This is a genomic window from Arthrobacter pullicola (assembly GCF_014836875.1).
GTDB classification, from domain to species: domain Bacteria; phylum Actinomycetota; class Actinomycetes; order Actinomycetales; family Micrococcaceae; genus Arthrobacter_B; species Arthrobacter_B pullicola.
Genome location: NZ_JACSQC010000004.1, coordinates 1 through 55,832 on the forward strand (window position 1 = coordinate 1; position 55,832 = coordinate 55,832).

General features: G+C 66.4%; 56 protein-coding genes and 3 tRNA genes (1 of these 59 running past the window's edge). 37 read left to right on the plus strand and 22 right to left on the minus strand.

Translation table 11 applies throughout. From position 1 onward, the window contains the following. Positions 1-218 precede the first annotated feature (218 nt). From uraH to H9638_RS08845, 3 genes are all read right to left on the minus strand, one after another. Positions 219-560, minus strand: a complete 342-nt coding sequence (gene uraH / locus H9638_RS08835; protein ID WP_191746857.1) for a hydroxyisourate hydrolase — start codon at positions 558-560, stop codon at positions 219-221. Further along, the gene (gene uraD / locus H9638_RS08840; protein WP_191746858.1) at positions 557-1,054 is read right to left on the minus strand and encodes a 2-oxo-4-hydroxy-4-carboxy-5-ureidoimidazoline decarboxylase; all 498 of its coding nucleotides are present in this window, start codon (positions 1,052-1,054) and stop codon (positions 557-559) included. The genes uraH and uraD overlap by 4 nt, the downstream gene beginning before the upstream one ends. 277 nt (positions 1,055-1,331) lie before the next feature. Further along, complete coding sequence (locus H9638_RS08845; protein ID WP_191746859.1) at positions 1,332-2,360, minus strand: DNA-3-methyladenine glycosylase family protein; 1,029 nt, start codon at positions 2,358-2,360, stop codon at positions 1,332-1,334. Between the two features lie 145 nt (positions 2,361-2,505). On the opposite strand from H9638_RS08845, the gene H9638_RS08850 reads away from it, so the two are divergent. Both H9638_RS08850 and H9638_RS08855 read left to right on the plus strand, forming a co-directional pair. Further along, positions 2,506-3,885: a cystathionine beta-synthase gene (locus tag H9638_RS08850; protein WP_191746860.1), complete on the plus strand. Its 1,380-nt coding sequence runs from the start codon at positions 2,506-2,508 to the stop codon at positions 3,883-3,885. Positions 3,886-3,936: 51 nt separating this feature from the next. Next, positions 3,937-5,085, plus strand: coding sequence for a cystathionine gamma-synthase (locus H9638_RS08855; protein WP_191746861.1), 1,149 nt, complete (start codon positions 3,937-3,939; stop codon positions 5,083-5,085). A 131-nt stretch (positions 5,086-5,216) separates the two neighbouring features. On the opposite strand, the gene H9638_RS08860 is transcribed toward H9638_RS08855, so the two are convergent. Further along, positions 5,217-5,627, minus strand: a complete 411-nt coding sequence (locus tag H9638_RS08860; protein ID WP_191746862.1) for a hypothetical protein — start codon at positions 5,625-5,627, stop codon at positions 5,217-5,219. Between the two features lie 243 nt (positions 5,628-5,870). On the opposite strand from H9638_RS08860, the gene H9638_RS08865 reads away from it, so the two are divergent. The 3 genes from H9638_RS08865 (at position 5,871) to H9638_RS08875 (ending at position 10,121) form a co-directional block, all read left to right on the plus strand. Further along, complete coding sequence (locus H9638_RS08865) at positions 5,871-7,157, plus strand: glycosyltransferase 87 family protein (RefSeq protein ID WP_191746863.1); 1,287 nt, start codon at positions 5,871-5,873, stop codon at positions 7,155-7,157. Between the two features lie 10 nt (positions 7,158-7,167). After that, positions 7,168-7,821, plus strand: a complete 654-nt coding sequence (locus H9638_RS08870) for an MOSC domain-containing protein (protein WP_191746864.1) — start codon at positions 7,168-7,170, stop codon at positions 7,819-7,821. Between the two features lie 392 nt (positions 7,822-8,213). After that, positions 8,214-10,121 (plus strand): DEAD/DEAH box helicase, encoded by a 1,908-nt coding sequence (locus H9638_RS08875; RefSeq protein ID WP_318241829.1) that lies wholly within the window; start codon positions 8,214-8,216, stop codon positions 10,119-10,121. A 60-nt stretch (positions 10,122-10,181) separates the two neighbouring features. Here the strand turns inward: H9638_RS08875 and H9638_RS08880 are convergent, their stop codons facing one another. After that, a complete protein-coding gene (locus H9638_RS08880) occupies positions 10,182-10,460 on the minus strand; it encodes a PLDc N-terminal domain-containing protein (RefSeq protein WP_191746865.1) in 279 nt (92 codons plus the stop codon). Positions 10,461-10,799: 339 nt separating this feature from the next. Between H9638_RS08880 and H9638_RS08885 the strand changes: the two genes are divergently transcribed. The 5 genes from H9638_RS08885 (at position 10,800) to H9638_RS08905 (ending at position 15,157) form a co-directional block, all read left to right on the plus strand. Then, positions 10,800-10,871, plus strand: a tRNA-Thr gene (locus H9638_RS08885). A gap of 71 nt (positions 10,872-10,942) precedes the next feature. Further along, positions 10,943-11,016, plus strand: a tRNA-Met gene (locus H9638_RS08890). Between the two features lie 256 nt (positions 11,017-11,272). After that, a complete protein-coding gene (locus tag H9638_RS08895; protein WP_191746866.1) occupies positions 11,273-13,012 on the plus strand; it encodes a MinD/ParA family ATP-binding protein in 1,740 nt (579 codons plus the stop codon). Positions 13,013-13,115: 103 nt separating this feature from the next. Further along, complete coding sequence (locus tag H9638_RS08900; protein ID WP_191746867.1) at positions 13,116-13,682, plus strand: type 1 glutamine amidotransferase domain-containing protein; 567 nt, start codon at positions 13,116-13,118, stop codon at positions 13,680-13,682. Positions 13,683-13,909: 227 nt separating this feature from the next. Continuing rightward, positions 13,910-15,157, plus strand: coding sequence for a CaiB/BaiF CoA transferase family protein (locus tag H9638_RS08905; protein WP_225217270.1), 1,248 nt, complete (start codon positions 13,910-13,912; stop codon positions 15,155-15,157). Here H9638_RS08905 and H9638_RS08910 read toward each other — a convergent pair. Beyond that, positions 15,142-16,662, minus strand: a complete 1,521-nt coding sequence (locus tag H9638_RS08910) for a PucR family transcriptional regulator (RefSeq protein ID WP_191746868.1) — start codon at positions 16,660-16,662, stop codon at positions 15,142-15,144. The two genes, H9638_RS08905 and H9638_RS08910, sit on opposite strands and share 16 nt — an antisense overlap. Positions 16,663-16,743: 81 nt before the next feature. On the opposite strand from H9638_RS08910, the gene H9638_RS08915 reads away from it, so the two are divergent. The 8 genes from H9638_RS08915 to H9638_RS08950 all read left to right on the plus strand — a co-directional run bounded on the left by H9638_RS08915 (position 16,744) and on the right by H9638_RS08950 (position 23,101). After that, entirely contained in the window at positions 16,744-17,937 is a 1,194-nt protein-coding gene (locus H9638_RS08915) for an acyl-CoA dehydrogenase family protein (protein ID WP_191746869.1), read from the plus strand. 96 nt (positions 17,938-18,033) lie between these two features. Then, positions 18,034-18,945 (plus strand): DUF2797 domain-containing protein, encoded by a 912-nt coding sequence (locus H9638_RS08920; protein WP_191746870.1) that lies wholly within the window; start codon positions 18,034-18,036, stop codon positions 18,943-18,945. An 81-nt stretch (positions 18,946-19,026) separates the two neighbouring features. Further along, positions 19,027-19,257, plus strand: coding sequence for a hypothetical protein (locus H9638_RS08925; protein WP_066296098.1), 231 nt, complete (start codon positions 19,027-19,029; stop codon positions 19,255-19,257). Continuing rightward, on the plus strand, positions 19,254-19,703 hold the full coding sequence (locus H9638_RS08930) for an FAS1-like dehydratase domain-containing protein (protein ID WP_191746871.1): 450 nt from the start codon (positions 19,254-19,256) through the stop codon (positions 19,701-19,703). The genes H9638_RS08925 and H9638_RS08930 overlap by 4 nt, the downstream gene beginning before the upstream one ends. Before the next feature lie 2 nt (positions 19,704-19,705). Continuing rightward, complete coding sequence (locus H9638_RS08935; RefSeq protein WP_191746872.1) at positions 19,706-20,137, plus strand: MaoC family dehydratase; 432 nt, start codon at positions 19,706-19,708, stop codon at positions 20,135-20,137. A 5-nt stretch (positions 20,138-20,142) separates the two neighbouring features. Beyond that, complete coding sequence (locus tag H9638_RS08940) at positions 20,143-21,216, plus strand: UDP-N-acetylmuramate dehydrogenase (protein WP_191747243.1); 1,074 nt, start codon at positions 20,143-20,145, stop codon at positions 21,214-21,216. Between the two features lie 116 nt (positions 21,217-21,332). After that, positions 21,333-21,833: a MarR family winged helix-turn-helix transcriptional regulator gene (locus tag H9638_RS08945; protein ID WP_191746873.1), complete on the plus strand. Its 501-nt coding sequence runs from the start codon at positions 21,333-21,335 to the stop codon at positions 21,831-21,833. Between the two features lie 26 nt (positions 21,834-21,859). Then, positions 21,860-23,101 carry an MFS transporter gene (locus H9638_RS08950; protein ID WP_191746874.1) on the plus strand — a complete coding sequence of 414 codons (1,242 nt, stop codon included), beginning with the start codon at positions 21,860-21,862 and terminating at the stop codon, positions 23,099-23,101. A gap of 81 nt (positions 23,102-23,182) precedes the next feature. On the opposite strand, the gene asd is transcribed toward H9638_RS08950, so the two are convergent. The 10 genes from asd to H9638_RS09000 form a co-directional block, all read right to left on the minus strand. Next, the gene (gene asd / locus H9638_RS08955; RefSeq protein WP_191746875.1) at positions 23,183-24,328 is read right to left on the minus strand and encodes an aspartate-semialdehyde dehydrogenase; all 1,146 of its coding nucleotides are present in this window, start codon (positions 24,326-24,328) and stop codon (positions 23,183-23,185) included. 10 nt (positions 24,329-24,338) lie between these two features. After that, positions 24,339-25,016, minus strand: coding sequence for a dihydrofolate reductase (locus H9638_RS08960; RefSeq protein WP_225217242.1), 678 nt, complete (start codon positions 25,014-25,016; stop codon positions 24,339-24,341). Between the two features lie 13 nt (positions 25,017-25,029). Further along, positions 25,030-25,836: a thymidylate synthase gene (locus H9638_RS08965; protein WP_191746876.1), complete on the minus strand. Its 807-nt coding sequence runs from the start codon at positions 25,834-25,836 to the stop codon at positions 25,030-25,032. Continuing rightward, the gene (locus tag H9638_RS08970; protein ID WP_191746877.1) at positions 25,833-26,255 is read right to left on the minus strand and encodes a GntR family transcriptional regulator; all 423 of its coding nucleotides are present in this window, start codon (positions 26,253-26,255) and stop codon (positions 25,833-25,835) included. The genes H9638_RS08965 and H9638_RS08970 overlap by 4 nt, the downstream gene beginning before the upstream one ends. After that, positions 26,252-28,021, minus strand: a complete 1,770-nt coding sequence (locus H9638_RS08975) for a hypothetical protein (protein ID WP_191746878.1) — start codon at positions 28,019-28,021, stop codon at positions 26,252-26,254. Before H9638_RS08975 ends, H9638_RS08970 begins: the two co-directional genes overlap by 4 nt. An 81-nt stretch (positions 28,022-28,102) precedes the next feature. Then, positions 28,103-28,627: a ferritin gene (locus tag H9638_RS08980; protein WP_191746879.1), complete on the minus strand. Its 525-nt coding sequence runs from the start codon at positions 28,625-28,627 to the stop codon at positions 28,103-28,105. Between the two features lie 103 nt (positions 28,628-28,730). Next, positions 28,731-29,801 (minus strand): NUDIX hydrolase, encoded by a 1,071-nt coding sequence (locus tag H9638_RS08985; RefSeq protein ID WP_191746880.1) that lies wholly within the window; start codon positions 29,799-29,801, stop codon positions 28,731-28,733. Continuing rightward, positions 29,801-32,026, minus strand: a complete 2,226-nt coding sequence (locus H9638_RS08990; protein ID WP_191746881.1) for an RNA degradosome polyphosphate kinase — start codon at positions 32,024-32,026, stop codon at positions 29,801-29,803. Before H9638_RS08990 ends, H9638_RS08985 begins: the two co-directional genes overlap by 1 nt. A gap of 96 nt (positions 32,027-32,122) precedes the next feature. Then, on the minus strand, positions 32,123-33,097 hold the full coding sequence (gene mshD / locus H9638_RS08995; RefSeq protein ID WP_191746882.1) for a mycothiol synthase: 975 nt from the start codon (positions 33,095-33,097) through the stop codon (positions 32,123-32,125). Between the two features lie 42 nt (positions 33,098-33,139). Continuing rightward, entirely contained in the window at positions 33,140-33,850 is a 711-nt protein-coding gene (locus H9638_RS09000) for a winged helix-turn-helix transcriptional regulator (RefSeq protein WP_191746883.1), read from the minus strand. A 135-nt stretch (positions 33,851-33,985) separates the two neighbouring features. On the opposite strand from H9638_RS09000, the gene H9638_RS09005 reads away from it, so the two are divergent. The 4 genes from H9638_RS09005 to H9638_RS09020 all read left to right on the plus strand — a co-directional run bounded on the left by H9638_RS09005 (position 33,986) and on the right by H9638_RS09020 (position 37,171). Then, positions 33,986-34,738, plus strand: a complete 753-nt coding sequence (locus tag H9638_RS09005; protein WP_191746884.1) for a hypothetical protein — start codon at positions 33,986-33,988, stop codon at positions 34,736-34,738. A gap of 233 nt (positions 34,739-34,971) precedes the next feature. Further along, on the plus strand, positions 34,972-35,571 hold the full coding sequence (locus H9638_RS09010) for a nitrobindin family protein (RefSeq protein ID WP_191746885.1): 600 nt from the start codon (positions 34,972-34,974) through the stop codon (positions 35,569-35,571). Between the two features lie 80 nt (positions 35,572-35,651). After that, positions 35,652-36,755 (plus strand): CAF17-like 4Fe-4S cluster assembly/insertion protein YgfZ, encoded by a 1,104-nt coding sequence (gene ygfZ / locus H9638_RS09015; RefSeq protein WP_191746886.1) that lies wholly within the window; start codon positions 35,652-35,654, stop codon positions 36,753-36,755. After that, the gene (locus H9638_RS09020) at positions 36,755-37,171 is read left to right on the plus strand and encodes an ankyrin repeat domain-containing protein (protein WP_191746887.1); all 417 of its coding nucleotides are present in this window, start codon (positions 36,755-36,757) and stop codon (positions 37,169-37,171) included. The genes ygfZ and H9638_RS09020 overlap by 1 nt, the downstream gene beginning before the upstream one ends. Positions 37,172-37,219: 48 nt before the next feature. Here H9638_RS09020 and H9638_RS09025 read toward each other — a convergent pair whose 3' ends face one another. The 5 genes from H9638_RS09025 to H9638_RS09045 all read right to left on the minus strand — a co-directional run bounded on the left by H9638_RS09025 (position 37,220) and on the right by H9638_RS09045 (position 41,275). Further along, positions 37,220-37,936: a GNAT family N-acetyltransferase gene (locus H9638_RS09025; RefSeq protein ID WP_191746888.1), complete on the minus strand. Its 717-nt coding sequence runs from the start codon at positions 37,934-37,936 to the stop codon at positions 37,220-37,222. A gap of 64 nt (positions 37,937-38,000) precedes the next feature. After that, a complete protein-coding gene (locus tag H9638_RS09030) occupies positions 38,001-39,029 on the minus strand; it encodes a 6-phosphofructokinase (protein ID WP_066296049.1) in 1,029 nt (342 codons plus the stop codon). Positions 39,030-39,158: 129 nt separating this feature from the next. Further along, positions 39,159-39,398, minus strand: coding sequence for a PspC domain-containing protein (locus H9638_RS09035; RefSeq protein ID WP_191746889.1), 240 nt, complete (start codon positions 39,396-39,398; stop codon positions 39,159-39,161). Between the two features lie 57 nt (positions 39,399-39,455). Continuing rightward, positions 39,456-39,770: a YrzE family protein gene (locus tag H9638_RS16840; protein ID WP_225217243.1), complete on the minus strand. Its 315-nt coding sequence runs from the start codon at positions 39,768-39,770 to the stop codon at positions 39,456-39,458. Then, positions 39,770-41,275 carry a PspC domain-containing protein gene (locus tag H9638_RS09045; protein WP_191746890.1) on the minus strand — a complete coding sequence of 502 codons (1,506 nt, stop codon included), beginning with the start codon at positions 41,273-41,275 and terminating at the stop codon, positions 39,770-39,772. Before H9638_RS09045 ends, H9638_RS16840 begins: the two co-directional genes overlap by 1 nt. A 135-nt stretch (positions 41,276-41,410) precedes the next feature. On the opposite strand from H9638_RS09045, the gene H9638_RS09050 reads away from it, so the two are divergent. Next, entirely contained in the window at positions 41,411-42,688 is a 1,278-nt protein-coding gene (locus tag H9638_RS09050; protein ID WP_191746891.1) for an ATP-binding protein, read from the plus strand. Next, positions 42,685-43,362: a LuxR C-terminal-related transcriptional regulator gene (locus tag H9638_RS09055; protein WP_191746892.1), complete on the plus strand. Its 678-nt coding sequence runs from the start codon at positions 42,685-42,687 to the stop codon at positions 43,360-43,362. The genes H9638_RS09050 and H9638_RS09055 overlap by 4 nt, the downstream gene beginning before the upstream one ends. A gap of 10 nt (positions 43,363-43,372) precedes the next feature. Here the strand turns inward: H9638_RS09055 and H9638_RS09060 are convergent, their stop codons facing one another. Next, complete coding sequence (locus H9638_RS09060; RefSeq protein WP_191746893.1) at positions 43,373-44,596, minus strand: pyridoxal phosphate-dependent aminotransferase; 1,224 nt, start codon at positions 44,594-44,596, stop codon at positions 43,373-43,375. 332 nt (positions 44,597-44,928) lie between these two features. Here H9638_RS09060 and H9638_RS09065 point away from each other — a divergent pair. The 13 genes from H9638_RS09065 to rplL all read left to right on the plus strand — a co-directional run. Beyond that, a tRNA-Trp gene (locus H9638_RS09065) sits at positions 44,929-45,001 on the plus strand. A 102-nt stretch (positions 45,002-45,103) separates the two neighbouring features. Beyond that, positions 45,104-45,373 carry a preprotein translocase subunit SecE gene (gene secE / locus H9638_RS09070; RefSeq protein WP_083521368.1) on the plus strand — a complete coding sequence of 90 codons (270 nt, stop codon included), beginning with the start codon at positions 45,104-45,106 and terminating at the stop codon, positions 45,371-45,373. Between the two features lie 98 nt (positions 45,374-45,471). Further along, positions 45,472-46,263 carry a transcription termination/antitermination protein NusG gene (gene nusG, locus H9638_RS09075; protein WP_191746894.1) on the plus strand — a complete coding sequence of 264 codons (792 nt, stop codon included), beginning with the start codon at positions 45,472-45,474 and terminating at the stop codon, positions 46,261-46,263. 130 nt (positions 46,264-46,393) lie between these two features. Continuing rightward, positions 46,394-46,825, plus strand: a complete 432-nt coding sequence (gene rplK / locus H9638_RS09080; protein ID WP_066296034.1) for a 50S ribosomal protein L11 — start codon at positions 46,394-46,396, stop codon at positions 46,823-46,825. 132 nt (positions 46,826-46,957) lie between these two features. Beyond that, positions 46,958-47,665 carry a 50S ribosomal protein L1 gene (rplA, locus tag H9638_RS09085; RefSeq protein ID WP_066296030.1) on the plus strand — a complete coding sequence of 236 codons (708 nt, stop codon included), beginning with the start codon at positions 46,958-46,960 and terminating at the stop codon, positions 47,663-47,665. A 179-nt stretch (positions 47,666-47,844) separates the two neighbouring features. Then, a complete protein-coding gene (locus tag H9638_RS09090; protein ID WP_191746895.1) occupies positions 47,845-48,945 on the plus strand; it encodes a GNAT family N-acetyltransferase in 1,101 nt (366 codons plus the stop codon). Positions 48,946-49,013: 68 nt separating this feature from the next. After that, complete coding sequence (locus tag H9638_RS09095; protein WP_191746896.1) at positions 49,014-49,718, plus strand: FadR/GntR family transcriptional regulator; 705 nt, start codon at positions 49,014-49,016, stop codon at positions 49,716-49,718. 153 nt (positions 49,719-49,871) lie between these two features. After that, complete coding sequence (locus H9638_RS09100; protein WP_225217244.1) at positions 49,872-51,293, plus strand: four-carbon acid sugar kinase family protein; 1,422 nt, start codon at positions 49,872-49,874, stop codon at positions 51,291-51,293. A 10-nt stretch (positions 51,294-51,303) separates the two neighbouring features. Next, on the plus strand, positions 51,304-52,227 hold the full coding sequence (locus H9638_RS09105; protein WP_191746898.1) for an NAD(P)-dependent oxidoreductase: 924 nt from the start codon (positions 51,304-51,306) through the stop codon (positions 52,225-52,227). A gap of 57 nt (positions 52,228-52,284) precedes the next feature. Further along, positions 52,285-53,703 (plus strand): GntP family transporter, encoded by a 1,419-nt coding sequence (locus H9638_RS09110; RefSeq protein WP_191746899.1) that lies wholly within the window; start codon positions 52,285-52,287, stop codon positions 53,701-53,703. Position 53,704: 1 nt separating this feature from the next. Further along, positions 53,705-54,574, plus strand: coding sequence for a class II fructose-bisphosphate aldolase (locus tag H9638_RS09115; RefSeq protein ID WP_191746900.1), 870 nt, complete (start codon positions 53,705-53,707; stop codon positions 54,572-54,574). A 311-nt stretch (positions 54,575-54,885) separates the two neighbouring features. Then, a complete protein-coding gene (gene rplJ / locus H9638_RS09120; RefSeq protein ID WP_191746901.1) occupies positions 54,886-55,455 on the plus strand; it encodes a 50S ribosomal protein L10 in 570 nt (189 codons plus the stop codon). A gap of 61 nt (positions 55,456-55,516) precedes the next feature. Further along, a protein-coding gene (gene rplL / locus H9638_RS09125) for a 50S ribosomal protein L7/L12 (protein ID WP_066296012.1) crosses the window boundary here: on the plus strand, positions 55,517-55,832 show its 5' portion. The gene runs 62 nt beyond the window's last position; the window shows 316 of its 378 coding nt (coding positions 1-316); it begins with the start codon at positions 55,517-55,519; its stop codon lies off the right edge, out of view.

Below are 55,832 nucleotides of genomic sequence, written 5' to 3' on the forward strand. Positions count from 1 at the left end.
CGTCCAGGGATTCAATCCATTCCGCGGTTTCTTCCGGGTCACGATCCGGCAGCTGGCTGGTCAGCCCGCTGAGGATGGGGGACGTGTCTTCGCCTGCAGCCATTGCAGCCTCGTTTCATCGTTAAAAAGAGCAGAAGGAATTGAAGAATGTGGCAGGGAAGCCACGGTGGGAGTGGGCCTGCAGTGCAAGGGTGTGTCTGCAGTGCGGGGACCGGTGGTCAGCTGCCGCGGTAGCTGGAGAAGGAATACGGACTCAGCAGCAGCGGGACATGATAGTGGGCCTGGCCGCCGTCAACGTCGAAGGTGAGCAGGACTTCGGGGAAGAACTCCGGGGTATCCAGCCGGGCAAAGTACCCTGCGGTGGTGAATTCCAAGCGGTAGGTGCCGGAGGGCAGCGCCTCGGGGCCAAGATTCTTGACGCGTCCGTCGGCATCCGTCTCGGAGGTGGCCAGCTGGGACCAGGTGCCGTCTTTGAGTGAGCTCAGGCGGACGGGTATCCCGGCGGCGGGTTTTCCTGCCGCGGTGTCCAGGACGTGCGTGGTGATGTGCGAGGTTGTCACGGGGTGATCATTCCTTCCAGCCGGTGGACTGCGATTTGGCGCAGCTGCTGCTGCACAATGTTCTCTTCTTCGGCAGCGGGCAGGGTGATCCGCTCCTGGAGCGCCTCGAGGACCTCTTCTTTGGTGCGCCCGGCGGCACGGATCAGGAAGACCCGTCCAAATTTCTCCTCATAGCGGCGGTTTCCCTCGGCCAGGGCGGCAGTCACCGTCTCCGGTGCAGTACCCAGCCCGGCTTGTTCCTGCCTGGACCATTGGGCTTCGGCATTCTCACCTGCGGCACGCTCACCTATCCGGGGGTGATGGGCCAGGGCTGCCTCGACCTCGCCGGAGGTCAGGGGGGCAGCGGCGTTCCCGGCGAAACGCAGCAGGTCGCTGGTGGAGGCAAAAGGCCGCCCGTCAGCGATCTGCCCGGCCCAGCGCGGAACGTCAAGGCAGGGGAGGAGTGCGGCAGTAGCCTCCGCGCGGCTGGCCTCATTGAAGTCGTGGAGCTGCATTGACGTCCTTTGGGGTTGTTCGGAGGGCTGCGGGGAAGCCTGTTCTCAGCCGGTCCCGCTAAATTTCATAAGGCGGAATAAATATTCCATTGTGTGTAATAGTGAAACCCATGCCCTTGGACGTGTCAATTCTTTGGATCCGCATTGCGCGCAATCCTGCGAAGCGGCGCACAACCGCGTACAACCCTGCCCAGGCCGGTCCTGTGCAGGTCAATCCTGCGCCGGAACGGTCCTTCCGGCCAGTCTGGTGTACCGGGCCATAATGCAGTTCAGCTGATCAGTGCCGCCGGTGGTCCTGAGGGGACAGCCGCGGGCCATAGGCCTGTTTGCGGAAACCGGTGAATCCGATCAGCCGGACTACGCGCTGCCGGTGCCCGCGCCACGGTTCGAGCAGCTCCAGCATCCCGGCGTCGTCGGTCCGCTGGCCGGTCAAAGCAGCACCAACATACGCGGCGAGGTGAAAGTCCCCGACAGATACGTCGTCGGGGGAGCCGTGCGTGCGCTGCAGGATTTCGGCAGCACTCCACGGGCCTATGCCGGGAACGGACTGCAGTTTCGCGGACACCTCCGGCCCCAGCGGCTGCGCGGCCAGGCGTTCCAGCCCCGACGCCGCGGAGCAGGCACGCAGAACGGTCCGGGAACGGGAGGAGTCGACGCCGGCACGGTGCCAGTCCCAGCTTGGAACTTTCCGCCAGCCCGCGGCATCCGGCGCGACCATTAATCCGGCAGGCGCAGGTCCCGGAGCGCGGTCGCCAAAGCGCTGAACCAGATAGCGCCAGGCATGAGTGGCCTCCATGACGGTTACCTTCTGTTCCAGCACCACGGGGACCAGCGACTCAATGACCCGCCCGGTACTGGGCAGCCGGATACCGGGGTGCCGCCGTCGTGCGTCCTGCAGGCCGGGCGGCAGGGTAGCCAGGAAACCGGGATCGTCGAACGCGCTCCAGTCATCGAATTCGCCCAGCAGGGCAGGAACTGTTTCCAGCGCCTCTGCAGCGCCGGGCCCCCAGGCGTGCGCCGCAACACGGACCCGGGCCAGGAGGGGCCCCGCCTGCTGCACCAGCCGCAGCGTCACCGGACCCGACGGCATACGGAACGCCAGCCAGGCCTCGCCCGCCGAGATGCGGACGGTCGGGTCACCGCGCCCGTGGGCCACCACACGCAGGGTGCCGGCAAGGTCCAGTGGGCGGGAAAACTCATACTCTGCGCTGAGGGCTTTGGCCGTACCGGGGACAGGGGCCGCTGCGGACCGGAAAGGAACGGGGCCCCTTCGGCCTGCTGAGGCAGCTGCGGTACCGGAGGACATGCAACCATGCTCGCACGGTCTGGAACTGCTTTTCTGTTCCCCGGCAACCGGCGGCGGGATGGCCGCACGCCAGAGAGCAGTTCGTTTACTACGCCGTGTTCAGCGCCACCTGATCCGGACAGGCTTAGCCAGTAACGTGGTGCCCATGAAGTATGCCAACACTGTCCTGGACCTGATCGGCAACACCCCGCTGGTGAAACTCCACCACGTCACCGAAGGCATCGAAGCCACGGTGCTGGTAAAGCTGGAGTACCTCAATCCCGGCGGATCCATCAAGGACCGCATCGCTGTCCGGATGATCGAAACCGCGGAAGCAGAGGGCAAACTCAAGCCCGGCGGAACCGTGATCGAACCGACCAGCGGCAACACCGGCGTCGGCCTGGCCCTGGTGGCCCAGCAAAAGGGCTACAAATGCATCTTCGTGACCCCGGACAAGGTTGGGGTGGAGAAGCGCGACGTGCTCCGGGCCTACGGTGCCGAAGTGGTGGTCACCCCCACCTCCGTTGCACCGGACAGCCCTGATTCCTACTACGGTGTCTCCGACCGGCTGGTCCGGGAGATCGAGGGGGCCTACAAACCGGACCAGTTCTCCAACCCGGCAGCTCCGGCCAGCCACTACGAATCCACCGGCCCGGAGATCTGGAAGGACACCGACGGGCAGGTCACGCACTTCGTGGCAGGTGCGGGCACCGGCGGCACCATCACCGGCACCGGCCGCTACCTGAAGGAAGTCTCCGCTGACCGTCCCTCCGGCCCGGTGCGGATCATCGCGGCCGACCCCGAAGGCTCGGTGTACTCCGGCGGCACCGGCCGCCCGTACTTCGTGGAGGGCGTCGGAGAGGACATGTGGCCGGGCAACTACGATCCGTCCGTTCCGGACGAGGTCATTGCGGTCAACGACGCCGAGTCCTTTGCCATGACCCGCCGGCTTGCCCGCGAGGAAGGCCTGCTGGTGGGCGGCTCCTCCGGCATGGCGGTGGTGGCCGCGCTGCAGGCCGCGAAGGACCTGGGGCCGGAAGACGTCGTCGTCATCCTGCTGCCGGACAGCGGCCGCGGCTACATGGGCAAGATCTTCAACGACGGCTGGATGAAGTCCTACGGCTTCCTCTCCGGGAACGAGGAGGAAGCCTCGGTCCGCGATGTGCTGGCCACCAAGTCCGGGGCACTGCCGGACCTGGTCCACACGCACCCGGGCGAGACTGTGCTGGACGCCATCGGCATCCTCAACGAGTACGGAGTCTCCTACCTGCCGGTGCTGTCCCAGGAACCGCCGGTGGTCCTGGGCGAAGTTGCCGGTTCCGTGGATGAGCGTACCCTGACCGAGAAACTGTTCCGCGGGGAGGCCAAACCCACCGATCCGGTCAGCGCGCATCTGGGGGAGAAGCTGCCCCTCATCGGTGCAGGTGAATCCGTTGCCGCCGCCAGGGAACGGCTGCAGGAAAACGACGCCCTGATGGTGACCCAGGACGGGGCGCCCGTCGGAATCCTTACCCGCCACGATCTGCTGTCCTATCTCAGCGCCTAGCCGCACCGGCTGCCGACCCACACCGCCGCTACCGGCACCAGGAGGAAAACCATGAGCACAGGCTTTAACACGCGAGCAATCCATGCCGGGCAGTCCCCGGACCCCACCACCGGAGCCGTGATCCCGGCGCTCTACCAGAGCACCACCTACGCCCAGGACGGGATCGGCGGGCTGCGCAACGGCTATGAGTACGGCCGCGGCACCAACCCCACCCGGGATGCGCTGCAGGAACAGCTGGCGGCGCTGGAAGGCGGACGCCACGCGTTTTCCTTCAGTTCCGGCCTCGCCGCCGAGGACTCCCTGATCCGCGCACTGCTGGTTCCCGGCGACCACGTTGTCCTCGGCAACGATGCCTACGGCGGCACCTACCGGCTGATCAACCGGGTCCTTTCGCCCTGGGGCATCACCAACGCGGCAGTTGATATGTCCGACGCCGCCGCGCTTCAGTCAGCGATCGCCGGCGGAAACACCAAAATGGTCTGGCTCGAAACACCGTCCAACCCGATGATGAAGATCTCCGATATTTCCGCCATCGCGCAGGCCGCACACGACGCCGGGGCCCTGCTGGTGGTCGACAACACCTTCGCCTCGCCCTATCTGCAGCAGCCGCTGGCCCTCGGCGCCGACATCGTGGTGCACTCCACCACCAAGTACATCGGCGGACACTCCGACGCCGTGGGCGGCGCGGTGATCCTGAACGACGACGCCGCCGCGGAGAAGATCGGCTTCATCCAGTTCGCTGTCGGTGCAGTTTCGGCACCGATGGAAGCCTGGCTGACCACGCGCGGACTCAAGACCCTCGGTGTTCGCATGGACCGCCATTCCGCCAACGCCATGGCCGTGGCCACCTGGCTGCTGGACCAGCCCGCCGTGGAATCGGTGCTGTACCCGGGTCTGGCAGACCATCCCGGACACGAACTGGCCAAGGCCCAGATGAAGGACTTCGGCGGTATGGTCTCCGTGTCCTTCAAGGGCGGGGAAGCAGCCGCCCGCAAGGTCGCCGAATCCACCAAGGTCTTCACCCTGGCCGAATCCCTGGGCGGAGTGGAATCGCTGATGAACTATCCGGCGGAAATGACCCATGCCTCTGTCAAGGGCACCGAACTGGCCGTGCCGGAGAACCTGCTGCGGCTTTCGGTGGGGATCGAGGACCTTGAGGACCTCATTGCAGACCTGGACCAGGCTCTGGGCCAGCTCTAGGACTCAGCTCCCGGAGCTATGCAAAGGGCCCGCCGGTCCGGACACGGACCGGCGGGCCCTTTGCGCTTACCAGGGGGCGGTCTGGCTCCGGCAGTAAACGCGGCCGTGGACTCCCGGTGCCGGGCGGCGCCTCAGCGCCGGCCGGTAAGCCGGCGCTTGCGGACCTTTGGATCTTTGCTGGCAAAGTAGCGGCTGCTGGGCGGCAGCCACAGCAGCGCGGCACAGGCCAGCAGCAGCACACCCAGGGCCATCAGTGACGGGCCGCGGAACAGCAGCGGAACTCCGGCGATCACGCCCAGCGTGGTCAGGGTTTCCCGGCTGCTGCGCTTGCCATGGCGGAGCCGGAGGGCATAGAACGCGGTCAGTAATCCCAGGGCGACGCCGAGGACGCCGAGGGTCAGCAGCCCCTGGCTGTCCTGCCGCTGGGTCTGGGCCGTGAACAGAAACGAGCCGCCGGCCAGGATCAGGACTGCGGCGGATACCAGCCACGCCAGGAACGCGAGCCGCATGCTCCCGGGCATCGGCATTTTGGAACTGCTCAAGTAGGTCTCCTTATATAGCGTCGGCTCCGCTTCGCGGCACGGGTTCCGCCCGCTGAGTCCCGCGCAGTTCTAACGGTATCCCTACGCTGCCGCGGGTATGGACAACGGAGCCTGGCCGGCAGTGAAGTGAATCCCGGGAACTACCCGGTTAATTTAGGCCGGTTCAGCGTCGCTGGGGTGTCCGCGCCGGTAGAGTGACCCTCGCTCGCACGCCCCACGGCGGCGGTGCAGGAGGGACTGCTGATGGCTTGGGTTCTGCGTTCGCGGGTGGCTGCCGCTGCTCTTGTGCTTGGTGCGGGCGCAGCTGCCGCAGGCCTGTTCTTCCTGGCGATGGACCTGGCCCCGCGGGACGGACTGGACTTCGCGGTCTACGTGGCCGGGGGACAGAGCGTCATTGATGCCAGCGGGGAGCTGTATTCGGTGAGCGTCCCGAACGGTGCCAACCCGGGCCTGATGTTCACCTATCCGCCCGCCGCGGCCCTGCTGTTCGTGCTCTTTGCGCCGTTCGGCCCGAAGACCGGTGCTGACATCTTCTTCGGAATCTCCCTGGTCCTCACCGCGCTGACAGCCTTGTGGCTGGTGGGCCGCTTCAGCGGGAAACACAGTGCCAAGGCTGTCCTGCGGGATTTCTGGCTGCGCCCGGCAGCGGTGCTGGGCTTTGGGCTCGTGGCAGCGCTGGGCCCGTGGCGGGAAACCCTGGCCTTCGGTCAAATCAACATTCTCCTGTTTGCCATGGTGATGCTGGATTTCCTGGAGCGCCGCCCCGGCTGGCCGCGCGGCCTGCTCACCGGAGTGGCCGCTGGTATCAAGCTGACGCCGCTGGCGTTCGCCTTCTACTTCCTGGTCCGCGGGGACTGGCGCGGACTGCGGAACATGGCTTTTGGTTTTCTCGCCGCGTTCGGCCTCGGTTTCCTCATCCTGCCGCGGGAGTCCAAAATCTACTGGGGCGAACTGCTCCCGGACACCTCGCGGGTCGGTGGAGGAGCGTACGTGGACAACCTCTCCCTCCGCGGAGCACTGCTGCACTTCCTGGGTCCGCAGGCCGAGGTGACGCCGTACTGGCTGCTGCTGAGCCTGGCAGCGGCTGCGGCTGCCGCCGTCGTCATCCGGTTGGCTGCCCTCGCCGGATCGGACCTGCTGGCACTTGCCGCGGCGGCGCTGCTGATGCTGCTGATATCGCCGGTCTCCTGGTCCCACCACTGGGTCTGGGTGGCATTGTTCCTCCCGCTCATTGGTGCAGGGCTGTTCGGCCTGCCGCCTGCCCGGCACGGTCTGCGGATCACCGGCTGGGTGCTGCTCTGTATCTCCACGGCCGTGTTTTACTTTTCGCCCAAGACCCTGGCCCTGACCTTTGGTGCGCAGGACCTGAATGCCCAGGAACCCGTGCTGTGGCTGATGATTTCCAGCGCCGGCGTCTTCTGCGGGGCCGGGATGCTCGCCTGGTGGTTTGCCCTGCTCTGGCCGGGCCGGCCCAAGGGATGGTGGCGCACCACGCATGTTCCGGACCGCGTCCTGCTGCAACCGTCCTAGACTGATGCCCATGAGCCCCGGAACCCTGCTGGCCGCCTGCCGGCTCCACGCACTGCTGCCCACCACTGACGCCACGGGCGTGACTGCCATTGACAAGCGTGCCGCCGAGGGGCCGGTTCAGGTCCACGCCCTGGGCCTGACCGCGGATCTGCAGGCGGACCGCAAGCATCACGGCGGAGAATCCAAGGCCGTGTACGCCTATTCGCAGGAAGACGCCGCGTACTGGGAAGCGGAACTCGGGGAAGCGGTTCCGCCGGGGCGCTTCGGTGAAAATCTGCGGGTCACAGGGGTGGACGCTTCCGGGGCCGTCGTGGGAGAGCGCTGGCAGATCGGGGACACCGTCGTCCTGGAGGTCACCTGCCCGCGGACACCGTGCCGGAATTTCGCGCAGTACATGAACCAGCCCCGCTGGGTGGCCCGGTTCGCCGCCGCTGGAAGGCTGGGAACCTACCTGCGGGTGATCAAGCGCGGCACCATTGAGGCAGGGGACACGATCAACGTCATCCACCGGCCCGAACACGGGGTGACCGTCGCCGACATTTTCACCGGCCCCACACCCCGGCAGCGGGAACTGCTGCAGGAAGCCGGTGCCGCGGGGGCCTATCTCTCACCGGAGATCCGGAAGGTGCTGGCGCGCAAGCCGGCGGTCCCGGCCGCCGGGTAAAAGGCCAGCGGGGGAGCCGTGCCTGGAGGGGCAACCCCCGTCAATCCGGGGATTCCGCGCCCTGTGCCGGACCTCACGGTACTTCCGGCTGGTCCTGGGGCCGGGATGCCGTACACTTGAAGAGTCCCCCACTCCGGTATTCCCTGTTTTTCCTGCGGGCAAAGTTCCTGCAGGTATACGTTGTGTTGGGGCCCGCATTTCAAATGCGGGCAGATTCATCTCCTGGGAGCGCCGGCAAAGAAATCGTCATACCGAGCTGAAGTCGCAATCCAGTGACACCGGCCCACAGCTGTGACGGAGAGTCCTGCCTGGGATTGCAACAGTGCCCGGACTTATGTACCCGCAGCCGCAAAGACCGGCTGCCCGGCCCCACTGATGAGGATATATTTCCCGTGCCTGAGAATGCCCAAGACACTGTAGAAGCACCCGTTGAAGCTGAAGAAGCCAACGAGGTTTTGTTCACCGATTTCAACCTTGATGCCCGGGTCCTTGCTGCCCTGACCGACGTCGGCTACAAGACGCCGTCGCCGATCCAGGCAGCCACCATTCCGGTCCTGCTCGAAGGCCGCGACGTCGTCGGCCTGGCCCAGACCGGTACGGGCAAGACCGCAGCGTTCGCTGTTCCTGCCCTCTCCCGCATGGCTGAGCTGGCCGAGGTCAACGGACCCACCAAGGACACCCAGATCCTGGTCCTGGCTCCGACCCGCGAGCTGGCCCTGCAGGTAGCCGAGGCCTTCACCTCCTACGCCGCGCACATGGACGACTTCACCGTCCTTCCCGTCTACGGCGGTTCCCCGTACGGTCCCCAGCTGGCTGGCCTGCGCCGCGGCGCCCAGGTTGTTGTTGGTACCCCGGGCCGCGTCATTGACCACATCTCCAAGGGCTCGCTGGACCTCTCCAACCTGCAGTACCTGGTCCTGGACGAAGCCGACGAGATGCTGCGCATGGGCTTCGCCGAAGACGTGGAGCAGATCCTCTCCAGCACCCCGGATGAGAAGCAGGTTGCCCTCTTCTCCGCCACCATGCCGGGAGCGATCCGCAAGATCGCCAAGAAGTACCTGAATAACCCCGCCGAAATCACGGTCAAGTCCAAGACCACCACCGGCGTCAACACCCGTCAGCGCTATGTGCAGGTCATGGGCCCGCACAAGCTCGATGCCATGTCCCGCATCCTCGAGACCGAGGACTTTGACGGCGTCATCGCCTTCGTCCGCACCAAGATGGCCACCGAGGACCTCGCCGACAAGCTGAAGTCCCGCGGCTACAAGGCTGCCGCCATCAACGGCGACATCCCGCAGCAGCAGCGTGAGCGCACCGTCGAGGCACTGCGCGACGGCAAGATCGACATCCTGGTCGCCACTGACGTCGCCGCCCGCGGCCTGGACGTCGAGCGCATCAGCCACGTCTTCAACTACGACATCCCGCACGACACCGAGTCCTACGTGCACCGCATCGGCCGCACCGGCCGTGCAGGCCGCAGCGGTGACGCGATCCTGTTCATGACCCCGCGCGAGAAGTACCTGCTGCGCGCCATCGAGAAGGCCACCCGCCAGCCCGTTGAGCACATGCAGCTGCCCGGCATTGACGTTGTCAACGCCAAACGCCTGGCCAAGTTCTCCGACCGCATCACGGAGACCATGAAGTCTGAGGACCTCTCGGTCTTCCGCGAACTGGTCACCAAGTACATCGCAGAGCACGACGTTCCCGCCGAGGAAGTCGCCGCAGCCCTGGTTGTAATGGCCCAGGCCGGCCGCCCGCTGCTGATGGAAGAAATTCCGCAGGCTCCGGCCCGCCAGCGCGAGCGTTCCGAAGGCCGGGGCGACGGCTTCGGCTCCCGCGGCCCGACGCGCCCGCTGACCGAAGGCAACGCAACGTACCGCATCGCCGTCGGCCGCCGCCAGCGCGTGATGCCCGGTTCGATTGTCGGCGCCATCGCCAACGAAGGCGGCCTGTCCTCCGCCCAGATCGGCGGCATCGACATCCGCGCCGACCACACCCTGGTGGAACTGCCTGCAGATCTGTCCAAGGACCAGCTGCGCGCACTGTCCCGCACCCGGATCGGCGGCGAGCTGATCCACCTGGAACTGGACAACGGACGCCGTCCGGCCCGTGAAGGCGGCTCCAGTGACCGCCCTGAGCGTGGCGGTTTCAAGAAGGACTTCAAGAAGCGCGACGGCGAGCGGTCCTTCGGTGACCGCGGCTCCGACCGCCCGTACAAGAAGAAGTTCGACGGCGACCGCAGCTTCTCCAAGCCGGCCGGCGCCGGTGCAGGTGCCCGCAAGCCGCGTTTCCGCGACTAAGCAGTACCGGCGCACATAGTGCCCAGCGAAAGGGCGTCCCGCAGGGGGCGCCCTTTGGCGTTAACGGGATATCTTTTCAGCCCGGTCTGTTCCAGCCGGCGACTCCGTGGCCTTGCGGCCGGACCGGGAGCGGTAGAGGTGCAGGAACCAGGCTGCCGGTCCCAGGAACGGGAACGCAAGGATGCCCAGGAGGCAGAGGAACTTCACCGCCGGCGTCAGGGTCTGGTTCCGTGCGAGGGAAAAGACGGCAACTATGACAAAGCCCACATAGAGCACTCCAATGGACTGGATGGCCAGTTCCCATCCTGCGGGGACTACGGGGTTGGCACCTTCGGCCATGCGGGCGGTTCCTTCCAGTCATTTCTGCAGTTCACAGCGGAGCTGTGCGGCACCGTTTGGGCAGATGCAGGACAGTCTGCCATATGCCCGCTCCGCGACCGTGGCGAGGTCCTGCCGGGCCTGGCGGTGCCCCGCGTGAATCCGGGGTCACGGGGTCGTTGAAAATGCCCCTGTGGGGCGTTTTCAACCGGGACCTTCGCGGCAGGAATCCTGTTCAGCAGACGGGCTGCCGGGGTGTTGTTCGGTGCTGGTTTTGCGCACGGGAACGCGGGTTGCGCCGATTTCACGTTGGGGAAAAGTGCTGGTAGAGTTTTATGTCGTTGCCCCGGTTGGGGCGATGCCCCGATAGCTCAGTGGTAGAGCGCCATCTTGGTAAGATGGAGGTCCCGGGATCGATTCCCGGTCGGGGCTCTCAATGGGAGAGTCCGCGTTTCTAAGCCTGTTGTTCGCAAGGGCCAGGCATGCGGACTTCACTCATTTATGGCGGTGTAGCTCAGTTGGTTAGAGCGCACGACTCATAATCGTGAGGTCGGGAGATCGAGCCTCCCCACCGCTACAGATTGACCCTCGGAGGTTTCTCCGGGGGTCTTTTTGTTTGTCGGGACCATCCGTCCGCAAATCAGGAGAGCCATTGCATTCCTGCAGCCGCCCGGTTGGCCAGATGGCGGGCACAGGCCCGGCTGCCGGCAACACGGGTCCCGGCGGAGGCCCGGGGGACGTCAGTGAGTGGCCTTGGCTTGTAGGATCGCTTGGGAGAAGAGCACAACGTCCCGATCAATCGCACCGAGCACGGAACGAAAGATGCAGACCCGATGACTGAAAACCTGCCCGATCCGGAGCGTCCGGAGACTTTGTCCACCCGGCGCGGACGCCGGGCCGCCGAAGCCCGGTTAGCAGCACAGGCCGAAGACCAGGCTCCGGGCGGAGATGAGGCTGGTACTGCACCGGCATCCGCTCAAGTTGCGGGTGCGTCTGAAACCGTGCGGGAGCACAGCGTCCAGGACAGCAAGATCCGGGACGACAACGACGGCGACGACGACGGCAGCGAAACTGCGGTGCTGCCGGCAGCAACCGGACGCCGCAGCCGCGTGGCTCTGGAGCCGGACAACCAGGCAGTATTGGTCGGTGCCGGCGCGGGGGCGGCCGGTGCAGGCGCATCAAGGACAACTGAAAGCGATACGAACATCTCTACCAAGCACCACGTCCCTGCGGAAGAAGCCGGCTCGGCACAGCCCTCCGGCGAGGAACCGAACGAATCGGAATCCGGAACGCAGCCCGGGGAGCCCGGGTGGCCACCGGCGCCCGAAGCACGCACCTACGCCTGGGATGGTCCGGAACCGGCAACAGCGGGGATGTCCAGGATCCCGCTGCTCAGCGATCTTCCGGCCTCAGTGTTCCCCGCGGTGCTTCCTCAGCCCCCGGCTGAACCGCCGGCGAACTCCGACGAACTTCCTCTGGTTGATGGCCCAGTGCCCGCCGATGACGCAGCACCAGCCGGCGGCGCCGAAGCTCCGGTCGAAGGCGGACACGGGAACCCCGGAGCTGAGGTTGCCGTCCTGCCTCCGGTCCCCGCGGAGATGCCGGCGGACCTGCGCGAACGCACCCGCCTTGCCGTCCGCGGGGAGCCGAACGACGTCCGCCGGGCGACCTTCCTCGATACGGGCACGGCGAAGATTCCTGCGGCCCGCGGTTTCCGCGGTTTCCTGGCTTCCATGGGCCTGCGCATTGCCCCCTCCGCCAAGGAACTCGCCGAACGGCGGGACACCCGGACGGTCAGCCAGCACTGGCCCGGCCCGCGGACCATCTCCGTGGTGAACGGCAAGGGCGGAGCCAACAAAACGCCCACTACTGTGATGCTGGCCGCCCTGTTCGCACGCAATGGCGGCGGACCGGTGTTGGCGTGGGATAACAACGAGACCCGTGGAACCCTGGGGTGGCGCACGGAGCAGGCGCAGCACGATTCCACGGTTATGGACCTGCTCCCGGAGACCGGGCTGCTGCTCTCTCCTGTGGCGCAGTCGGCGATGCTCGCCCGGTTTGTGCACCACCAGACTGACGACAAATATGACGTCCTCCGGTCGAATCCGAACGTCCTGGCCTCCGAGCAGAAGGTGACTCAGGCCGACTTTGATGCCCTTCATGAAGTGGCCTCGAAGTACTTCCGGCTGAACATCGTGGACTCCGGCAATGACGAAAGTGCCGAGCGCTGGCTCCGGATGATCGACCACACCGACCAGCTGGTCATCGCGACGACCACCGTCGAAGAGCACGCCGAGGCAGGTGCCCTCCTGCTCGAAGCCCTTCAGGAACGCGGTGGGCGCTCCGCCGAGCTGGCGCGCGGCGCCGTCGTGATTGTGTCCCAGGCGGACCGCAACGGTACCGAAGCCCAGGCCCGCAAGGTGGCCGAAGCATTCAAGGTGCTGGCCCGGGCCGCTGTGACCATTCCGTATGATCCTGCGCTCGTGAAGGGGCAGATCCGGTACGCGTCCCTGCGTCCCGCAACCCAGCGTGCCTGGCTGAAGGCAGCCGCCGCCGTCGCCGAAGGGCTGTAACAGAAAGTTAGTTCGTCAGCTTGCTTAGTATTGCCTCTTTTTCCTAGGGTGGAAGACAGCGGCGGTCCAGGCCGGACCGCCTGACCCACGAAACGGAGGCAAAATGTCAGCACATGATATTTCCGGCAAGAAGGTCGCTTTCCTGCTCACGGACGGCGTGGAGCAGATTGAACTCACCAGCCCCTGGGACGCAGTGAAGAAGGCCGGCGGCCAGCCGGTGCTCGTCTCGCCGGCCAGCGGCACCCTCCAGGGGTTCAACGGGGTGGACAAGGCAGACACGTTCACCGTTGACCTGGATGTTGCCAAGGCCAACGCGGCGGACTTTGACGCACTGGTACTCCCCGGCGGCGTGATCAACGCTGACTATCTGCGCGTGAATGAAGACGCGCGCCGGTTCACCCGGGACTTCTTCGAAGCGGGCAAGCCCGTGGCAGCGATCTGCCACGGCCCCTGGCTGCTGATCGACGCCGGTGTGGTGAAGGGGCGGGACCTGACATCCTTCCACACCCTCGCCACTGACCTGCGCAACGCGGGTGCCAACTGGAGCGACGAAGAAGTAGTGGTGGACCAGGGCCTGGTCACCAGCCGCACACCGGATGACCTCCCCGCCTTCAACGACAAGGTCGTGGAGGAAATCTCCGAAGGCCAGCACGCAGGCCAGCACGCCTAAATCCTGCCCGGCGTTCCGCCCCGGCTGCCACGGCAGCCGGGGCGGACTGCTGTCTCCGGACCTGCTCCGGGCACTGTGCAGGTTGTCCAGCACCGTTGGATGAGAAGTCCCTACCCAATCCCGGTCCACTGCCTAGGGTGGAAAGCATCCGGGGGATCAGCCTCCCTGGCCTAGCGAAGGGGAGCGTCTCCGTGCCCAGCCAAGACCCAGTACCGGAGGAACCCAGCCTGAAGGAGCCCGCGCTGGAGAACGGGCAGCGTCCGCTCGAGGGAATCCTGGTGGCCGACTTCTCCCGGATCCTGGCCGGGCCGCTGTGCACCATGACCCTCGCTGACCTGGGCGCACGGGTGATCAAGGTGGAACGTCCCGGCGCCGGTGATGACACGCGCGGCTGGGGTCCGCCCTGGTCAGAAACCGGTGCCACCTATTTCGAGTCCGTGAACCGGAACAAGGAATCCGTGTGCCTGGATCTGGGGGACGACGGCGACAGGCGGCTGGCGCGGGAACTGGCCCTCCGTGCGGATGTGCTGGTGGAGAACTTCAAACCCGGGGGCCTTGCCCGGCTGGGTCTGGCGTACCCGGAACTCAGTGCAGAAAACCCCGGCCTCATCTGCGTCTCCATATCGGGTTTTGGCGCCGAAGGCGGGCGGGACCTGCCCGGCTACGACTTTGTGGTCCAGGCCCTGGGCGGGCTGATGAGCATCACCGGCGAAGCAGGCGGATCCCCAATGAAGGCCGGGGTGGCGCTGGTGGACGTGCTGACCGGCAAGGACGCGGCGATTGCCGTCCTGGCAGCGCTGCAGGCCCGCCGCCGTACCGGCAGGGGCAGCCACATCCAACTGAACCTGCTCTCCAGCCTGCAGGGCGCCCTGGTGAATCAGGCCCAGGCGTATCTCGGTGCCGGGGCAGTGCCGGCCAGGATGGGCAACGCGCACCCCTCGATCGTGCCGTACCAGCTGCTTGGCTGTGCGGACGGGCCGCTGGCCGTCGCCTGCGGAAATGACCCCCAGTTCGCCCGGCTGGCGGAGCAGCTGGGCACCCCGGAACTGGCAGCCGATCCCCGCTTCGCGACGAACAGTGCGCGGGTGGAGCACCGGGACGTTTTGATCCCCCTGCTTGAGGAGCTGCTGGGAACGGCGCCGGCCGCTGTTTGGCAGCAGCGCCTGGCCGGCGCCGGCGTTCCCGCCGGCCGGGTCTCCGGAATCGATGAGGGCATTGGCTATGCCGAGTCGCTGGGTCTGCAGCCCACCATTGAAGTGCGGAATTCCTCCGGGCAGGCTGCCGGACGGCAGATCCGGCATCCTGCGCTCTGGGATCCGCCCCTGGCACCCCGCAGCGAGGCTCCGCCGCAGCTCGGCGAGCACACCGGCGGCGTGGTTGCTTGGCTGCGGAACCGAACGGAAGGGGCTGGGGAAGCCAAGGCGGCAGCGGGGGAGGCAGCCTCGGGGCAGCCCGCGGGCTACCGCCCGTACTGACGCAGTTCCAGCCACAGCGGTGCGGAGACATCCGGATCGTCCAGGTCCACACCCAGCAGCGACACCGCGAGGCTGATGCGGTGCCGCAGGGAGTTGCGGTGCACGCCCAGGGCCCGGGAGGTGTTTTCCCAGTGTCCCCGGTGCCGGAGGTACTCGGTGACGGTGCCCACCAGGTCCGCCCGGGGATACCCGGCCAGCTGCTGCACCCATGCCTGCGCGGCGGCGTGGTGCGGATTGCCGGTGCCGGCCAATGATCCGGGCGCGGCCTGGCCCAACGTGCGGCTCAGTCCCGGTACCAGCCCCGGAACCTCACCCAGGGAAACCGGTTCACTCACCGCGCCGGCCAGTCCGGGAACCGCTTCTGCCGGCAAGGTGACAGCCTCTTCTCCCGCGCCGGTTTCCGCTGGTGATGCGTCCTGGGGAAGCAGCACATAGAGGACGCCTTCACGCTCGTGCCGGAGGGAACAGGCCGCCAGGTCCCGGGGGAGCGGCGGCACCCCTGGCTCGGGGACCAGTGCAGACGCACCCGGAAGCAGGTCCGTTGCATCGGCACCGTCAGCCCGAAGGGCCAGAACCCGGACCCGCCGTGGCAGCTCCGGCAGGCCGACGTCCTCGGCCAGGATCCGGGCCGCTTCGGTATGCCCATGAAGCAGCAGCTTGGCCACTGCCGAAGCCAGCGCCGAGGTTGTGCCGGACGCGGCTTCCCGCTGCCTGGCCTTCAACGCCAGGAGAGTGCACACGGTCGTGATGACCTGGCGGTCCGCCGCGGTGAGCTTCCGGCCGGGGCCGACGGCGAGGAAACCATGAATCCGCTCGTTCCGTCCGTTGCGCCCGCTGTGGGGAATCGCGTACTCGACGACGGCCTGTCCATGAATCTCGAACGTGGCGGCCGAATGGGTGCCGGCGCGGTTCAGCCGGATGGTCTCCGTCCGGAGCAGCGGAAGCAGGGCCCCGGTGCTCTCCGGCCAGTACCTGGCCGGGCCCTGGTCTGCCGGAAGGAAGGCAGCCCAGCCGCCCAGGGCCTGGGCCAGTCCGCGGACGACGGCGGAGGTTCCGTCGGGCCGCATCGTTGCCTGTGCCAGGGCGGTTTGGGTACCGAGGCTGCCCAGCAGGTCGGCCTGCCCGCTGCGCGCCGAAAGAGTCCAGAAAGCGCGGGATACCTGCTGGAACGGCACGCCGTCGGGCACTGTCAGCAGATGGATTCCAGCTTCATCGCAGGCCTGGACAAGCTGAGCGGGGACCTGCTCCAGCCACGGACCGAGCCCGATTCCCAGGGCGTGGATGCCCTTTGCCCGGAGCCTGGCCACATAGCCGGCTGCCGCCAAGGGAGAACCGCCAAGGGGCATGCCCGTGGTCAGCAGGAGCTCTCCGCCCTCCAGGTACGGGGTGGGATCCTCCAGCTCGGACACATGGACTCCGGTGAGCTGACGGGATGGAAGGCGCCGCAGGCCCACCGGAACCAGGCTGGGCCCGAGGGTCATGCTGAGCTCAGGGAGGGAAACCATAGGACAAATCATCCGTTATCGGCATCAAATATGGCTGGAATGTTCAATGACGCATGTCGCAGGCGGCCGTAGCGTTGGTTCATGAGCCAAACTGCATCCACTGCCGTGGGGGAAACCCTGGAACCTGCTGACCTGATTGACTTCGACTCGCTGCTCAGCCGCGAGGAGCTGGCACTCCGAACCACGGTGCGGACATTCGTGGATGAAGCAATCCGGCCGAATATTGCCGGCTGGTTCGAGGCAGCGCACTTCCCGCTGGAGATCGTTCCGGAGATGGGCAGGCTTGGCCTGCTGGGCATGCACCTGCACGGCTACGGCTGCGCCGGACGCACAGCGGTGGAATACGGCATCGCCGGTGCCGAACTTGAAGCAGGTGATTCCGGGCTGCGGACGTTTGTTTCTGTGCAGGGGTCCCTGGCGATGAGCGCCATCGCCAAATGGGGGTCCGAGGAGCAGAAGTCCCGGTGGCTGCCCGGTATGGCAAAGGGTGAGCTGATTGGCTGTTTCGGGCTGACCGAGCCCACGGCCGGCTCCGATCCGTCCGCCATGAAGACCTTCGCCCGGCGGGACGGCGAAGACTGGGTGCTCAACGGAACAAAGCGCTGGATCGGCCTGGCCAATGTGGCTGACGTGGCCGTGATCTGGGCACAGACCGACGGCGGCATCCGGGGTTTCGTGGTTCCCACCGGCAGCAGCGGGTTCTCCGCGGTGCCGATTGAACCGAAACTCTCCATGCGGGCCAGCATCCAGTGCGAGATCGAACTAACTGACGTCCGTCTCCCGGCCGGCGCGCTGCTGCCGGACGCGCACGGCCTGCGCGGCCCGTTCTCCTGCCTCAACGAGGCCCGCTACGGCATCATCTGGGGAGCCATGGGAGCCGCGAGGGATTCCTTCGAGGCCGCCCTGGCCTATTCCAAGGACCGGCTGCAGTTCGATAAACCGCTGGCGGGCTACCAGCTGACCCAGCAGAAACTGGTGGACATGGCCCTGGAAATTAACAAGGGGTTCCTGCTGGCCCTGCACCTGGGCCGGCTCAAGGATGCCGGAGCCCTGCAGAACCACCAGATTTCCGTGGGCAAGCTCAACAATGTCCGTGAAGCCATTGCGATCGCACGGGAAGCCCGGACGATCCTCGGCGGCAACGGCATCACCCTGGAATACTCACCGCTGCGCCACGCGAACAATCTCGAGTCGGTCCGCACTTATGAAGGGACCGATGAGGTGCATACCCTGATCCTGGGGCAGCGGCTGACCGGTCTTCCCGCGTTCCGCTGACCCGTTCGGCAACCGGCGGCAACGGGTGGGGTACCGTGAAATGGCCCCACCCCTTTTCACGCCCCGGAGGCCGTGCACGTATGACCGTCCGCTTCGATGAGTGATTTCCCCTACCTCTGCGCCGGCACAGCCTGGGACAACGACGGCGCAGTGCTGCGGCTCTACGCTCCCGACGGCGCACCGTACCCGCTGCGGCTGGGCCCCGGGACCGAACTGCGCTTCCGGACCCAGTCCGGGACGCCGCGGTACTGCCTGGGCTATGACCAGATGCTGGAAGCTGGCCGTACGTCCCATCCATGCCCGGCGCAGGCCCCGGCTGAACGCGGTTACCAGTGCGGGCGCTGCTTTGCCCGGGATGAGAGCCGCCTGGTGCACAACAGCCACCGCGGCGGGCCGCTTCCTGCCGGGCTGCGGGATTATCTTGCCCGGCCGCAGTGGCTGTACATCGCCACCTTTGCCGACGGCACCACCAAGGTGGGGACCGCCGCAGGCCAACGCAGGGTGCTGCGCCTGACGGAACAGGGCGCCGTCGCGGCCCAGTATGTGGCCAGGGCTGCGGATGGGCTGCGGGTGCGGGTCCTGGAGGACGCGGTGTCTTCCGGCCTCGGCCTGACCCAAGCCGTGCGGTCCGGGGCGAAGTGTGCGTCGCTGGCATCTCCGCTTCCCCTGGATTCCCTGGCGGACATCAACGCCGGTCACGCTGATGCCGCCCGCGCATTGCTCTTCACCCTGGACCCCGCGGGCTTCGAGGTGGTCAAGGACACCTGGTCCCGCCCGGCCGCCTTCGACGCCGTGCTGGGCCACCGGGGCGCGGGAATCTACCCGCTGCCGCTGACCACCGGCGAACATGGCCTGCTGATCCGCGGCCTGCTGGGGAGCGCCGCGCTGGTGTCGACAGATGGCGAAGAGCTCCGCTTCCTGGCGGACCTCACCCAGCTCAAGGGACAGCGGCTGGAACTGGGCCGGTTCCGCACCATGCTGCCGGCCCTGCAGGAACCGCTGTTCTAGCCCGGCCGGTCCGGCAGCCCCCGATGCGGCGCCGGCCACACGGTTTCGGTAACCCCGGCGCCCCGACTGTATTCTGAAACCATGCTTAACACCCCCTGGGAAACCGGATCTCCGCTGTACCGCCGCCTGGTAGTCATTGCACTCTCCGTGACAGGCGCCGGAATCCTGATGGTCCTCCTCGGGGCGGTGACCAACCAGCAGATTATTATGTATCTTGCCCTGCCGGTGATCGTGGTGGGCATGAGCGCGCACCTCAGCGGTATGGTGGTGCGAGCCCGCGACGCCAAACGCCGGATGAAGGGAAACAAATGAGCATCAACCCCGACCTGCAGGGCCGCAGCTACCCGGCGGGGGAGCCCTACCAGGTGGGGCGGGAGAAAATCCGTGAGTTCGCCCGCGCTGTGAAAGCGACCCATCCGGCGCACTTCGAGTCCGCTGCTGCGGAGCAGCTCGGCTACCCGGACCTGATCGCTCCGCCCACCTTCGCGATCATTGTGGCCCAGCAGGCGGACGCCCAGCTGATCAATGACCCCGGGGCCGGCATTGACTTCTCCCGTGTGGTCCACGCCGACCAGCGGTTCACCCACCACCGGCCCATTGTGGCCGGGGACGAACTCCTGGCTGAACTTCACGTTGACTCCGTGCGTGCCATGGGCGACGGCGCCCTGATCAGCACGCGAGCCGAAATCTCCACGGTGGAAGGCGAAAAGGTCGCGACCACCGTCTCATCCATCCTTGTCCGGGGAGAGGGCCAGTAACCATGTCCATTGCACTCAGCGAACTGACAGTCGGCCAGGTTATCGGCAGTACCACCCTCGAGATCAGCAGGGCGGACCTGGTCCGCTATGCCGGCGCCTCCGGTGACTTCAATCCGATCCACTGGAACGAGCGGTTCGCCCGTTCCGTGGAGCTTCCCGGTGTAATCGCGCACGGCATGTTCACCATGGGAGCGGCCGTCCAGCTGGTCACCGACTGGATCGGCGATCCAGGCGCCGTGCTGGACTACCAGACCCGCTTCACCCGCCCGGTCACCGTAGAGGACATTGACGGTTCCCCCGGGGCCGTCGTCGACGTGACCGGCACCATCGGTGCCATTGATACGGACAACTCGACCGCGCGCGTGGACCTCACAGTCACCTTCAACGGTCAGAAGGTCCTGGTCAAGGCGCAGGCGGTTGTCCGGATCTGGTGAGCGCACTGACCTCGATGCAGCTGGCATCACTGACTACTTCCCGCGTGGGCGGACCCGCGCGGCGCTACCTGTTGGCTGAAACACCGGATGAACTTATCGGTATGGTCCGGGCGGCGGACGAAGCGTCCGAACCGCTTCTGCTTGTCGGCGGCGGATCCAACCTGCTGATTTCCGACGCCGGCTTTGACGGCGCCGTGGTGCACGTCGGGAACCGCGGAGTAACCATCCGGAACGGCAAGGGAGGCACCGCAGTCGTCGAAGCGCAGGCGGGCCATCCCTGGGATGAGCTCGTCGCCCAAACCGTGGCAGAGGGGTATTCCGGGCTGGAAGCACTCTCCGGCATCCCGGGCCTGGCTGGAGCGACGCCGGTGCAGAACGTGGGTGCCTACGGAGCCGACGTTTCACACAGCATCGTCTCCGTGCAGACCTGGGACCGTGAAACCCGGCAGCAGCGCCGCTTCGGAGCGGCAGAACTGGAATTCGGCTACCGCGATTCGCTCCTGAAGCGCACCACCGTGAACGGCTCGCCCCGCTATGTTGTCCTGAGCGTGGAGTTCTCCCTCACCCAGGGCGCGGAGAGCGCGCCGATCCGCTACGCCGAACTGGCCCGGGCGCTCGGTGTGGAAGTCGGTGACACAGCCGACGCCGCAGATGTTCGCCGCGAGGTGCTTCGGCTGCGTGCAGGCAAGGGCATGGTCCTGAACCCCGCTGACCCAGATACCTTCAGCACCGGGTCCTTCTTCACCAACCCCATCCTCCCGGCCCCCGAGGTGGACAGGCTTCCGGCCGAGGCGCCGCGCTACCCGGTTGCCGAGCCCGGCCTGGTCAAGCTCAGCGCTGCCTGGCTGATCGAGCATGCCGGCTTCGGCAAGGGCTTCGGGCTGACCGGAAATCCTGGCAGCGGGATCGCCGGCGGGCGGGCCTCCCTGTCCGCGAAGCATACCCTCGCCGTGACCAACCGCGGCGACGCGTCGGCACAGGACCTGCTGGCGATCGCGCGCGCGGTGGCCGACGGCGTCGAACAGGCGTTTGGCATCCGGCTCCAGCCGGAGCCGCTGCTCATCAACTGCGCCCTCTAAAGCACCTGCGTCAAGCGGCCGTCCGGATCACCGGGCGGCCGCTTTTTTGCTGTCCGGGACGCTGAGGCATTGGCTCGATTTAAACTTAGTACCCGGAATAGTTAGACTTCCTAAGTATGAGCTTCGATGAGTCCCTCGAACTGTCACAACGGCTGCGGCCGATGCTGCCCCGGCTGTACCACCAGAGCCGGCAGCGGATCCCGGGCTGGGACCTCACGGCGTCGCAGTCCTCCGTGATGACCACCCTGGTGCACCGGGGACCCCTGCGGATGGGGGAACTGGCTGCTTTGGAGGGGGTGCAGCTGCCGTCTGCCACCTCCGTGGTCAACGGACTGGTCAAGCTCGGTCTGGTGGAGCGGCGCGCCGATCCGGCGGACCGCAGGGCCGTGGTGATCGACCTCACCGGCAAAGGCCGGGAGCAGGTGGGCGAACTGACAGCCCGGCGGAACCACTCTTTCGCCCTGCTCCTGGAGCGGCTGTCCAAAGCGGACCGCCGGCTGCTTGAGGCTGCCCTCCCGGCGATTGGACGGCTGCTGGAGCAGGAGCCTGAAGCTTCGGAGCTGCCCGCCGCTCCCAGCCCCGCTGCACCCCTGCCCGGCGGCCCTGAAGCAAACTAACAGCAAGCGGAAAGGCCCACAGACCCATGAATAGAGCCGCAGCCACGGAACCACGCCCGGCCCATCCCCGGCTTACAGACGCGCTGCGCGGACAGCCGAAGACGGTCTGGGTAACTGCCTTTGCCGCCGTGATCGCGTTTATGGGCATCGGCCTGGTTGATCCGATTCTGAACACCATCACCGAAGAGCTTGGCGCATCGCCCACCCAGACCACCCTGCTCTTCGGCTCCTATCTGGGCGTCCAGGTGGTGGCCATGCTGCTGACCGGGGTGATGTCCTACCGGTTCGGCGCCAAACGGACGCTCATTACCGGGCTGGTGCTGATCGTGCTGGCTGCCGGAGCCTGCGCCCTGGTTAACAGCATTGAAGCGCTGGTCTGGCTCCGGGCCCTCTGGGGACTGGGCAACGCCTTCTTCATCGCCACAGCACTCTCGGTCATCGTCGGTGCAGCGGCGGGCGGCCAGGCCGGAGCCATCCTGCTGTATGAGGCCGCGCTCGGCGTCGGGCTGGCCGTCGGACCGCTCCTGGGTGCCGCGCTGGGCACCCTTTCCTGGCGCGGGCCGTTCGCCGGCACCGCCGTGCTGATGGCTGTCGGGGTAATCCTCTGCGCCACCATGCTGGCCGGGGACAAAGGAAAAGCCGAACGCCAGCGGATCCGGCTCATCGATCCGATCCTGGCCCTGCGCAACCGCAACCTGCTGGTGACCTCGCTGGGATCGGCGTTCTACACGGCGGCCTTCTTCGCGATCATCGCCTGGGCGCCCTTCGTCCTGGAGGAAGGCGCCTTCTACGTCGGCTTCGTCTTCTTCGGCTGGGGCCTGTGCGTGGCGGTCTCCGGCGTGGTGCTCGCCCCCAAGATGGCCTGCTGGTTCGGCGAACGCGGCGGAGCCGTCATCGCCGTGCTGTTGTATGCCCTGGTCCTGCTTGCCATGGCCTTCGGGAACAAGACCGTGGTGGTCATCGGAATCATCGTGTCCGGCATCTTCTCCGGCATCCTGAACACCCTGCTCACCGGTACCGCCATGAGTTCGGGCAAGGCTCCGCGTGCCGTGAACAGCGCCGGCTACAACTTCCTGCGCTGGTTCGGCGGTGCCGTGTCCGCGGTCCTGGTCGGCCACGTGGCGGGGTGGCTGGGCCTGCGGGCACCGTTCTGGGTGGGTGCGGTCTGCTGCGCCGCGGCCGCGGCCCTGCTGCTGCTCCGCCAGGAAGCCGGTGACCCGGACCCGCACACCGTGCCGGCGGAAGCCGCCGCCATCGGCGCAGAATGACCGCGGGCTCACCTTAGACCGCCGGGAACAGGAAAAGCGGCCGTTTGGAATTCCAAACGGCCGCTTTTGTGTTCTGTGGAGCTAGAGGTTGCCGGTGGCGATGCGCAGCATCCGGCGCAGCGGTTCGGCCGCGCCCCAGAGGAGCTGGTCGCCGACGGTGAAGGCGCTGATGTACTGCGGACCCATTTCCAGCTTGCGGATCCGGCCCACCGGAATGTCCAGGGTGCCGGTGGCCGCCACGGGGGTCAGCTCGGCCATGGTGGATTCCTTGGTGTTCGGAACCACCTTTGCCCACTCATTATCGGCGTCGATGATCCGTTCAATCTCGCCGATGGACAGGTCCTCGGTGAGCTTCAGGGTCAGGGCCTGGGAGTGGGAGCGCATGGCGCCGATCCGCACGCAGAGACCGTCGAACGGAATCCGGGCGGCGTCAGCCGTGTGGCGGCCGAGGATCTTGTTGGTCTCTGCCCCGCCCTTCCACTCTTCCTTGGACTGCCCGTTGCCCAGGTCCGCGTCGATCCACGGGATGACCGAACCGGCCAGCGGAACGCCGAACTGGGAGGAATCCATGGACGGATCCTTCTGCTGGGCCAGGACCGCGCGGTCGATTTCCAGGATGGCAGACGCCGGATCGGCCAGGTTGGCTGCCACGGCGGAGTTCAGGGTGCCGAACTGGTTCAGCAGTTCCCGCATGTGGCGGGCGCCGCCGCCGGAGGCAGCCTGGTAGGTCATGGAGGTGCCCCACTCGACGAGCCCGTTGCGGAACAGTCCGCCCAGGCCCATGAGCATGCAGGAGACAGTGCAGTTGCCGCCCACGAAGTTCTTCACACCCCGAGCCAGCCCGGCGTCAATGACGTCGCGGTTGACCGGGTCCAGCACGATGATCGCGCTGTCATCCATGCGCAGCGTTGAGGCGGCATCGATCCACAGGCCGTCCCAGCCGGCGTCGCGCAGTTTGGGGTAGACCTCGGCGGTGTAGTCCCCGCCCTGGGTGGTGACGATAATCGGCAGCTTGGCCAGCGTCTCAATGTCGTACGCGTCTTCCAGGGTGCCGGCCCCCTGGGCGAAGGCCGGTGCCTTACCGCCCGCGTTGGAGGTGGAGAAGAAGACGGGGTTGATCAGGTCGAAATCGCCTTCATCCTGCATGCGCTGCATAAGGACGGAACCGACCATGCCCCGCCAGCCGACGAAGCCCGCGGTGGGAACAGAGGTAGCTGCTGATGTCATGGAATTCAGTCTAGGCCAGTGGCTGGCTGCTGTCCTGATCGGTTACGCCGCGGTTCCGGGTCCACAGTGCGATGCGGTACTGCAGGCCGTTGGTGGAGGTGTACCAGTCCTGGGCAGGGCTGACGGCGGTAAAGGTCCAGTCCGGCCCCAGCCGGGGAGCGTAGCTGTCCCCCTCGGTCTCCGTGTTGATGACCGTGACAATTGCAACATCGGCCAGCGGCTCAGCCGCCGCGTACAGCTGTGATCCGCCCACGATCCAGATCCGGCTGCTGCCCTCGCTGCCCTCAGCCGCCTCCAGCGCGGCTTCGAGCGAAGATACGACGGCGGCGCCCTGGGAGCCGAGTTCGGCTGCGAGTCCGGGGCGGGAGGAGATCACGATGTTGGTGCGGTTGGGCAGTGGCCGGAAAGCCTCAGGGAAGGACTCCCAGGTACGCCGGCCCATGATCACCGGATGTCCCTGGGTGGTGGCCTTGAAATGGGCAAGGTCCTCCGGGAGGTGCCAGGGCATCCCGCCGTCCCTGCCGATGACGCCGTCCCCGGTCTGTGCCCAGATCATCCCGACCAGCGGCACGCCGGAGGTGCCGAACCCACGCGCAGCCAGGGCCTCGTCAAGATCCAGCCCGGGCTTACCCGGATCGCCGGCAGGGTAGTAGCGGGTGGAATCGGTGGAGTTATTCTTCTCAGTCAAGGCGAATGCCCTTTCACACGGCGATAGGTGCTTTGATACCGGGGTGGTGCTGGTAGTCCAGGACCTCAAAGTCCTCGAGTTCATAGTCGAAGATGCTGGCCGGCTTCCGCCGCAGCCGCAGTTGCGGATACGGGAACGGCGCGCGGGACAGCTGTTCGGTGACCTGGTCCATGTGGTTGTCGTAGATGTGGACGTCGCCCCCGGTCCAGACGAACTCACCGGGCTCCAGGCCAACCTGCTGCGCCACCATCAGGGTCAGCAGGGCGTAGGAAGCGATATTAAAGGGGACGCCCAGGAAGGTGTCGGCGGAGCGCTGGTAGAGCTGGCAGGAGAGTTTTCCGTCCGCGACGTAGAACTGGAACAGCGCATGGCATGGCGGCAGGGCCATGTTCTCCACTTCCGCCGGGTTCCAGGCCGTAACGATGTGCCGGCGCGAGTCCGGGTTGGTTTTGAGCCCTTCAATGAGCTTTTCGATCTGGTCGATCTGCCCGCCGTCCGGAGTGGGCCAGGAGCGCCACTGGACGCCGTAGACCGGGCCCAGCTCGCCGTCGTCGTCCGCCCATTCATTCCAGATGCTCACGCCGCGTTCCTGCAGCCAGCGCACGTTGGAATCCCCGCGGAGGAACCACAGCAGTTCCAGGGCAACTGACTTGAAGTGCACGCGCTTGGTGGTGATCAGCGGGAAGGACCTGCTGAGGTCAAAGCGCAGCTGGCGGCCGAAGACGCTGCGGGTGCCGGTCCCGGTGCGGTCGGACTTTTGGGTCCCGTTGGCCAGGATGTCGCGGAGCAGGTCTTCGTACGGTGTGGGAATGGTGGTCACTGCTCCAGTGTAGTGGCCGGGGCTTCGGTATCCCCGGGTGAAGAACGCAGGGCAGTCCCCAGCAGGCGCAACAACTCGGGGTCGCTGATGCCGTGCCGGCGTGCGAGTGTGAGGAGGTTCTCGACGGCGGCGGTGAGTTCGCGCGGTGTGGGCCGTGGGTGCTGCGTTCCTGGGGGCTGCGGGGCGATGACGGTGCCCTTCCGCCGCATGGCAGTGACGATGCCATCGGATTCGAGCTCCTTGTAGGCCCGGGCCACGGTCCCTGGTGCAACGCCGAGGTCCGCAGCCAGCATCCGGATGGTGGGGAGCCGGTCGCCGGGGGAGAGGACGCCGGAAGCCGCGAGGGTGCTGATCTGCACCCGGATCTGTTCGTACGGAGGTACCGGTGACTGCAGATCCACACTGATGCGGGCACTCATGCCTGCTGTGCCGGTGGGAGGTCCGCCCGCTCGGCGTATCCCGGCAGATCCGGAAAGTGGGACGGGCCAAACTGCCGCAGCGCTATGACCAGTGCGGCCAGCAGCCACAGCCAGGCGCCGGCGCCGGCCTGCTGGACCAGCGGTCCCAGCCAGGTCAGCGGCGGTTCGAGTTCGGTGCCGCGCCAGGAGCTGTGGGCCCAGGGGCTGTGCAGTGAGAGATTGAACAGGGAGAGTCCTATTGCCGCGACGCTGAATGCCGCTGTGGTCCGGGAGAGGCGGAAGAGTGCCACCCGGCGCAGACGCAGGTCTACGGAGCGGTCTGCGGCAGGGAACGCCGGCCGCAGGAGAACCCGCCGGGAGAGGAAATCCGTCAGGACGGGCAGCATCAGCACCAGGACGGCCGCGGCGAGGGCGAAGCGCCAGTCGAAGAACGGGTCCGGGGCAGGAAAGTCAGCGGGCGGGGTGGCGGGTGGCGTGCGTGCAGCGTAGCCCTGAGCAGCGGCGTCGGCGTTGAACACCCGTGCGGCAGCATCGACTGAAGGGCCGAGTAACAGGGAGCCCAGCTGGATCAGCAGGACGGCGGCGGCTGCGCCCGTGCCGGTCCAGGCCAGCCAGCGCGGCGGGCGGACAAATGCCAGGTCATCAGGGTCCAGGGCATCGGCCGTCCCGACCGTCCCGACAGCTCCGACAGCTCCGGCGGTGAGGCGCACGGTGCGCCGGGAAATCGACGCCTCAGCGAGGAAACACAGCAGGAGGAACACCACTGCGGCACCCGCAGCGGCCAGCAGCGCACCGGCCCGGTCCTGCCAGATCAGGGCGAAGATAGCCGAGCCCGCCGCAGCGGCCGTGACAGGCCCGGCCAGGGTGAGGCGCAGGCTGGTTGCCAGGGACTTGACCGCCAGCGGGGACTGCGGCGGAGCTTCACCCTGTTCCGGAAGCTCGTTCTCCGGGACCTCGGGCAGCGGCACCCGCGGAGCGCGCTTGAGCAGGGCAAACAAGCCGAGGTAGAAGACGGGCAGGCTGATGAATCTCAGGACATCCCCCGTCTGGCTGAGCCCAGGCGGTGAGGGGTAGTTGGAGAGGAAGATGGCGCCGGAGGTGTTCAAGGACATCAGGAGGGCGGCGGCTACCCGCAGGACCCGGTGAGCCGAGGCCCGGCGCAGTGCGGCGTCCGCTTCCACGGTGGTGCCTGGAACCATGGGCCGGACTGAGATGAGTTTGAGGATTCCCGCCGTGGCTCCAGCGGTCAGCAGGACCCAGGGCAGCCATCCAAACAGCAGCGCCCTGGCTGGTGGCGAGAAAGGATCGCGTTGAAGCACGGTCCCGAGGACCAGCAGGTCCAGCACCAGGAAGACCAGCGCAACACCGGTCATATACCCGGGCATGAGGGTGCGCAGGCCCCGGTGCCGCAGGACAGCGGTGCGGACAGCACCGCGCGGCCGCGGCCAGGTCAGTTCCCCGGCAGCCAGCACCGCGAGTGCGAAGACCGTGGGTGGTCCCAGCTGCAGGAGTGCGGCCGGGATGCTGAAGTGGCCGTCCCACCACAGTTCCCCGGCCACTTCCACGAGCGCGGGCCGCAGGACACCGGGGAGCCACATAGCCGTCGCCAGGGCAACGATCCCGATCCGGCGGGCATACTTCTGCGCGGCCTCGGTGACCGTCCGGGCATCCGTTCCCGGCGTTGGCCGGACGGACAGCACCATCAGCGTGAGGACAACCGCCCAGAACAGCAGGTTGCCGAGCGTGGAAAAGACAACCGCCGTCATAAGGATCCCCCGGAGTTAGATATCGAATGTACCGAGTATTTGATACATAACTCCGGGGGTCAAGGGTTTTGCGTCAACGCCTTAGAGGGCGCCGCCGGCCGCCTCGGGGGCTCCGGCATCCTCGCCGCCGTCACCCACGCGCTCGCGGGCCATGAAGTTCTCCAGATCGAACAGGTTGTCCGCACGCCGGGCCACGGTCAGCAGCGTGCTCATCGAGGCAACTTCCTCCACCTGTTCCTTGAGGAACCACAGCATGAACTGCTCGCCGAGGGCGTCACCTTCGGCACGGGCCGCCGCGAAGAGGGCCTCGATCTGGGAGGTCACCTGCTTCTCCTGGGCCAGGGCCAGGGCAATCGGCTCCACCACGTCAGTGAAGTCGTTCTTGACCGGCTCAATTCCGGGGATCCGGACGGGCAGGTCCCGGTCCAGCATGTACTGGACCAGCATCATCGCGTGGTTCCGCTCTTCCACTGACTGCGCGTAGAAGTGGCGGGCCAGCTGCGGAAGGTCTTCGCCGTCGAAGTACACGGCCATGGCCACGTACTGCTGCGAGGCATTGAATTCGTTACCGATCTGGGCTTCAAGGAGTTCAGTGAATTTGCTCATGCCGCTAACAATATGCGCGCTGACCTGCACAAAAAAGGACGGATAGGCTTAGCTCGCCAAGGCAAGGCTAAGCACTCCCGCGGGTTTTCCCGCCGTCGCCGCCCTAATCGTCGAAGGGCCGGTACCTCTCCAGCGAGACGATGCGTCCCGGATGACGCCGGCTGACGTGGCAGATCACGGCTTCTCCGGGAACCAGATACGGGTCCTTGCCCGGAAGCTGGGCGGACATTGCGTCGGCCATGTGCGAAGCAAGGACCTCGAAGACCAGGGGGAGTACCGGCCGGTGGGTGCACAGGGCCACAGGCTTGGCCTTCTCGAACAGATTGTCGACGGCGGCGCGGGCCTTGCCGGGCTTGCGCTTGGCACTGTGCTCGGTCAGGGCGTCCACCGTCTTGAACTTCGGCTTGCGCGCATTCACGTAGGGACCCATCGTCTGGACGCAGCGAAGCCAGGGGCTCGTGACCACCCGGTCAGGGCTCCAGGCCACCAGCAGCCGGGCCACTGCCTTGGCCTGGCGCTGGCCCGTGGCCGCGAGCGGACGTTCGCCTTCCGCCCTGGCCCAGGAGGAACGCGGCTTGGCCTTCGCATGGCGGACCACGATCAGCGGCCAGGTAGCCAGGTCGTCCGCCTCGTACGCGGCAACCAATGATTCCAGCGGCAGCCGGTCGGTGGGGTTGGTCAGCAGCTCGGAGGCCTCGTCAGGGGTGCACCAGCGGACGCCGTCGACCTCCTTGCCGTCCGGCCGGGGCTTAGCCGACTCGACGTGGGCGGCCCAGTAGTGCACGGCTTTCAGGCCGGATGCTACTGGGTACCGGGTTTGGGGCAGGGGGATGCCCAACCGGATCTGGAGCCCGATTTCCTCCCGCACTTCCCGCACGGCGCATTCCGGAACTGTTTCTCCGGAATCGAGTTTCCCCTTCGGGAAAGACCAGTCGTCGTAGCGCGGCCGGTGGATCAGCAGGACCTCCAGCTGGTCACCCTGGACCCGCCAGCAGATCGCTCCAGCGGCCACGACCCTCGGCTCCCCGGAGAGATCCAGGGCATAGGGCGTCTCGCCGAGCAGCAGGGCAGCGGTTTCCTCCGGGGCATCCCTGCCGTCCTCCGGCAGGTAAAGTCCGGGTGGAAAGGGCCCGGGTCCGTCCGGTGCCGGTGCGGCATCCCTGGCACCGTGCATCAACGGCGGACCAGCGCACGCTGGCGGGACCGGGAAGCGAGCAGCCAGGACTGCACGTCCTCGAGGGGGCTGCCGTCCTCATCCTTGTGGTGCCGGGTCCAGATGCCGTCGGAATCCAGATGCCAGCTGGCGGTGCCGGGGTCCAGATAACGGTCCATAAGCTCAATCAGGTTACTAATGTCGTCCGGGGAGCCCAGCTGCACCAGGGCTTCGACGCGGCGGTCAAGGTTCCGGTGCATCATGTCCGCGGATCCGATGAAGACCACCGGGTCTCCGCCGTTGGCAAAGGCAAAGACACGGGAATGCTCCAGGAACCGGCCCAGGATGGAACGGACGGTGATGTTCTCGCTCAACCCCGGAACCCCCGGGCGGACGGAACAGATACCGCGGACAATGACGTCAACCCGCACGCCGGCCTGCGAAGCGCGGTAGAGGGAGTCGATGATCGCCTCATCCACCATGGAGTTGACCTTGATAATCACCCGGCCGGGAAGACCTGCCTTCTTGTTGGCGATCTCCCGTTCGATCCGGTCGATCAGTCCCGACCGGACGGACCGGGGGGCCACCAAAAGACGCTTGAACGTGGACTTGGGTGCGTAGCCGGAGAGCTGGTTGAAGAGTTTGGTCAGGTCCTCTCCCACCTGCTCGTTGGCGGTGAGCAGGCCCAGATCCTCGTAGTAGCGGGCCGTGCGCGGGTGGTAGTTGCCGGTGCCGATGTGGCAGTAGCGGCGCAGGCCGTCCACTTCCTGGCGTACCACCAGGGAGAGCTTGCAATGCGTCTTGAGCCCGACGATGCCATACACCACGTGCACTCCGGCCTGTTCCAGTTTCCGGGCCCAGGAGATGTTGGCCTGCTCATCGAAGCGGGCCTTGATTTCCACCAGGGCAAGGACCTGCTTGCCGGATTCCGCGGCGTCGATCAGCGCATCGACAATGGGCGAGTCGCCGGAGGTGCGGTACAGGGTCTGCTTGATGGCCTGCACACGGGGGTCAGCGGCCGCCTGTTCCAGGAACGCCTGCACCGAGGTGGAGAAGGAATCATAGGGGTGGTGCAGCAGGATGTCGCGGCGCCGCATGGCGGCGAAGACGTCCGCCGGTTTGGAGGTTTCGGATTCCTTCAGGTGCAGCGACGTATGCGGAACCTGCTTGGGATAGTGGAGGTCCGGCCGGTCGATCCGGCTGATCGGGCTGAGACCGCGCAGGTCCAGCGGCGCCGGCAGGGTGTAGACCTCGTCCTCTTCGACACCAAGTTCGCGCACCAGGAGTTCGCGGACGCCCGGGTTGATGTCCGGGGTGACTTCCAACCGGACCGGCGGGCCGAACCGGCGGCGCAGGAGTTCCTTCTCCAGCGCCTGGAGCAGATTCTCGGCGTCGTCCTCTTCAACTTCGAGGTCCTCGTTGCGCGTGACGCGGAAGGTGTAGTGCTCCACCACGTCCATGCCGGGGAACAGCTGGTCCAGGTGCTCGGCAATCATGTCTTCCAGCGGGATGAACCTGGCAGTGCGTCCCGCAACGTTCCCGGCGCGGGGACCGTCCACGGAAATCAGCCGCGGCAGCTGGTCCGGCACCTTGACCCGGGCAAAGAAGTCCTTGCCGCTGACCGGGTTGCGGACCACCACGGCAAGATTCAGCGACAGGCCGGAGATATAGGGGAAGGGATGCGCCGGATCTACCGCCAGGGGAGTGAGAATCGGGAAGACCTTCGCCGCGAACTGCCGGTGCAGCTGGGCCTTCGAAGCGTCGTCGAGTTCCTTCCAGCTGACCAGGTGGATGTTCTCCTCCGCCAGCGCGGGGCGGATCTGCCGGGCGAAGACCTCCGCATGCCGCTGCTGCAGCCGGTAGCCGGCCTGGGTGATCTCTTCCAGCTGTTCAATGGGGCTGAGCCCGGCAGCGGAGGGTACCGCCAAACCGGTGGCGATGCGGCGCTTCAGTCCGGCCACCCGGACCATAAAGAACTCATCGAGGTTGGAGGCGAAGATCGAGAGGAAGCTGACGCGCTCCAGCAGGTAGAGCTCCGGATCCTCGGCCAGTTCCAGCACACGGGCGTTGAAGTGCAGCCAGCTGATCTCCCGGTCCAGGAAACGGTCCGGGGTGATGTCACCGCTGGGCAGCAGTGCCGGACCGAAATCGGGGATATCGATGCGGTCCTGCGTGGCCCGCGGCGCGGGCATCGCTTCGGCAGAACCGAAGGACAACCGCGTGCTGGCTACGGTTTCGGAATCCATAGTGTTTCTCCCTGGCTGTTCTGGCGGGCCGCTCCATCATCCGGAACCGGAGTGCCGTGCGCGGCCAACATTCTCAACATTACAAGCCGCAGACCGCTATTCGGCTGCGTACATCACGTCCACGTCCCAGCGGACGAAACCGAGCCGCCGGTACAGGGCGACGGCGGGAGCATTGTCCGCGTCGACGTAGAGCATCACCGCGTTCAGGCCCGCCTGCCGAAGGTGCTCGATTCCCGCCAGGGTCAGGGCCTTCCCCAGTCCGCTGCCCTGCGCCTCCGGGGTCACACCCACTACATACACCTCGCCCATAGCCGGGTGGCTGCCGCTGCGGGGATGGACTTTCGTCCAGTGGAACCCCAGCAGCTCGCCGTCCGACTCGCGCACGGCCAGCAGGAATCCCGCGGGATCGAACCAGTCCTCCGCCATGCGGGCCTCAAGATCGGCGCGGGTCATCGCCCCCTGCTCGGGGTGGTGGGCGAACGCTGCGGCGTTGGCCTGCAGCCACGCATCTTCGTCGCGGCCGGGCTCAAAGGCCCGCAGCACCACACCCTCCGGCAGCGCGGGTGCCGGCAGATCCTTCTCCAGGGCCTCGTGGGAAAGGCGCATCCGCCACAGTTCCCGGACCGGCCGGTAGCCGAAGCGGGCAGCCAGCTCGACGGCGGCCTCATGGTTCCCGTGGGACCAGGCCAAGACGCGCCCGCCGGTGTCCTCCTGCACAGCCCGGGCCAGCGCGGTGCCAACCCCCTGGTTCCGGTAGTTCGGGTGGACCACCAGTTCCAGTACGCCGGCTTCCGGATCACCGGGCGGGGAATTGAGGACGGCGACGCCGGCGAGGTCCTGGGCAGTGGAAGGGTCGGAGTGCTCTTCCAGGGCAAGGGTGGAATACACCCGCAGCAGGTCGGGATCGGCGTCGGGGGAGCGCAGGTCGACGAGGGTCTGCTCCGAGAGGGGAGGATTCCCGTCAGCTTCGGCGGCCGCGGCGGCCAGTTCCCGGATGCCGCGCAGTGCCGCTTCGTCGGGGGCGCCGCGGGTGGTGAGGATAGGCCATCTGGTCAGGGGGTTCTCGCTCATTGAAGAAGCCTAACCGCCCAAGGCCGCGGGAGGGGAGACGCGTCAGCTCTCGTGGCGTGCGGCGGCCGGCTGGTCCTCCGGAGCGCGGGTGCGGGTAAAGCGGTATCCCACGTTGCGCACGGTCCCAATGAGGTTCTCGTGGTCCGGTCCCAGCTTCGCCCGCAGGCGCCTCACATGAACGTCAACGGTTCGTGTGCCGCCGTAGTAGTCATAGCCCCAGACTTCATGGAGGAGCTGGTCGCGGGTGAAGACCCGTCCGGGGTGCTGGGCCAGGTACTTGAGGAGCTCGAACTCCTTATACGTGAGGTTCAAGGCCGTGCCGCTGACCCGGGCGGTGTAGCTGGCCTCGTCGATCACCACACCGGAGGCATGGATCTCGGTGCTGGCCGCTCCGGAGGCGGCCTGGGCGCGGGAGACGGCAAGCCGGAGGCGGGCTTCGAGTTCTGCCGGACCGGCACTGTCCAGCACGACGTCGTCCGCGAGCCAGTTCGCTGCCACTGCGGCCATGCCGCCCTCGGTGAGGACCAGGATCAGGGGCGTGTCCAGTCCCGTGGCCTTGAGCAGCTGGGTGAGGGACCGGGCGCCGATCAGGTCCTTGCGGGCGTCCACGAGCACTACATCGCACGGATCAATATCCAGCAGGGCGGTCGGCTCCGCGGGCACCACGTGGACCTTGTGGTTCAGGAGTTCCAGTGCGGGCAGGATTTCAACTGACGCCCCGGAGCTGTTGGTGAGAAGCAGAATGTGCGGCATGGGTCCTCCGAAAGTTGGGCGCACATCGTCGGGCACGTTATCCATCCGGTCCTCAGCGGCCGAAGAGTGGTGAAAGTATATCCACGGATCCGCCCGCAGGCCGTAGCTTTTATCCGCGCCGCGTAATAAGGCAGTATGGCTAGGGTGAAACTTTGGAGCATTGCGGTGCCTGCGGCAGCTGCGCTGATCGGCATCGTGGTGGCTTCGTACATATCAGTCGAGGCGACGGCCATAGTTACGGGAGCAGCTGCGGCGCTCGCGGGATTCGGCTGGCCCTACCTGCTGGGTGTACCCGCCCGGAAGACCCAGGGCGGGGTCCTGGCGTTCGTTGGCGCCGGCGGTGTGGCAGCCGCCTACCTGGCCCCGGCCACCTCCATGCTGACCTGGCTGCCGGCCTTCACAGCCGTCGGTGTGGGCGCCGTCTTCCTGATCCAGCTGCTGCGCGGCACCGGCCAGGCGCACCGGCTCGAATCGACTATCGGCGTCATTGGCGGCGCGCTCATCTCCGGAATGGCTTCGGGCTGGGTGGCGGCTGACCGGCTGCCCGGCCCCGAAGGGTCCTACGGGCTGATTACCGCCAGCGGCGCAGCCATCCTCAGCGCCATCCTGGTTTCCCTGATCCCGCTGCCGGACCGGATTACCGCACCCTTCGCCGTCGTCGCCGGGGCTGTTGCGGGCGGAGCGGCTGCAGCACTGGTGCCCGGACTGCCCGTCATTGCCGGAGCAGTCATCGGCGCTGTCTGTGCCGGAGTCATCGCGGCTGTCCGCCGGCTGGCACTGACCCGGGATGAGGCCCCCGGGCTCCTGGGCGTGCTCTCGGCCGGACTCGCCCCGGTCCTTGCGCTCGGCACGGCCGTCTATTTCGCCGGCCGCCTGCTCATCCCCTAGGCACGCGGGCGGGCCTGTGCCCGGCCGGCGTCACAGGAGACAAAGCGCCCGGTGAGCGGGTTAGGATGGTGGCATGTCGCTTGTAGCTCTCGAAATCTTTTTCATCGTCCTCCTGGGTATCACCGGCCTGGCCATGGCCGGCTTTGCAGGCCTCGTGGTAGCACGCCTGTACAAGGGTCAGAAGTAACCTCTCACCCCGTTTTACCCCGTAATCCAAGGGAAGGGTCCCTGCCATGCCAATGGAGATCCCCACAGATCTGACACCCGGACTGGTTCCGCTGTCCTGGCTCCTTGGAGTCTGGGAAGGCTCAGGCCGGCTCGGCGAAGGCGAAGCCGGCTCCGAGCACTTCAAGCAGCAGGTCACGTTCACGCAGAACGGCCTGCCGTACCTGCAGTACACGGCGGAAAGCTGGTTGACGGACGAGGACGGTACCGTCCTGCGCCCCCTGGCTGTGGAAACCGGCTTCTGGGCCCTGGACCGTCCCCTGAACGACGCCGACGGCGGCCCCGGCCTGATCCCCGCCGACATTGTGCCTGCCCTGCGCAGCGCCGATGAGGTCGAAGCGCTGCGCAACGCCGACGGCGGCTTCGACATCACGGCAACGATCGTGCACCCCGGCGGAATCGCCGAGCTGTACTACGGGCAGATCAAGGGCCCCCAGATCCAGCTGACCACCGATCTGGTCATGCGTGGCGTCAACTCCAAGGAATACACCGCCGCGACCCGTATTTACGGCCTCGTCAACGGTGACCTTTACTGGCGGTGGGACGTCGCGGCGGAGGGCAAAGCCCTGGAAGCGCATGCCTCAGCCATCCTGAAAAAGCAGTCTTAGCCGGTTTGGGCGCCCGCCCTGCGACGGGCGGAGTGCCGCGCACCGGAATACACCTCCACGTCTAGGACGTTGCATCTAACATGAGCCCCAAAAGCCCCTTGCTTGCCCGCGCCGGAGCCGTCGAAGCCGGCGGACTGGATTCCGGTACTGCCGCCCATTACGGTGACCCGCTGCGGGAACAGCGGGCACTGGCACGGGGAGAGGCCGTGACCGACCTCTCCAGCCGCGGCGTTGTCACTGTGTCCGGTCCCGACCGGCTGAGCTGGCTCAACACCCTGTCTTCGCAGAAGCTGCTTTCCCTGGTCCCCGGAGAAAGCACCGAGCTGCTGCTCCTGAGCGTGCAGGGACGGATCGAGCACGACGCCCGGGTGCTGGACGACGGTGAGCGGACCTGGCTGATCGTCGAAGGAACCGAGGCCCCGGCACTGGCCGCGTGGCTGAGCAGCATGAAGTTCACCCTCCGCGTCGAGGTCCAGGACGTCAGCGAAGACTGGGCCGTCGCCGGCTCCGTGAGCCCGGTTCCGGCCTGGGCGGACTATTTGATGTGGACAGACCCCTGGCCCCGTGTCTCGCCCGGAGGCTACTCCTACACGGAGGCCGAATCCGCAGACCACCCGGGGCTCGAGCGGCCCTGGCACGAATACCTCATTCCGCGTTCCAGCCTTGAACAGGCCGTGGAGGACTCCGGCCGGGCACTGGCCGGATCCATGGCGGCCGAAGCCCTCCGCATCGCCGCGTGGCGGCCACGTCTCGGTGCCGAAACCGATGACAAAGTGATCCCGCATGAGCTGGACCTGATCCGTACCGCCGTGCACCTGGATAAAGGCTGTTACAAGGGGCAGGAGACCATTGCCCGGGTGCACAACCTGGGCCGGCCGCCCCGCCGCCTGGTTTTCCTGCAGCTTGACGGCTCCCAGCACACCCTGCCGGCTGCCGGCAGCCGGATCCTGTTTGGTGAACGGGAGGTAGGGCGCGTCACTTCCGTGGCCCAGCACTATGAGATGGGCGCTGTTGCCCTGGCCCTGGTCAAGCGCTCCGTTGACCCCGCAGCTGACCTTGTGGTGGACGACGGCGGCGAGCTGTACGCTGCCGCACAGGAACTGATCGTGTCCCCCGGCGCGGGGCAGGCAGTGGGCCGCCAGACCGGCTTCCTGCGGGCGCCGCGGGCGGAAAGGAATAACTGATGACTGATTTCCCCAGCGCATCCCAGGACGCGCAGCCCGCAGCCGACCAGGAGGCGCTCAAGCTGGCAGAACGGCTCTTCGATGCAGCCCGCGCCGGTGACACGGAACTGCTCCGCACTTATGTCAGTGCAGGTGTGCCGGCTACGCTCACCAACGCTGCGGGAGATTCGCTCCTGATGCTCGCGGCCTACCACGGGCACGCCGAAGCCACTGCGCTGCTCATTGAGCAGGGTGCGGATGTCAACACCCTCAATGACCGCGGACAGTCTCCGCTGGCCGGTGCGGTATTCAAGGGTTACACGGACGTGGTCCGGGTCCTGGCGGCTGCGGGAGCGGACCCCGACGCCGGGAACCCGTCAGCGCGGGCTGCCGCCGCCTACTTCCAGCGCACCGAGCTGCTGGACATCCTGGCCTAGCCGGGCAGAAAGCCAGCGGGGCAGTTACCCGGCTGGACAGTGCGGGACCTAGACCGGCAGGGCGACGGAGGCCCGGAGGCCTGCCGGGACGAACCCCGCGCCGGCTGCGGTCCGGGATGCCCCCACATTGTTGAACGGGGCGCGCCACTGGGGAATCAGGCCCGCCGCCATGGCATCTTCGACCGCTATGGCGCTGACGTAGCTGCCCAGGCCCTTCATCCGGTGTTCCGGCGCCGTGAGGGCGCCCATGTCCGCGAGAATGCCGTCCCTGATGCTGTAGCCCGCTCCTGCGAGGGGAGCCGGGTATTCAGGGTTCGCGTCGTCCATGAGCAGGAACAGTGCCTGCCTGGCACTCAGCTTGGCTTCCAGCACGTCGTCCGGAGGGCAGAGCCGTTCCAGCGCTTCGGCGTACCGGCGCTCATCAGCGACGGCGAGCTCACTCTCCGGGACCTCCGGATAGCAGTCCGCGTAGTAAAGGTGTTCCGTCCCCGTCCCGCGGCCGCCATGGTCCGCAGAGAGCCGCATCAGCGCCGCACCGCTGCTGAGCTCGGCAGCACTTTTAGACCTGGCCTGCTTGGCTGCCCAGGCAGGACCCGAGAACACCTCGCGGCCGAAGAGCCGGACGAAGGAGACTTCGCTGGCTTCCTCATGGACGTCGTAGATCCGCTCATCGCTGTCCGCGGCTGCCAATGCGTCATCGTCAAGACCGAGCCTGCGGGACCAGGCCAGCTGGATGATGGCAATCGTGCTCGTATCTAGCTGCATGAAATTCAACCTACACGGGGTGGAGGAGGGCAGCGCAAGCCGCAGGAGCCATTTGTTAGGCGGCCTAACCGAAAAGAATTGCGGCTTCCTCGTAACGGCGTTCCGGAACCGTCTTGAGGTTGCCGAGCGCCTTCTCGAATCCGACCCGCACGATGTCCGTTCCATGGAGCGAGACCATGGTGCCCCACAGCCCCTCCACCACGGAATCCACCGCGGCCATTCCCAGCCGGGTGGCAAGCACCCGGTCAAACGCAGTGGGAACACCGCCGCGCTGGATATGGCCCAGCACCGTGGCCCGGGTTTCGATTCCTGTCCGTGCCTCGATTTCGGGAGCCAGCAGTTCGCCGATCCCACCGAGCCGGGGGCGCCCGAAAGCATCCAGCCCGCGTTCGGAATGCGGCGCTTCCATGTCGGTGGTCACGAAGCCTTCCGCGACGACCACCAGGGGTGCGCGGCCACGGTCCCTGGCCTCGTTGACCCACTGGGCGATCTGGTCCAGGCTGACCGGCTTTTCCGGGATGAGGATGGCGTGCGCTCCCGCCGCCATGCCGGAATGAAGTGCGATCCAGCCGACGTGCCGGCCCATCACTTCCGCCACCATGCACCGGTGATGGGATTCGCCCGTGGTGCGGAGCCTGTCGATGGCTTCGGTTGCGATCTGCACCGCAGTATCGAATCCGAAGGTGAAGTCGGTGGCGTCAAGGTCATTGTCGACCGTCTTGGGCACACCCACGATGTGCAGTCCCGCGTCGGTCAGCCGCTGCGCGGCAGCGAGCGTGCCTTCACCGCCGATGGCGATGACAGCGTCGATCCCCAGCCGGTCCAGCGTGGCCTTGATCTTCTCCGGTCCGCCGTTCGGGCCTTCGAACGGGTTGGTGCGGGACGTGCCCAGGATAGTGCCGCCCTGCTTGGAAATACCGCGGACCCGGGTACGGGGCAGGTCGATGATGTCGCCGTCGACCACACCCCGCCAGCCGTCAAGAAAACCGACGAACTCCACGTCATGGGTTTTGATGCCGTTGAGCACCGCTCCGCGGATCACCGCATTGAGTCCGGGGCAGTCGCCCCCGCTGGTGAGAATGCCGATCTTCATAGAGTGACCCCTGGATCTGGTAGGTGGGCGGCGGCCTCCTACGATTCTAGTCACGAGCGGGCACCGTACCGTCATGTTCGGCGGACCGGGAGTGCCGGGGCAACGGATTCCTCCCGCCCCGGCACTGCGTCAGCTGCCGGTGATCCGCTCCAGGACGATTTTTCCGTCCGTTGTGGGCAGCAGCAGCCAGGCAACCAGGTAGGTCCCGATACCGATGAAGGGGAGCAGGAAACTCAGCAGCACGGCAATACGTACCAGGGACACATCCCAGCCGAACTTCTGGGCGATTCCGGCGCAGATTCCGGCGATCCAGCCGCCCCGTGCACGTTTGATGGGTGATGAACGCAGCGTGTTGTAGAACTTTTCCATGGGGTTACTATGCCTGCTTTCTCTACGGTTGGGGATGGATGAGCGGGAACCGGGCCGTCAGGGGTTCCGGCTCCGGCCCAGGACGGAGATCAGCCCGCCGACCACCAGCGCGGCACCTGCTCCGATCAGTACGCCCAGCAGGACCATTCCGGCATCGAGCCGGATTCCGGTGAGCTGGACGGCCAGGATCAGCCCGCCCAAGGCGGCGAGGACCAGGCCCCAGACTATGGTTCCCACCCGCAGCGGCCGGTGTTCGGGTTCCGGTTCCGGGACGTAGACCCCGTCTGACGGCGGCGGTGCATAGGTCCCCGGGGGACCGGCGTCGAGATTGCGGTTTTCCCTGGCTTCCCAAGGTTCCCTGGATTCACTCATCAGTCGAGGCTGCTTTCATTTGTGGTCACCAGAACGTTGCTGGCGACACCCTTGATTTGGAGGATGATCTGGTTTCCGGTTGCCGTGGCGTTCAGCTGCCTCTCCTGCGGGCCGACCCACACGCCGCCGGCGGAGCGGACGCTGCCGCCGTACTCCAGCTCGACGTTGCCGAGCGCCATCTCGCTGACAACCGAGACCCGGACATCATCCGGAACGAGGATCACCAGGTTCCCGGCCGCAATACTCACCGGTACCACCACGTCGCCGTCTTTCACCTCGTCGGCCAGGCTGCGGAGATCGAGGTTTCCGCCTGCCGCGGCCATGGAATAGCCGTCCTCCGCGGAGCCTGCCTGGCCGGCATTCCAATTGACGTCGTTGGCAACGACCACATTCCGGTACGCGTAATTTCCGCTGAACAGCAGGGCCGCGATCAGGGACACGACGGCAAGGCCGCCGGCGATTCCGGAGGAGCGGCCAGCTGCACCGAGCCCCACGATGCCAAGTCCCAGCACCACGGCGGCTCCGGCGAGCGCTACGGCCGCAGGCGAGCGGAAATCATAGATCCCGGCATAGTCCAGGGCGAGCAGAACACCGGCGGCAAGCAATGCCGTACCGCTGATGAGCGCAGCCCAGGATGCCGGAGCCGAGGTTGACGGCTTTACGGTTTTCGCGGGCGGTGGGAACTGCACGTACGCTCCGCCGAACTCACGCTCCGGCCGGCCGGAAGGGCTGCCGTAGGCGTGGGATCCGCCCGGGGCAGGCAGCGGCATGGTGGGAGCATCCGGGCCGGGGTACCCGGCAGCAGGGAACGCCCTGGTGTGCGGTCCCGGGGAGCCGGCGGCATTCCCGTCGAAACCGGCTGTGTTGTCTCCCGGACGGCCGTTTTCGCCGGGCCGGTTGGCTGCCGGATACGGGTCCGGCTGCTGACCCGGATAGGGCTGCTGGTGCGCTGCCGGACCGTCTGACTTAGCGTGGCTGCGGCTGGTTACCCAGTAGATGCACAGGATGATGGCGGCGATCCAGAAAAGTCCCCAGAAAATTCCACCCAGCCAGCCGTCCTCGGCCCAGAAGGAGACTCCCGGGGCCCCGAAGCCGAGGATGGTGAACGTCAGGGCACCGGTCATTCCGGAGCTCCAGGTGCCGCGGATGGCTTCGTCCAGGTGAATCCGGCCATCAGGCTCGGGCAGCAGTGCCCAGGCCACGCCGTAGAAGACAACGCCCACGCCGAAGAGTGAGAGCAGGATGACCAGCCCGCGTACCAGGGTGGGGTCAAGGCCGGTGCGCTGGGCGATTCCGCCGGCGACGCCGCCCACCCAGCGCTGCGGTGAACGCTGGATTCCCAGCTGGCGGACCCAGGTGAAGAAGGAGTTGCTCCCGGAGGTGCGGGGGAACGGAGCCTGGCCCTGGGTGTTCTGGGTGCCCTGCGGGTCCTGCGGTGGAAGGTGCTGCGTGGATCCCGTGGTGGCGGGCTGCCCGTCTCCGGGCTCGGAAGGATGCGAGTTCATACTCCCAGTGTTCCGTCCCCGAGGTGCCGGCGCATCGGGGATTCCCCTGAGGGACCCCTGATCCTGCCCCTGATACCGTGTGCAGGCTTTCCACCGGGTAGCAGTTTTGCCGTCCTGCCGTGTTTGGATTGGGGCATGAGACCTCCCTTGCTCCGCTCCCCGGACCGAGTGGTGGCCGGTGTCTGTTCGGGACTGGCTGCCCACCTGGGCATGCCGGTGCGCACCGTCCGCGTGCTGATGGCGGTGCTGTCGCTGCTGGCCGGAGCAGGAGTGCTCCTCTACGCCTGGCTGTGGATCATGGTGCCCACCACGGAGGAGGACGCGGCGTCAGGTGAACGTAATCCGCGCAGTGTTGCGGAGAATTTCGCCCGGTATCTGCAGGAAGAGCAGGCAGGCCGGGCCGCCCCGGGGAAACCGGCTATTGGCACGCGCGAAATCCTGATCGGCCTGATGCTGCTGCTGGTGGCGGCCGCCGTCGTGGCGCAGCGGCTGGGCGCGGAAATCAACCTTGGACTGCTCCTGCCGTTTGCGGCAATCGCGGCTGGCGCTGTCCTGGCCTGGTCACAGCTGGATGCCTCCCGGCGGGCAGGCCTGATGGCTGGTGCCGGTGCGGACCGGAAGGCCGGCCTGACCCGGCTGGTCATCGGCCTGCTGCTGGTGATAGCCGGGTTCCTGCTGATTGTTTCCGGCTCCATCACCTGGGACGTGCTGATGGCCGCGGTCCTGGCAGCATTGGCCGTTCTGGCGGGCATCGCACTGGTCCTGGCACCCTGGGCCGTGAAGTACTGGCGCGCATTCCAGCTCGAGCGGACCGGGCGGATCCGGCAGACCGAGCGGGCCGAAATTGCCGCGCACCTGCACGACTCCGTGCTCCAGACACTGGCACTGATCCAGAACCGTGCCGGGTCCGAATCCGAGGTCATCAAGCTTGCCCGTGCGCAGGAACGTGAACTGCGGCAGTGGCTCTATGCGGATCCGGAGAAGGGGACCGGCACTCTGGCCGATGCCCTGAAGGGAGTGGCCGCGGAGGTCGAGGACTCGTACGGCCATCCCGTGGACTTCGTTGCCGTCGGCACGGCTGAACTGACGGTGCAGAGTTCGGCGCTGGTGCAGGCGGCCCGTGCCGCGCTGTTCAATGCTGCGCAGCACGCAGGGGGCCAGATTTCCCTGTATCTGGAATGCCGCCCGGAGGCCGCCGAGGTTTTTGTCCGGGACCGGGGGAGCGGATTCGACCAGGATGCCGTTCCGGAGGACCGGCTGGGACTCCGGGAATCGATCGTGGGCCGCATGCAGCGGCACGGCGGCACGGCCAAGGTGAAGAGCAGCAGCGAGGGCACCGAGATACATTTGGCACTGCCCCTGGCCGGTGCGGATGCACCGGCACAGCCTGAACGGGAAACGGAGAACAGGTGAGCAGCGCAGTACCGCACCTTGAAGCAGCCAAGCCAATTTCGGTGGTCGTGGTGGACGACCACGCCATTTTCCGGTCAGGCCTGAAAGCCGACCTGGACGGACGGATCAACGTCCTTGCCGAGGCAGCGGCCGTCGAAACCGCTGTCGCCGCGATCCGGCAGACCCGGCCGCAGGTGGTGCTGCTGGACGTCCATCTGCCCGGCGGATCCGGAGGCGGGGGAGCCGAGGTCATCGCCGGCTGCGCCGATCTGCTGGTTTCGACCCGGTTCCTGGCCCTGAGCGTTTCTGATGCGGCGGAGGACGTTGTCACCGTGATCCGGGCCGGGGCGCGCGGCTACGTCACCAAGACCATTTCCGGCACGGAGATTTCCGACGCCGTGGTCCGCGTCGCCGGGGGTGACGCGGTATTCTCTCCGAGGCTCGCCGGATTCGTGCTCGATGCCTTCGGGGCGTCCACCACGGTCAGCGTGGATGACGAACTGGACCGGCTTTCGGCACGCGAACGCGAGGTGATGCGGCTGATTGCCCGCGGCTACAGCTACAAGGAAGTCGCGAAGGAACTGTTTATTTCCGTGAAGACGGTGGAAACCCATGTCTCCGCGGTCCTGCGGAAGCTGCAGCTCTCATCCCGGCACGAACTGACCAGGTGGGCTGCAGCCCGCAGGCTCCTCTAGCGGGCGCGCATTACTTCTTTGCCTGGCCGAGGAAGTCCCTGAGCCGGTCCATGCCGGTCTTGAGGTCCTCGTCGCCCAGGGCATAGGACAGCCGCAGGAAGCCGGACGGGCCAAAGGCTTCGCCCGGTACGACGGCGACTTCCACCGTATCCAGGATCATCGCCGCCAGTTCCGCGGATGTCTGCGGACGCAGCGGTCCGGCAGCGCCCGGGAATTCGCGCCCCAGCAGCCCCCGTACGTCGGCGTAGGCGTAGAAGGCGCCCTCGGGCATGGGGCAGTTGACGCCGTCGATGGAATTCAGTGCCTCGACCATGGCCTTACGGCGGCGGTCGAAAGCCGATTTCATGTCATCAACGGCCGTCAGCGGGCCGGAAACAGCGGCCAGGGCAGCCATCTGCGAGACGTTGGAGACGTTGGAGGAGAGATGGGACTGCAGGTTGGTGGCCGCCTTGATGACGTCCGGGGCAGCGATCATCCATCCCACCCGCCAGCCGGTCATGGCGTAGGTCTTGGCCACACCGTTGAGGATCACGACTTTGTCGCCCAGTTCCGGGCAGCGGGTTGCAATCGAGGTGAAAGGCACGCCGTCGTAGGTCAGGTGCTCGTAGATTTCATCGGTCACGACGAACAGGCCGTGGTCCGCTGCCCACATGCCGATCTCGGCGACCTGGTCCGCCGGGTAGACCGCGCCGGTGGGGTTGGACGGGGAGACGAACAGCAGCACCTTGGTCTTGTCGGTCAGGGCGGCGTCGAGCTGGGAGACCGTCACCATGTAGCCCTGCTCGGGACCGGCGAATACCTCGACGGGGACACCGCCGGCCAGCCGGATGGCTTCGGGGTAGGTGGTCCAGTAAGGAGAGGGGACCAGGACTTCGTCCCCGGGGTTGAGCAGGGTGGCGAACGCTTCATAAACGGCCTGCTTGCCGCCGTTGGTCACCAGCACCTGGGAAGGGTCAACGCTGTAGCCGGAGTCCCGGAGGGTCTTCTCCGCGATTGCCTTCTTCAGCTCCGGCAGGCCGGCTGCGGGGGAATAGCGGTGGAACCGCGGATCCTTGGCAGCGGCCACGGCCGCGTCCACGATGTAACCCGGCGTCGGGAAGTCGGGCTCGCCGGCGCCGAAACCAATGACCGGACGGCCGGCGGCCTTCAGGGCCTTGGCCTTCGCGTCGACGGCAAGGGTGGCGGATTCTGCAATGGAGGCGATGCGTTCTGAGATTCGGCCGTTGGAAGGCATGGCGTTCCCGTCTGGTTTGGTGCGGTTTGCTTGTTCCAGCCCCGAAGCAGGGCGAAGCAGGTCATTGTCAGGCAACGTTTTACCGTTCCTTATGGAAGCCAAGCTTAGGCGCGGCGGGGTCACATTTCAGTCTTTTACACTTCCACGGCCCGGTGCGTCCCGCGGTTTAAGGCCCGCTGCGTTGGGTGCGGGGCCCGCACCCAACGGGCCGGTTCGACTCAGGGCAAAAGATTGCGTAGACTTGATCCTCGGTGTTGATCTCTCGATGCTGGCTTATGCCCACGTCCGGTTAGGATGGATGCGGGGAAGCCGGTAAAGTGGGACTCTCCCAAAGGGTAGTGGCGCAATTGGTAGCGCAGCGGTCTCCAAAACCGCAGGTTGCAGGTTCGAGTCCTGTCTGCCCTGCGCATGACGTCGGTTTCGCCGTCTAACGCAGTCCTTCATGAAGCAGCAGTTCCCCGGCACGCGCTGCGGGACTGTGAACCGAACAGATGAGTGAGGCGAAAGGTGACCGAGACAGCTGCCAGCAGCTCCAAGGGACACCCCTCAGGCAAGTCGCCTAAGAAGCGCGGCTTCTTTGGCGGCATCGCCCTCTTCCTCCGTCAGGTCATTGCCGAGCTGAAGAAGGTGGTGACGCCCACCCGCAAGGAGCTGCTGAGGTACACCATCGTGGTTATGGCCTTCGTGGTCGTCATGATGATCATCGTGTCGGTTCTGGACTTTGTCTTTGGTACTGGCGCACTGTGGATCTTCGGTTCGGGCAGCGGCGAAAGCTAGCCCCCGACGGCGTTTCATCCGCAGCTGCGGCCGTTATGCCGAAGAACTGAGCTAGTGACAAACCCATTAGAGCTCTGAAGAAGAAAGCAGGAATCTACGTGTCCGAGCAAGAACTCGAATCACAGATCAATGAAGAAACCGCTGATCTGGATGCCGAGGAGCAGGTTACCGAAGCAGACGCCGCGGCGGCTGACGGTGACGCATCGGCCGAAGATGCGGAAGAAGCCCCTGTCGAGGAAGCTTCAGCCGACGACGCCGCGGATGCCGCGCCTGCCGATGAGCCCGAAGAAGACCCTGTTGTTGCCTTCAAGGCAAAGCTGCGCCGCCAGGAGGGTGACTGGTACGTCATTCACTCCTACGCCGGCTACGAGAACCGCGTAAAGGCGAACCTCGAGACCCGCATCCAGACCCTGGACATGGAAGAGAATATCTTCGAAATCCAGGTTCCGATGGAGGAAGTCGTCGAGATCAAGAACACCACCCGCAAGATCGTCAACCGTGTGCGCATCCCGGGCTACGTCCTGGTCCGCATGGAACTGACGGATGCTTCCTGGGGCGTTGTCCGCCACACCCCCGGCGTCACCGGCTTCGTGGGCAACGCGCACAACCCGGTCCCGCTGAGCCTGGATGAAGTTTTCTCCATGCTTGAGCACACCGTGGTTTCCCCGAAGACCGCCGGCGGTGCTCCCGCAAAGGCAGCCCAGTCCGAGATTGCAGTGGACTTCGAGGTTGGCGAGCCCGTAACGGTCAACGAGGGGCCGTTCGAGACGCTCCAGGCGACCATCTCCGAAATCAAGCCCGAGTCCCAGCAGCTGGTGGTCCTTGTGACCATCTTCGAGCGCGAGACTCCGGTGACCCTGGGCTTCGGCCAGGTCACCAAGCTGCAGTAGCACCTAAGACTTCGTTGTCTGCAGGTCCGCTTTACCCTGCCGGCAGCGTCCGGCCGCCACGCCATGGCGGCCACCAACCCGGACGGACGCTCCTGTTCCCCGGGAACATAATTTAGAGAAGGACCCTTTCATGGCCCCCAAGAAAAAGGTCACCGGCCTCATCAAGCTGCAGATCAACGCAGGTGCCGCCAACCCGGCTCCTCCGATTGGTCCTGCGCTTGGCCAGCACGGTGTCAACATCATGGAATTCTGCAAGGCGTACAACGCTGCAACGGAATCCCAGCGCGGCAACGTTATCCCGGTTGAAATCACGGTCTACGAAGACCGCTCCTTCACCTTCATCACCAAGACGCCTCCGGCAGCTGAGCTGATCAAGAAGGCAGCCGGCGTCGCCAAGGGTTCGGGCACTCCGCACACCGTCAAGGTTGCGAAGCTGACCCAGGCACAGGTGGAAGAGATCGCCACCCAGAAGATGGACGACCTGAACGCCAATGACGTGCAGGCCGCAGCGAAGATCATCGCCGGCACCGCCCGCTCCATGGGCATCACCGTCGAAGGCTAATAAAGCAACACCCGCCCGGGTCCGCCCGGGCAAAACCAAAACATCATCGCCGCACCACCCCTGACGGGGCGCGGCACGTGGCAGGGCCGAGCGCGGTCCGACAGACCACAACTGCACAAGGAGAAAAAGCAGATGGCAAAGCGCAGCAAAGCATATGAAGCCGCTGTAGCTAAGATCGACGCGGACAAGCTGTACGCGCCGGTTGAAGCTGTAGCACTGGCGAAGGAAACCAACCCGTCCAAGACGGACGCAACCGTTGAGGTTGCCTTCCGCCTGGGCGTCGACCCCCGCAAGGCTGATCAGATGATCCGCGGCACGGTCAACCTTCCCAACGGCACGGGCAAGACCGCCCGCGTCCTCGTCTTCGCCACCGGCGAGAAGGCTGAAGCAGCCATCGCTGCCGGCGCCGACTTCGTTGGTTCCGACGACATGATCGAAAAGGTCGCAGCAGGCTGGACCGACTTCGACGCAGCCGTGGCTACGCCGGACCTCATGGGCAAGGTCGGCCGCCTGGGCCGCGTGCTCGGCCCGCGTAACCTCATGCCGAACCCGAAGACCGGTACGGTTACCCCGAACGTTGCCAAGGCAGTGTCCGACATCAAGGGTGGCAAGATCGACTTCCGCGTCGACAAGCACTCCAACCTGCACTTCATCATCGGCAAGACGTCCTTCGATGCGCAGAAGCTGGCCGAAAACTACGCCGCTGCCCTCGAAGAGGTCCTTCGCCTGAAGCCGTCCGCTGCCAAGGGCCGCTACATCCAGAAGGCCACCGTGACCACGACCTTCGGCCCCGGCATCGCCGTGGACCCGAACGTCACCAAGGTCCTCGCCGACGCATAGCATTTCCTTCAGGCCCAGCGCCTGGCCCTCAAGCGGCCGCAGCATTTGCTGCGGCCGCTTTTGCGTGCCCGGGGGAGGGACACGGGGAAGCGCGGTGCGGTGCACCTGCGGCGGCCGCCGAGGCAGCCTGGGCCGCCGGACAGGTGACAGGACAGGGCTGCGGGCAGCAGGATGGGTTCATGGAATTCCAGGCCCAGCCCGTCCACCAAAGCCCCGTTCCCCGGCAGCTGGGGGAGGCGGGCACCGAGGGGTTCCTCGCCGTCGCCCGGCTGGTAAACGAACGGAACAGGCGGTTCTGGGGCAGTACGGACTTTGAGGAGTCACCCGAGGCCCAGCTGGCGGTGATGCAGCCCCGGAAAGCGGGCCGGAGGGTGATCCTGCTTCCGGCTGGCCCGGAACCTGCGGGCGCAGCAGTGCTCATTGTTCCGCTGACCGATAACACCCATGCGGTGTGGGTGGACGTGATGGTGGACCCGGCGGCCCGGGGCGCCGGGCTGGGGCGCAGCCTGCTCCGGGCCGCCGAAGAGTATGCGGCTTCCCTGGGGCGCAGGGTGCTGGACGCGGAAACCGAGCACCGGCTTGCCGGAACTGGAACCGGCGCCGGCGGGGCCGTGCTCCGCCCGGCTACGGGAACGGGGGAGATCCCGGCGGACGCTTCGGCGCGTTTTGCCCAGGCCGCCGGGTTTGCTCTGGAGCAGGTGGAACGGATCAGCCTGCTGGAGCTGGAGAATGGTGCGGACTTCAGTGCCGGCTTATCCCGGGCACGCGCTGCCGCGGGAGACGGCTATGCCTTGGAAACCTGGACCGGCCGGTGCCCGGACGCCCTTGTCAGTGACTACGCGAAGCTGAAGCAGCGCATGAGCACCGATGCCCCCATGGGCGACCTGGAATGGGAAGAGGAAGCCTGGGACGTGGAGCGCGTGCGTGAGAGCGAGGCCACCCAGGCAGCAGCAGGTGTGGACCTGCTTTGCTGTGCCGTCCGGGACCTCTCCACCGATACGCTGGCCGGCCACACCGTCCTGTGGGTGCAGCGCGAGCAGCCCCAAGCCGCGATGCAGGATGACACGCTGGTTCTCCGGGCCCACCGCGGGCACAGTTTGGGCATGCTGCTCAAGACGGCGAACCTGCAGCGGCTGCAGCAGGAACGGCCGCAGGTGCGGCGCATCTACACCTGGAACGCCGAGGAAAACAGGCACATGCTCCGCATCAACGAGGCCCTCGGATTCCGGGCGGCGGCCTGGGGTGGCCAGTGGCAGCGGCGGCTGGGGTCCGCAAACTGAAGGGCGGGCCCGGGTGGGTAGGATTGGTTATCTGACATCCGCCCGGATGCCTGCACTTCAGGGGGAGCATGGAACGCAAGACGCTGGTGGATACCGTCGCGGACCAGCTGCTCGACCGGATCATCGACGGGGATATCGAGATCGGTTCGGCTCTGCCCTCAGAGGCGGACATTGCCGAGGCAGCCAACGTCAGCCGGCTCACCGTCCGTGAAGCATTGAAGTCGCTGCGGGCCAAGAACGTGGTCAACGTCCAGCGCGGCCGGGGCACCTACGTCAATCCGCCCCGGGACTGGACCTCCCTGGAGGCCACGGTCCGTGCCGCCGCCCACGGTGTCGGTGAAAACAACGTCTCCCTCCAGCTGCTGGAAGTCCGGCGCATGATTGAGACCGGTGCCGCCGCGCTGGCCGCACTGCGCAGGGAGCCCGAGGACCTGGATCTGCTGGAACAGCATCTCGCCGGAATGTGCGGGGCAGCGGAAGCGGGCGACGTCGATTCCTTCGTCCGCGAAGACATTGCGTTCCATGACGTGATCCTCCGGGCTTCGGGGAACGTGCTGGTGCCGGCAATGTATGAACCCCTGGGACGGCTGCTGTCCACGGGTCGACGTGAGACCTCAGCAGTTCCCCTCATCCAGGATCATGCAATCGCCATGCACCGGGCGGTCCTCAAGGCCATCGCGGCCGGCGACGCCGAGGAATCCCGGCTCGCAATGGACGCCCACATGAACCAGACGCAGACAGACCTGATGGAGCACGTCCTGCGTTCGGGCTAGTCAGAAGGCTATAGCCCGGACCAGCTGTCCTGGGCTGCCAGCCCGTCTTGCGATACTGCTCCTTCCAGGGGTCTCCAGTGTGCCTCCCGTGCGGTCATGGACCCCCAGTTTCCATGTGTAAGATGTCTGACATCTGATTACAAAGGAGTGTTCATGGAAGACCTTGGGAGCCTGCTCTCCGGTTACCCCGAAGCGGTATCCGTTTCCGCGGCGGAGGTGGCCGCAGGTGCCACCGGCGCCGTCTTCATCGTCCTCGACGACGATCCCACCGGGACGCAGTCCGTGGCAGGGCTGCCGGTCCTCACCTCCTGGGGAGAAGCAGACTTTGCCTGGGCGCTGTCCACCGGGGCACCGGCGATCTACGTGCTGACCAATTCCCGCAGCCTGGCTCCCGCGGATGCCGCCCGCATCAACCGCGAGGTCGTCGCGAACGCCCAGGCCGCCGCAGCTGCTCAGGCCGCCCGCCTTGCCTTCGTTTCCCGCAGTGACTCCACCCTGCGCGGACACTATCCGCTGGAAACCGATGTCCTCGCCGAGGCCATGCAGGCGGCAGGGCTGAAGGCCCCCGACGCCGTCGTGCTGGTCCCGGCCTTTCCGGATGCCAACCGGGTAACCATCGGCGGGGTGCACTACATGCGCAGCGGCACCGAAGTGCAGCCCATCGCGGAGACCGAGTTTGCCCGCGATGCCACCTTCGGTTACGCCAGCTCCAACCTGGCTTCCTATGTGGAAGAGAAAACCGGCGGGCGGATCAATGCTGCTGAGGTTATTACCCTCACGCTGGATGTCCTCCGCGGGGGACCGGAAAAGATCGCGGCAGCCCTCGCCGGTGCCGCTGACGCCGTTCCCGTTGTTGCAGACGCAGTGTCCGAAGACGACCTGCGGCTGCTGGCCCTGGGACTGCAGCACGCAGAAGCGGACGGTAAGAGCTTCCTCTACCGGGTTGGTCCGCCCTTCGTCCGGGCTGCCATCGGCCAGGAACAGCACGCGCCGCTGAGCGCCGGCGACGTCTATGGCGACGCCCCCGTTGGCCGCAGCCGCGGCGGCCTGATCGTTGTGGGCTCCCACGTTGGCGTGACCACCCGGCAGCTCAACCACCTGCAGGAAGTCCGGCCGCCTTCACTCACCGTGGAAATCGACGTCGCCTCCGTCATCGATCCGGAAATCCGTGAAAAGCACCTGGCTGACGTCAGCGGCCAGGTGGCCGCAGGCCTGAGCGCCGGTGACGTCGTCCTGCACACCAGCCGCCAGCTGGTCACAGCCTCGACGGGGGATGAGTCCCTGGATATTTCCCGCCGCGTTTCCGCAGCCGTCGTCGACGTCGTCCAGCGGGTACTGGCCGCCACCCCGCCCCGGTTCGTCATCGCCAAGGGCGGCATCACCTCCTCCGACGTTGCGTCCAAGGGCCTGCAGATCGGCCGTGCCATCGTCCGCGGCCCGATGCTGCCCGGAATCGTCTCCCTCTGGGAGCCGATGGACGGCCCCGCCGCAGGCATTCCCTACATCGTTTTCGCCGGCAACGTCGGCGATGACTCCTCCCTCGCCGCCGTCGTCGAAATCCTCTCGGAACAGTAAGGACCCCCCCATGCAGACCAACACCGAAAACACAGCCAACACCGCCTACACCGTCGCCGTCCTGGGCCTTGGAGCCATGGGACTGCCGATGGCAACCCGCCTGGCCACCGGCCTCACGGTCCACGGCTTCGACATTGCCGCCGCCCGGCTGGAGCTGGCCGAAGCCGCGGGGATAAAGACCTTCGGCTCCGGCGCGGACGCTGCTGCCGGTGCCGATGCCGTCCTGCTTGCCGTGCGCAACGGAGCGCAGCTCAATGACGTCCTCTTCGGCGACGCCGGCATCGCCCCGGCCCTGAAGCCCGGCGCCGTGGTTGTTATGACCAGCACCGTGGGCGTCGCCGCCGTCACCGACGTCGCCGCCCGCCTCGCGGAGCAGCAGGTTGAGCTCGTTGACGCACCGCTGTCCGGCGGCCCGGTGCGGGCCGGCGAAGGCGACCTGCTGATCGTCGTCGGCGCCACTGAAGCAGCCCAGGCCACGGCCAAGCCGGTCCTGGAACTGCTGGCTTCCACCCTGAGCATCGTTGGCGACAAGCCCGGCGACGGCCAGGCGCTCAAGACCGTCAACCAGCTGCTCTGCGGTGTCCATATTGCGGCGGCAGCCGAGGCCATGGCCCTGGCCGATGCCCTCGGACTGGACCGGGAAAAGACGCTGGACGCGCTGCAGGCCGGTGCCGCTGCGTCGTTTATGCTCGGCAACCGCGGCCCCCGCATGCTCCAGGCCTACGACGAAGAGGGTGCCGAAGTCCTCTCCCGGCTCGACATCTTCGTCAAGGACATGGGCATCGTCACCAAGGCGGCCCGGGAAACCGGCCTGCCGACGCCGGTGGCCGCGGCAGCCGAACAGCTCTACCTGCTCGGCCAGGCAGCGGGCCTTGGTGCGGCGGATGACTCCGCCGTCGTCAAGGTCGTTGCACCGGTCCGCCCCGCCCCGTAACCGGGCACACCTTCCACAGTTCAAAAACATCACCCGCACCTGTCAAAGGAGACACCGATGAGCGCTATGACGCTCTTGATCATTGCGGTGGCCGGCGTTGCAGTCCTGCTGCTCGCCGTCATCAAGTTCAAGATTCCGGCCTTCCTGGCCCTGCTGACTGTCAGCGTCCTGGTGGCGATTGCCGCCGGCATCCCGCTGGATGAAGTCATCACCTCAGTCCAATCCGGCCTCGGCGGAACCCTTGGATCCGTCGCCATCCTGGTGGGGCTGGGCGCCATGCTCGGCAAGATGATCGAGCTTTCCGGCGGCGCCGAGGCGCTGGCCGGCAAGTTCACCAGGATCCTCGGGCCGAAGCGGGTTACCGCAGCCCTGACGGCCGCGGCCTTCCTGCTGGCCATCCCGGTGTTCTTCGACGTCGGCTTCATTATCCTGGTGCCGATCATCTACGGCTTCGCTAAAGCCGCGGGTGTTAACCCGCTCAAGGTGGGCCTGCCCGTGGCAGCGATCATGCTTGCCGTGCACGTGGTTGTCCCGCCGCACCCGGGAATTGTCGGCGGCGCGGGGGTCATCGGCTCGGACATTGGCTGGATCACGATCATTGCCCTGGCCATCTGCGCCGTCCTGGGCGTGCCGGCCTACCTCACTGCCAAGTGGATGAACCGCCGTGACTACCCGATGCTGCCTGCCACGGCAGAGCAGTTCCGCCTCTTCGGCAGCGGCAAGTCCGAAGTGGAGCTGGAATCCGGTGCCGGCGGCACCGCCGTCAAGACGAAGACCGAAGTGCAGGCCCCGCCCAGCCCGGCCATGATCATCGCACTGATCGTCCTGCCGATCGTGATGATCATGCTTGGCACGGTCAGCGCCGTCGTCCTTCCCGAGGGGTCCGCTGCCCTGCCGGCCCTGGGCCTTATCGGCTCACCCGTCATCGCACTCCTGGTGACCGTGTTCCTGGCCTTTATCTTCCTCGGCATCCGCCGCGGCTGGAGCGCCTCCACAACGGGCGAGGTCATGGACGCCGCCCTGGCACCGGCGGCAATCGTCATCCTGGTGACCGGTGCCGGCGGTGCGTTCGGCAAAGTCCTCACCGAGTCGGGCATCGGTACCGCACTGGCGGAGACGCTGTCTTCCGCCGGCCTGCCGATCCTGCTGATGGGTTACCTCCTGGCCGCAGTGCTGCGCGCTGCCCAGGGCTCGGCGACGGTCGCCATCGTCACCACCGCCGGCCTGCTGGCCGCATCGGTCGGCGCGGGGGAGTACTCCGCCCTGCAGATGGCCCTGGTCACCATTGCCATCGGATTCGGCGCGTTCGGTTTCTCCCACGTCAACGACTCAGGTTTCTGGATCGTGACCCGTTACCTCGGCCTGTCCGTGGCGGACGGGCTCAAGACCTGGACGGTGCTGACCACCGTCCTGGGCCTCTGCGGCTTCGCGCTGACCAGCCTCCTGTGGCTGGTCCTGTCCCCGCTGGCAGGCTGACGTGCGGGCCCGGCTGAACGACGTCGTCGCTGGTGAACTGGCGGACGGCGGTGCCGTGCCGGCACTGACCTGCTACGACTTCACCACGGCACTTGCTGTGGTTGGCGCAGCAGAGGAGGCCGGACAGCCGGTCATCCTGCTGGTGGCGCCCAAGACCGCCGCGGGACCTGGCGGGATGCGGCTCATTTCGGCCCTGCGGGGCCTGGCCGACGCAGCGTCCGTGCCGGTCCTGGTCCAGCTGGACCACGCCGCCGACCCGCAGCTCATCCTCGCCGCGGCCACAGCGGGTGCGGACAGTGTCCTCGCCGACGGATCGTCGCTGGAACCCGCAGCGAACGCGGCGTTCGTGGCCGGCGTCGTGCGCTCACTGGCGGGACTGGACATCGTAGTGGAGGCTGAGCTTGGAGCCCTGCCCGGTGACGAGGACGACGCCTCGGCAGCCGCGGAAGCAGACCCTGCCGCCGGAATGACGGACCCGGCACTGGTGGCCGGGTTCCTCGCGGCCTCCGGCGCCGGGCTGCTGGCAGTCGCCGTCGGCAACGTCCACGGCAACTACAAGGGTGAGCCCCACCTGGACTGGAACCGGCTCGGCGCGGTGAAGGCCGCGGCAGGAACCGTTCCGCTGGTCCTGCACGGCGCATCGGGGCTCGACGAGGCAGACCTGGCCCGCGCCGCTGCTGCCGGGATCGGAAAGGTCAATATCAACACGGAACTGCGGACCTCCACGCTTGCCGCGGTGGCCGAAGCCCTTCCGGGCATGCAGGCAGCGGGCCAGAACATGCTGGGACTGCTGGGTGTCTGGAGGGGCTCCGCAGCGGCGACCGCCGCCTGGGCGCTGGAACTGCTGCGCCCGGGGACCCGGAACCTGTAGGGGCGTGAACCGCCGGCGCGGCCATGGCTGCGCCGGCGATTTGGCCTCCCGGGGATTCTCCCCTAAGCTTGAACTACCAAAGACCGTCGGTCGATGTGCATTCAATCCCACCGTTTGGCTGAACCATCAGTCTTCCACGTGTGGAACCCGGTTGGAGAAACATCCGAAAGTCCCTTTATAGGGCGGCCTGCGCAGGTGAACGAACTGAACTCCGGACCCAGGTCTGTTGAGTAAAGCCCCGTGCATCTGCCCGGGGCGTTTTTTATGTTCGGGACCCGATCCACCGGCACTATTTCCCCGGAAGGAGGGTTATGGCAACGCCAACAAAGGTGTCAGCAGTCGAAGAGATCGCCAACGATTTCAAGGATTCGACCGCTGCTGTCCTAACCGAATACCGCGGGCTCACCGTTGCACAGCTCAAGGAGCTGCGCCGTTCGCTCGGCCAGGACACCAAGTACTCGGTCGTGAAGAACACCCTGACGGGCATTGCAGCCAAGGAAGCCGGCATCGATGCATTCGATGGCCAGCTCTCCGGTCCCACTGCAATCGCCTTCATCAAGGGTGACGCAGTTGCGGCTGCAAAGAGCCTGACGGATTTTGCCAAGACCAACCCGCAGCTGATCATCAAGACCGGTGTCTTCGAGGGTAACAACCTCGACGCAGCCGGTGTTGCTGCCCTTGCTGCGCTTGAATCCCGTGAGTTCCAGCTTGCACGTGTCGCCGGTGTCCTCAAGGCTCCGATGTCCATGCTGGCCCGCACGGCAGATGCACTGCGTGTGAAGCTCGAAGAGGAGAGCGGCGCTCCCGCTGCTCCTGCTGCAGAAGAGGCCCCGGCCGCTGCAGAAGAAGCTCCCGCCGCAGAAGCAGCCACCGAAGAGTAGAACCTCTTCTCATCCAATCTCCGGTGCCTGCGAGCACCAACTATAGGAAGGACGCCACATCATGGCGAAGCTCACCAACGAAGAGCTCATTGAGGCTTTCAAGGAACTGTCCATCATCGAGCTCTCCGACTTCGTGAAGCTCTTCGAAGAGACGTTCGACGTCACCGCTGCTGCTGTTGCAGTTGCCGGTCCGGCTGGCGGCGGCGCTGCTGAAGCTGCTGAAGAGCAGAGCGAATTCGATGTTGTCCTCGAATCTGCTGGCGAAAAGAAGATCGCAGTGATCAAGGAAGTCCGCGCGCTGACTTCCCTGGGCCTGAAGGAAGCCAAGGACCTGGTTGACAGTGCTCCGAAGGCCATCCTCGAAGGTGCCAACAAGG

Excerpts from the sequence above, each read along its gene's own strand:
- H9638_RS16840 (WP_225217243.1), bottom strand. The coding sequence starts at position 39,770 with ATGAGTGAATCCAGGGAACCTTGGGAAGCCAGGGAAAACCGCAATCTC.
- H9638_RS09030 (WP_066296049.1), bottom strand. The coding sequence starts at position 39,029 with ATGAAGATCGGCATTCTCACCAGCGGGGGCGACTGCCCCGGACTCAAT.
- H9638_RS08920 (WP_191746870.1), top strand. The coding sequence starts at position 18,034 with ATGAGTGATTTCCCCTACCTCTGCGCCGGCACAGCCTGGGACAACGAC.
- H9638_RS08880 (WP_191746865.1), bottom strand. The coding sequence starts at position 10,460 with ATGGCCGAAGGTGCCAACCCCGTAGTCCCCGCAGGATGGGAACTGGCC.
- H9638_RS09060 (WP_191746893.1), bottom strand. The coding sequence starts at position 44,596 with ATGCCTTCCAACGGCCGAATCTCAGAACGCATCGCCTCCATTGCAGAA.
- H9638_RS08845 (WP_191746859.1), bottom strand. The coding sequence starts at position 2,360 with ATGTCCTCCGGTACCGCAGCTGCCTCAGCAGGCCGAAGGGGCCCCGTT.
- H9638_RS09035 (WP_191746889.1), bottom strand. The coding sequence starts at position 39,398 with ATGGAAAAGTTCTACAACACGCTGCGTTCATCACCCATCAAACGTGCA.
- H9638_RS09110 (WP_191746899.1), top strand. The coding sequence starts at position 52,285 with ATGAGCGCTATGACGCTCTTGATCATTGCGGTGGCCGGCGTTGCAGTC.
- H9638_RS08895 (WP_191746866.1), top strand. The coding sequence starts at position 11,273 with ATGACTGAAAACCTGCCCGATCCGGAGCGTCCGGAGACTTTGTCCACC.
- H9638_RS08865 (WP_191746863.1), top strand. The coding sequence starts at position 5,871 with ATGGCTTGGGTTCTGCGTTCGCGGGTGGCTGCCGCTGCTCTTGTGCTT.
- H9638_RS08870 (WP_191746864.1), top strand. The coding sequence starts at position 7,168 with ATGAGCCCCGGAACCCTGCTGGCCGCCTGCCGGCTCCACGCACTGCTG.
- ygfZ (WP_191746886.1), top strand. The coding sequence starts at position 35,652 with ATGAGCCCCAAAAGCCCCTTGCTTGCCCGCGCCGGAGCCGTCGAAGCC.
- rplJ (WP_191746901.1), top strand. The coding sequence starts at position 54,886 with ATGGCAACGCCAACAAAGGTGTCAGCAGTCGAAGAGATCGCCAACGAT.
- H9638_RS09025 (WP_191746888.1), bottom strand. The coding sequence starts at position 37,936 with ATGCAGCTAGATACGAGCACGATTGCCATCATCCAGCTGGCCTGGTCC.
- H9638_RS08945 (WP_191746873.1), top strand. The coding sequence starts at position 21,333 with ATGAGCTTCGATGAGTCCCTCGAACTGTCACAACGGCTGCGGCCGATG.
- asd (WP_191746875.1), bottom strand. The coding sequence starts at position 24,328 with ATGACATCAGCAGCTACCTCTGTTCCCACCGCGGGCTTCGTCGGCTGG.
- H9638_RS08970 (WP_191746877.1), bottom strand. The coding sequence starts at position 26,255 with ATGAGTGCCCGCATCAGTGTGGATCTGCAGTCACCGGTACCTCCGTAC.
- H9638_RS08855 (WP_191746861.1), top strand. The coding sequence starts at position 3,937 with ATGAGCACAGGCTTTAACACGCGAGCAATCCATGCCGGGCAGTCCCCG.
- H9638_RS09090 (WP_191746895.1), top strand. The coding sequence starts at position 47,845 with ATGGAATTCCAGGCCCAGCCCGTCCACCAAAGCCCCGTTCCCCGGCAG.
- mshD (WP_191746882.1), bottom strand. The coding sequence starts at position 33,097 with ATGAGCGAGAACCCCCTGACCAGATGGCCTATCCTCACCACCCGCGGC.
- rplA (WP_066296030.1), top strand. The coding sequence starts at position 46,958 with ATGGCAAAGCGCAGCAAAGCATATGAAGCCGCTGTAGCTAAGATCGAC.
- H9638_RS08950 (WP_191746874.1), top strand. The coding sequence starts at position 21,860 with ATGAATAGAGCCGCAGCCACGGAACCACGCCCGGCCCATCCCCGGCTT.
- H9638_RS08980 (WP_191746879.1), bottom strand. The coding sequence starts at position 28,627 with ATGAGCAAATTCACTGAACTCCTTGAAGCCCAGATCGGTAACGAATTC.
- uraD (WP_191746858.1), bottom strand. The coding sequence starts at position 1,054 with ATGCAGCTCCACGACTTCAATGAGGCCAGCCGCGCGGAGGCTACTGCC.
- H9638_RS08985 (WP_191746880.1), bottom strand. The coding sequence starts at position 29,801 with ATGCACGGTGCCAGGGATGCCGCACCGGCACCGGACGGACCCGGGCCC.
- H9638_RS08910 (WP_191746868.1), bottom strand. The coding sequence starts at position 16,662 with ATGGTTTCCCTCCCTGAGCTCAGCATGACCCTCGGGCCCAGCCTGGTT.
- H9638_RS09005 (WP_191746884.1), top strand. The coding sequence starts at position 33,986 with ATGGCTAGGGTGAAACTTTGGAGCATTGCGGTGCCTGCGGCAGCTGCG.
- H9638_RS09000 (WP_191746883.1), bottom strand. The coding sequence starts at position 33,850 with ATGCCGCACATTCTGCTTCTCACCAACAGCTCCGGGGCGTCAGTTGAA.
- H9638_RS08925 (WP_066296098.1), top strand. The coding sequence starts at position 19,027 with ATGCTTAACACCCCCTGGGAAACCGGATCTCCGCTGTACCGCCGCCTG.
- H9638_RS08990 (WP_191746881.1), bottom strand. The coding sequence starts at position 32,026 with ATGGATTCCGAAACCGTAGCCAGCACGCGGTTGTCCTTCGGTTCTGCC.
- H9638_RS09020 (WP_191746887.1), top strand. The coding sequence starts at position 36,755 with ATGACTGATTTCCCCAGCGCATCCCAGGACGCGCAGCCCGCAGCCGAC.
- H9638_RS08935 (WP_191746872.1), top strand. The coding sequence starts at position 19,706 with ATGTCCATTGCACTCAGCGAACTGACAGTCGGCCAGGTTATCGGCAGT.
- H9638_RS09045 (WP_191746890.1), bottom strand. The coding sequence starts at position 41,275 with ATGAACTCGCATCCTTCCGAGCCCGGAGACGGGCAGCCCGCCACCACG.
- rplK (WP_066296034.1), top strand. The coding sequence starts at position 46,394 with ATGGCCCCCAAGAAAAAGGTCACCGGCCTCATCAAGCTGCAGATCAAC.
- H9638_RS09010 (WP_191746885.1), top strand. The coding sequence starts at position 34,972 with ATGCCAATGGAGATCCCCACAGATCTGACACCCGGACTGGTTCCGCTG.
- H9638_RS08975 (WP_191746878.1), bottom strand. The coding sequence starts at position 28,021 with ATGACGGCGGTTGTCTTTTCCACGCTCGGCAACCTGCTGTTCTGGGCG.
- H9638_RS08930 (WP_191746871.1), top strand. The coding sequence starts at position 19,254 with ATGAGCATCAACCCCGACCTGCAGGGCCGCAGCTACCCGGCGGGGGAG.
- H9638_RS09095 (WP_191746896.1), top strand. The coding sequence starts at position 49,014 with ATGGAACGCAAGACGCTGGTGGATACCGTCGCGGACCAGCTGCTCGAC.
- H9638_RS08850 (WP_191746860.1), top strand. The coding sequence starts at position 2,506 with ATGAAGTATGCCAACACTGTCCTGGACCTGATCGGCAACACCCCGCTG.
- H9638_RS08900 (WP_191746867.1), top strand. The coding sequence starts at position 13,116 with ATGTCAGCACATGATATTTCCGGCAAGAAGGTCGCTTTCCTGCTCACG.
- H9638_RS09100 (WP_225217244.1), top strand. The coding sequence starts at position 49,872 with ATGGAAGACCTTGGGAGCCTGCTCTCCGGTTACCCCGAAGCGGTATCC.
- H9638_RS08915 (WP_191746869.1), top strand. The coding sequence starts at position 16,744 with ATGAGCCAAACTGCATCCACTGCCGTGGGGGAAACCCTGGAACCTGCT.
- H9638_RS09050 (WP_191746891.1), top strand. The coding sequence starts at position 41,411 with ATGAGACCTCCCTTGCTCCGCTCCCCGGACCGAGTGGTGGCCGGTGTC.
- H9638_RS09105 (WP_191746898.1), top strand. The coding sequence starts at position 51,304 with ATGCAGACCAACACCGAAAACACAGCCAACACCGCCTACACCGTCGCC.